The 56,650-nt window shown below is 70.8% G+C and carries 52 protein-coding genes, 1 tRNA gene and 1 pseudogene (1 of these 54 cut by a window edge); 29 read left to right on the top strand and 25 right to left on the bottom strand.

Features of this window, described 5'->3' with window-relative positions:
• The 3 genes from iolD to AB0I69_RS29125 all read left to right on the top strand — a co-directional run.
• Nucleotides 1-172, top strand: partial view of a 3D-(3,5/4)-trihydroxycyclohexane-1,2-dione acylhydrolase (decyclizing) gene (iolD, locus tag AB0I69_RS29135; RefSeq protein WP_363098682.1) — the final stretch only. 1,712 nt of this gene lie to the left of the window's left edge; the window shows 172 of its 1,884 coding nt (coding positions 1,713-1,884); its start codon lies beyond the left edge, outside the window; the stop codon is at nt 170-172.
• 14 nt (nt 173-186) lie between these two features.
• The gene (mmsA, locus tag AB0I69_RS29130; RefSeq protein ID WP_363098681.1) at nt 187-1,689 is read left to right on the top strand and encodes a CoA-acylating methylmalonate-semialdehyde dehydrogenase; all 1,503 of its coding nucleotides are present in this window, start codon (nt 187-189) and stop codon (nt 1,687-1,689) included.
• A gap of 198 nt (nt 1,690-1,887) precedes the next feature.
• Nucleotides 1,888-3,297 carry an APC family permease gene (locus AB0I69_RS29125; RefSeq protein WP_363098680.1) on the top strand — a complete coding sequence of 470 codons (1,410 nt, stop codon included), beginning with the start codon at nt 1,888-1,890 and terminating at the stop codon, nt 3,295-3,297.
• A gap of 48 nt (nt 3,298-3,345) precedes the next feature.
• On the opposite strand, the gene AB0I69_RS29120 is transcribed toward AB0I69_RS29125, so the two are convergent.
• The gene (locus AB0I69_RS29120) at nt 3,346-3,774 is read right to left on the bottom strand and encodes a GNAT family N-acetyltransferase (RefSeq protein ID WP_363098679.1); all 429 of its coding nucleotides are present in this window, start codon (nt 3,772-3,774) and stop codon (nt 3,346-3,348) included.
• Between the two features lie 115 nt (nt 3,775-3,889).
• Here AB0I69_RS29120 and AB0I69_RS29115 point away from each other — a divergent pair, with 115 nt between their 5' ends.
• From AB0I69_RS29115 to AB0I69_RS29100, 4 genes are all read left to right on the top strand, one after another.
• Nucleotides 3,890-6,670, top strand: a complete 2,781-nt coding sequence (locus tag AB0I69_RS29115) for a CocE/NonD family hydrolase (protein WP_363098678.1) — start codon at nt 3,890-3,892, stop codon at nt 6,668-6,670.
• Entirely contained in the window at nt 6,667-7,530 is an 864-nt protein-coding gene (locus tag AB0I69_RS29110; protein ID WP_363098677.1) for an ABC transporter permease, read from the top strand. Before AB0I69_RS29115 ends, AB0I69_RS29110 begins: the two co-directional genes overlap by 4 nt.
• 147 nt (nt 7,531-7,677) lie before the next feature.
• Nucleotides 7,678-9,267: a von Willebrand factor type A domain-containing protein gene (locus AB0I69_RS29105; RefSeq protein WP_363098676.1), complete on the top strand. Its 1,590-nt coding sequence runs from the start codon at nt 7,678-7,680 to the stop codon at nt 9,265-9,267.
• A gap of 85 nt (nt 9,268-9,352) precedes the next feature.
• A complete protein-coding gene (locus AB0I69_RS29100) occupies nt 9,353-11,290 on the top strand; it encodes an AMP-dependent synthetase/ligase (protein WP_363098675.1) in 1,938 nt (645 codons plus the stop codon).
• An 81-nt stretch (nt 11,291-11,371) separates the two neighbouring features.
• Here the strand turns inward: AB0I69_RS29100 and AB0I69_RS29095 are convergent, their stop codons facing one another.
• Together AB0I69_RS29095 and AB0I69_RS29090 are read right to left on the bottom strand one after the other, a co-directional pair.
• Nucleotides 11,372-11,782, bottom strand: coding sequence for a rodlin (locus AB0I69_RS29095; protein ID WP_363098674.1), 411 nt, complete (start codon nt 11,780-11,782; stop codon nt 11,372-11,374).
• Nucleotides 11,783-12,128: 346 nt separating this feature from the next.
• Complete coding sequence (locus AB0I69_RS29090) at nt 12,129-12,542, bottom strand: rodlin (RefSeq protein WP_019065694.1); 414 nt, start codon at nt 12,540-12,542, stop codon at nt 12,129-12,131.
• A gap of 191 nt (nt 12,543-12,733) precedes the next feature.
• On the opposite strand from AB0I69_RS29090, the gene AB0I69_RS29085 reads away from it, so the two are divergent.
• The 3 genes from AB0I69_RS29085 (at nt 12,734) to AB0I69_RS29075 (ending at nt 14,727) form a co-directional block, all read left to right on the top strand.
• On the top strand, nt 12,734-13,147 hold the full coding sequence (locus tag AB0I69_RS29085) for a rodlin (protein WP_363098673.1): 414 nt from the start codon (nt 12,734-12,736) through the stop codon (nt 13,145-13,147).
• Between the two features lie 324 nt (nt 13,148-13,471).
• Nucleotides 13,472-13,663, top strand: coding sequence for a chaplin (locus AB0I69_RS29080; protein WP_019065692.1), 192 nt, complete (start codon nt 13,472-13,474; stop codon nt 13,661-13,663).
• Between the two features lie 107 nt (nt 13,664-13,770).
• A complete protein-coding gene (locus AB0I69_RS29075; RefSeq protein WP_363098672.1) occupies nt 13,771-14,727 on the top strand; it encodes a chaplin family protein in 957 nt (318 codons plus the stop codon).
• Between the two features lie 53 nt (nt 14,728-14,780).
• On the opposite strand, the gene AB0I69_RS29070 is transcribed toward AB0I69_RS29075, so the two are convergent.
• Entirely contained in the window at nt 14,781-16,037 is a 1,257-nt protein-coding gene (locus AB0I69_RS29070; RefSeq protein ID WP_363098671.1) for an NAD(P)-binding domain-containing protein, read from the bottom strand.
• Entirely contained in the window at nt 16,037-17,344 is a 1,308-nt protein-coding gene (locus AB0I69_RS29065) for an ATP-grasp domain-containing protein (RefSeq protein WP_363098670.1), read from the bottom strand. Before AB0I69_RS29065 ends, AB0I69_RS29070 begins: the two co-directional genes overlap by 1 nt.
• Nucleotides 17,345-17,497: 153 nt before the next feature.
• Between AB0I69_RS29065 and AB0I69_RS29060 the strand changes: the two genes are divergently transcribed.
• The gene (locus AB0I69_RS29060) at nt 17,498-18,724 is read left to right on the top strand and encodes a glycosyl hydrolase (RefSeq protein ID WP_363098669.1); all 1,227 of its coding nucleotides are present in this window, start codon (nt 17,498-17,500) and stop codon (nt 18,722-18,724) included.
• A gap of 22 nt (nt 18,725-18,746) precedes the next feature.
• Here AB0I69_RS29060 and AB0I69_RS29055 read toward each other — a convergent pair whose 3' ends face one another.
• The 9 genes from AB0I69_RS29055 to AB0I69_RS29015 are packed head-to-tail and all read right to left on the bottom strand — an operon-like array spanning nt 18,747 to nt 29,359.
• A complete protein-coding gene (locus AB0I69_RS29055) occupies nt 18,747-19,850 on the bottom strand; it encodes a GNAT family N-acetyltransferase (RefSeq protein WP_363098668.1) in 1,104 nt (367 codons plus the stop codon).
• Nucleotides 19,847-20,479, bottom strand: a complete 633-nt coding sequence (locus AB0I69_RS29050; protein WP_363098667.1) for a lipopolysaccharide biosynthesis protein — start codon at nt 20,477-20,479, stop codon at nt 19,847-19,849. Before AB0I69_RS29050 ends, AB0I69_RS29055 begins: the two co-directional genes overlap by 4 nt.
• Nucleotides 20,476-21,630 (bottom strand): glycosyltransferase, encoded by a 1,155-nt coding sequence (locus tag AB0I69_RS29045; RefSeq protein ID WP_363098666.1) that lies wholly within the window; start codon nt 21,628-21,630, stop codon nt 20,476-20,478. Before AB0I69_RS29045 ends, AB0I69_RS29050 begins: the two co-directional genes overlap by 4 nt.
• Nucleotides 21,627-22,385, bottom strand: a complete 759-nt coding sequence (locus AB0I69_RS29040; protein WP_363098665.1) for a polysaccharide deacetylase family protein — start codon at nt 22,383-22,385, stop codon at nt 21,627-21,629. The genes AB0I69_RS29045 and AB0I69_RS29040 overlap by 4 nt, the downstream gene beginning before the upstream one ends.
• Nucleotides 22,369-24,270 (bottom strand): lipid II flippase MurJ, encoded by a 1,902-nt coding sequence (locus AB0I69_RS29035; protein ID WP_363098664.1) that lies wholly within the window; start codon nt 24,268-24,270, stop codon nt 22,369-22,371. The genes AB0I69_RS29040 and AB0I69_RS29035 overlap by 17 nt, the downstream gene beginning before the upstream one ends.
• Nucleotides 24,267-25,601 carry an O-antigen ligase family protein gene (locus tag AB0I69_RS29030; RefSeq protein WP_363098663.1) on the bottom strand — a complete coding sequence of 445 codons (1,335 nt, stop codon included), beginning with the start codon at nt 25,599-25,601 and terminating at the stop codon, nt 24,267-24,269. Before AB0I69_RS29030 ends, AB0I69_RS29035 begins: the two co-directional genes overlap by 4 nt.
• Before the next feature lie 3 nt (nt 25,602-25,604).
• Nucleotides 25,605-27,026, bottom strand: a complete 1,422-nt coding sequence (locus tag AB0I69_RS29025) for an exopolysaccharide biosynthesis polyprenyl glycosylphosphotransferase (RefSeq protein ID WP_363098662.1) — start codon at nt 27,024-27,026, stop codon at nt 25,605-25,607.
• Nucleotides 27,023-28,222, bottom strand: a complete 1,200-nt coding sequence (locus AB0I69_RS29020) for a glycosyltransferase (protein WP_363098661.1) — start codon at nt 28,220-28,222, stop codon at nt 27,023-27,025. Before AB0I69_RS29020 ends, AB0I69_RS29025 begins: the two co-directional genes overlap by 4 nt.
• Before the next feature lie 54 nt (nt 28,223-28,276).
• Nucleotides 28,277-29,359, bottom strand: a complete 1,083-nt coding sequence (locus AB0I69_RS29015) for a DUF3344 domain-containing protein (RefSeq protein WP_363098660.1) — start codon at nt 29,357-29,359, stop codon at nt 28,277-28,279.
• 254 nt (nt 29,360-29,613) lie between these two features.
• On the opposite strand from AB0I69_RS29015, the gene chpG reads away from it, so the two are divergent.
• The 7 genes from chpG (at nt 29,614) to AB0I69_RS28980 (ending at nt 34,257) form a co-directional block, all read left to right on the top strand.
• Nucleotides 29,614-29,853: a chaplin ChpG gene (chpG, locus tag AB0I69_RS29010; protein ID WP_019065678.1), complete on the top strand. Its 240-nt coding sequence runs from the start codon at nt 29,614-29,616 to the stop codon at nt 29,851-29,853.
• Between the two features lie 260 nt (nt 29,854-30,113).
• Nucleotides 30,114-30,824: a hypothetical protein gene (locus tag AB0I69_RS29005; protein WP_363098659.1), complete on the top strand. Its 711-nt coding sequence runs from the start codon at nt 30,114-30,116 to the stop codon at nt 30,822-30,824.
• A gap of 214 nt (nt 30,825-31,038) precedes the next feature.
• On the top strand, nt 31,039-31,329 hold the full coding sequence (locus tag AB0I69_RS29000; RefSeq protein ID WP_363098658.1) for a hypothetical protein: 291 nt from the start codon (nt 31,039-31,041) through the stop codon (nt 31,327-31,329).
• 127 nt (nt 31,330-31,456) lie between these two features.
• A complete protein-coding gene (locus AB0I69_RS28995) occupies nt 31,457-31,954 on the top strand; it encodes a DUF5949 family protein (protein ID WP_363098657.1) in 498 nt (165 codons plus the stop codon).
• A 164-nt stretch (nt 31,955-32,118) separates the two neighbouring features.
• Complete coding sequence (locus AB0I69_RS28990; protein ID WP_363098656.1) at nt 32,119-32,637, top strand: hypothetical protein; 519 nt, start codon at nt 32,119-32,121, stop codon at nt 32,635-32,637.
• A gap of 317 nt (nt 32,638-32,954) precedes the next feature.
• Nucleotides 32,955-33,407, top strand: coding sequence for a tyrosinase family oxidase copper chaperone (locus AB0I69_RS28985; RefSeq protein WP_363098655.1), 453 nt, complete (start codon nt 32,955-32,957; stop codon nt 33,405-33,407).
• Complete coding sequence (locus AB0I69_RS28980) at nt 33,391-34,257, top strand: tyrosinase family protein (protein WP_363098654.1); 867 nt, start codon at nt 33,391-33,393, stop codon at nt 34,255-34,257. The genes AB0I69_RS28985 and AB0I69_RS28980 overlap by 17 nt, the downstream gene beginning before the upstream one ends.
• An 88-nt stretch (nt 34,258-34,345) precedes the next feature.
• On the opposite strand, the gene AB0I69_RS28975 is transcribed toward AB0I69_RS28980, so the two are convergent.
• The gene (locus tag AB0I69_RS28975; RefSeq protein ID WP_363098653.1) at nt 34,346-34,645 is read right to left on the bottom strand and encodes a chaplin; all 300 of its coding nucleotides are present in this window, start codon (nt 34,643-34,645) and stop codon (nt 34,346-34,348) included.
• A gap of 197 nt (nt 34,646-34,842) precedes the next feature.
• Between AB0I69_RS28975 and AB0I69_RS28970 the strand changes: the two genes are divergently transcribed.
• A complete protein-coding gene (locus tag AB0I69_RS28970) occupies nt 34,843-35,388 on the top strand; it encodes a DUF2087 domain-containing protein (RefSeq protein WP_363098652.1) in 546 nt (181 codons plus the stop codon).
• A 10-nt stretch (nt 35,389-35,398) separates the two neighbouring features.
• Here the strand turns inward: AB0I69_RS28970 and AB0I69_RS28965 are convergent, their stop codons facing one another.
• The 5 genes from AB0I69_RS28965 to AB0I69_RS28945 form a co-directional block, all read right to left on the bottom strand.
• Nucleotides 35,399-36,358, bottom strand: a complete 960-nt coding sequence (locus AB0I69_RS28965) for a D-2-hydroxyacid dehydrogenase family protein (RefSeq protein WP_363098651.1) — start codon at nt 36,356-36,358, stop codon at nt 35,399-35,401.
• Nucleotides 36,359-36,416: 58 nt separating this feature from the next.
• Nucleotides 36,417-37,952, bottom strand: coding sequence for an APC family permease (locus tag AB0I69_RS28960; protein WP_363098650.1), 1,536 nt, complete (start codon nt 37,950-37,952; stop codon nt 36,417-36,419).
• A gap of 198 nt (nt 37,953-38,150) precedes the next feature.
• Nucleotides 38,151-38,960, bottom strand: a complete 810-nt coding sequence (locus AB0I69_RS28955) for an SAM-dependent methyltransferase (protein WP_363098649.1) — start codon at nt 38,958-38,960, stop codon at nt 38,151-38,153.
• Nucleotides 38,961-39,086: 126 nt separating this feature from the next.
• Entirely contained in the window at nt 39,087-40,610 is a 1,524-nt protein-coding gene (locus AB0I69_RS28950; RefSeq protein ID WP_363098648.1) for a pyridoxal-dependent decarboxylase, read from the bottom strand.
• Nucleotides 40,611-40,915: 305 nt separating this feature from the next.
• Nucleotides 40,916-41,581, bottom strand: coding sequence for a TetR/AcrR family transcriptional regulator (locus AB0I69_RS28945; protein ID WP_363098647.1), 666 nt, complete (start codon nt 41,579-41,581; stop codon nt 40,916-40,918).
• A gap of 108 nt (nt 41,582-41,689) precedes the next feature.
• Between AB0I69_RS28945 and AB0I69_RS28940 the strand changes: the two genes are divergently transcribed.
• Complete coding sequence (locus tag AB0I69_RS28940) at nt 41,690-43,117, top strand: MFS transporter (RefSeq protein WP_363098646.1); 1,428 nt, start codon at nt 41,690-41,692, stop codon at nt 43,115-43,117.
• A 330-nt stretch (nt 43,118-43,447) separates the two neighbouring features.
• Here AB0I69_RS28940 and AB0I69_RS28935 read toward each other — a convergent pair whose 3' ends face one another.
• From AB0I69_RS28935 to AB0I69_RS28920, 4 genes and pseudogenes are all read right to left on the bottom strand, one after another.
• Nucleotides 43,448-44,068: a DUF305 domain-containing protein gene (locus tag AB0I69_RS28935; RefSeq protein WP_363098645.1), complete on the bottom strand. Its 621-nt coding sequence runs from the start codon at nt 44,066-44,068 to the stop codon at nt 43,448-43,450.
• 85 nt (nt 44,069-44,153) lie between these two features.
• On the bottom strand, nt 44,154-44,573 hold the full coding sequence (locus AB0I69_RS28930; RefSeq protein ID WP_363098644.1) for a DUF6153 family protein: 420 nt from the start codon (nt 44,571-44,573) through the stop codon (nt 44,154-44,156).
• A 33-nt stretch (nt 44,574-44,606) separates the two neighbouring features.
• A pseudogene (locus tag AB0I69_RS28925) lies at nt 44,607-45,077 on the bottom strand (permease); the annotation flags it as partial.
• Between the two features lie 100 nt (nt 45,078-45,177).
• Nucleotides 45,178-45,250 (bottom strand) — tRNA-Arg (locus AB0I69_RS28920).
• 322 nt (nt 45,251-45,572) lie between these two features.
• On the opposite strand from AB0I69_RS28920, the gene AB0I69_RS28915 reads away from it, so the two are divergent.
• From AB0I69_RS28915 to AB0I69_RS28880, 8 genes are all read left to right on the top strand, one after another.
• The gene (locus AB0I69_RS28915) at nt 45,573-47,180 is read left to right on the top strand and encodes a dynamin family protein (protein WP_363098643.1); all 1,608 of its coding nucleotides are present in this window, start codon (nt 45,573-45,575) and stop codon (nt 47,178-47,180) included.
• A gap of 3 nt (nt 47,181-47,183) precedes the next feature.
• On the top strand, nt 47,184-49,193 hold the full coding sequence (locus tag AB0I69_RS28910; protein ID WP_363098642.1) for a YfjP family GTPase: 2,010 nt from the start codon (nt 47,184-47,186) through the stop codon (nt 49,191-49,193).
• 175 nt (nt 49,194-49,368) lie between these two features.
• The gene (locus tag AB0I69_RS28905) at nt 49,369-49,842 is read left to right on the top strand and encodes a single-stranded DNA-binding protein (protein ID WP_363098641.1); all 474 of its coding nucleotides are present in this window, start codon (nt 49,369-49,371) and stop codon (nt 49,840-49,842) included.
• Nucleotides 49,843-50,112: 270 nt separating this feature from the next.
• Nucleotides 50,113-51,537: a Cys-Gln thioester bond-forming surface protein gene (locus tag AB0I69_RS28900; protein ID WP_363098640.1), complete on the top strand. Its 1,425-nt coding sequence runs from the start codon at nt 50,113-50,115 to the stop codon at nt 51,535-51,537.
• A gap of 50 nt (nt 51,538-51,587) precedes the next feature.
• The gene (locus AB0I69_RS28895; protein WP_363098639.1) at nt 51,588-52,190 is read left to right on the top strand and encodes a hypothetical protein; all 603 of its coding nucleotides are present in this window, start codon (nt 51,588-51,590) and stop codon (nt 52,188-52,190) included.
• 116 nt (nt 52,191-52,306) lie between these two features.
• Nucleotides 52,307-53,971, top strand: coding sequence for an energy-dependent translational throttle protein EttA (gene ettA / locus AB0I69_RS28890; RefSeq protein ID WP_363098638.1), 1,665 nt, complete (start codon nt 52,307-52,309; stop codon nt 53,969-53,971).
• A 4-nt stretch (nt 53,972-53,975) separates the two neighbouring features.
• Nucleotides 53,976-54,389 carry a thioesterase family protein gene (locus AB0I69_RS28885; RefSeq protein ID WP_363098637.1) on the top strand — a complete coding sequence of 138 codons (414 nt, stop codon included), beginning with the start codon at nt 53,976-53,978 and terminating at the stop codon, nt 54,387-54,389.
• Entirely contained in the window at nt 54,386-55,054 is a 669-nt protein-coding gene (locus AB0I69_RS28880; protein ID WP_363098636.1) for a hypothetical protein, read from the top strand. Before AB0I69_RS28885 ends, AB0I69_RS28880 begins: the two co-directional genes overlap by 4 nt.
• A gap of 35 nt (nt 55,055-55,089) precedes the next feature.
• Here the strand turns inward: AB0I69_RS28880 and AB0I69_RS28875 are convergent, their stop codons facing one another.
• Nucleotides 55,090-55,494: a globin gene (locus AB0I69_RS28875; protein ID WP_363098635.1), complete on the bottom strand. Its 405-nt coding sequence runs from the start codon at nt 55,492-55,494 to the stop codon at nt 55,090-55,092.
• Between the two features lie 85 nt (nt 55,495-55,579).
• On the opposite strand from AB0I69_RS28875, the gene AB0I69_RS28870 reads away from it, so the two are divergent.
• Nucleotides 55,580-56,545 carry a methyltransferase domain-containing protein gene (locus AB0I69_RS28870; RefSeq protein ID WP_363098634.1) on the top strand — a complete coding sequence of 322 codons (966 nt, stop codon included), beginning with the start codon at nt 55,580-55,582 and terminating at the stop codon, nt 56,543-56,545.
• The last annotated feature ends 105 nt before the right edge of the window (nt 56,546-56,650 follow it).

Here is a 56,650-nt window from a genome sequence, read left to right as displayed (position 1 = left end):
CACTCCCACATGTGTCTACGTGGAGACCGAAACCGCAGACACAGTGTCGGGCGCGCCTCCCGCGCAGGCCTGGTGGGATGTACCTGTGGCCGCGACCGCGACCCGATCGTCCGCGGTCAAGGCACGTGAGCTGTACGAACGGCACGTCTCCACCCGACGCCGCCATCTGTGAAGGAGCATCTGGGCATGACGAAGATCGTCAACCACTGGATCGGCGGCAAGACCGTCGAAGGCGCGTCGGGCACGTACGGGCCGGTCACCGACCCGGCGACCGGCGCGGTCACCACCAAGGTCGCCTTCGCGACCGTCGACGAGGTCGACGCGGCCGTCGCCGCCGCCAAGGACGCGTACGCGACCTGGGGCACCTCGTCCCTCGCCAAGCGCACCACGATCCTCTTCAAGTTCCGCGCGCTGCTGGACGCCAACCGGGACGCCATCGCGGAGCTGATCACGGCCGAGCACGGCAAGGTGCACAGCGACGCGCTGGGCGAGGTCGCGCGCGGCCTGGAGATCGTCGACCTGGCGTGCGGGATCACCGTGCAGCTGAAGGGCGAGCTGTCCACCGAGGTCGCCTCGAAGGTGGACGTCGCGTCGATCCGCCAGCCGCTGGGCGTCGTCGCGGGCATCACGCCGTTCAACTTCCCGGCCATGGTGCCGATGTGGATGTTCCCGATCGCCATCGCGACCGGCAACACCTTCGTCCTCAAGCCGTCCGAGAAGGACCCGTCGGCATCGCTGAAGATCGCCGAACTGCTGGCGGAAGCGGGCCTGCCCGACGGCGTCTTCAACGTCGTACACGGTGACAAGGTGGCGGTCGACCGCCTCCTGGAGCACCCGGACGTCAAGGCGGTGTCGTTCGTCGGCTCGACGCCCATCGCCCGCTACATCCACACCACGGCCTCCGCGAACGGCAAGCGCGTCCAGGCCCTCGGCGGCGCCAAGAACCACATGCTGGTCCTGCCGGACGCCGACCTGGACGCGGCGGCGGATGCGGTCGTGTCCGCGGCCTACGGCTCCGCGGGCGAGCGCTGCATGGCGATCTCGGCGGTCGTCGCGGTCGGCGCGGTCGGCGACGAGCTGGTCGAGAAGATCCGCGAGCGCGCCGAGAAGATCAAGATCGGCCCCGGCAACGACCCGACCTCCGAGATGGGCCCGCTCATCACCAAGGTCCACCGCGACAAGGTGGCGTCCTACGTCACCGGCGCGGCGGCCGAGGGCGCGGAAGTCGTCCTGGACGGCAGCGGCTACACCGTCGAGGGCTTCGAGGACGGCCACTGGATCGGCATCTCGCTGCTCGACAAGGTGCCGACCACCGCGAAGGCGTACACGGACGAGATCTTCGGCCCGGTGCTGTGCGTCCTGCGCGTCGACACCTACGACGAGGGCGTCGCCCTCATCAACAGCTCGCCCTTCGGCAACGGCACCGCGATCTTCACCCGGGACGGCGGCGCGGCCCGCCGCTTCCAGCTGGAGATCGAGGCCGGCATGGTCGGCGTGAACGTCCCGATCCCGGTCCCCGTCGGCTACCACTCCTTCGGCGGCTGGAAGGACTCCCTCTTCGGGGACCACCACATCTACGGCAACGACGGCACGCACTTCTACACCCGCGGCAAGGTCGTCACCACCCGCTGGCCCGACCCGGCCGACGGCCCCACGGGCGTCGACCTCGGGTTCCCGCGCAACCACTGAGAATCGCCGAATGGGGCCGTCCGTATCGCGGACGGCCCCATTTTTTCGGCTACGACGGCTGCGGTTCCCGTTGCGGTCACAGGCGGGACCGACACTGCCTCCGGGCGCCGAATACGGCACTATGACCGGACTGGATCAACGGATTCCGTAGGTGAACACCCATTGACGTGATGGTTTCCGTCAATGTTCCATCAGCGCGTGACCGACACCCTCCCCACTGCCGAGGCCGCCGTTTCCGAGGCGACGTCGGACAGCCCCCAGAGTCCGCAACAGCTGAAGCGCTCCATCGGCATCGTCGGCGGCACGCTCCTCACACTCTCCTGCGTGACACCGGCCTCCACGCTCTTCGTGGTCGTCCCCGACCTGTTCGGCACGCTCGGCACCGCGACCGCCCTCACGATCGCGATCGGCTCGGTCCTCTGCATCGCCGTGGCGTTCTGCTACTCGGAGCTGGGCACCCTCATCCCCAGCGCGGGCGGCGAGTACGCGATGGTGTCGACGCTGGCGGGCCGCCTGGCAGGCTGGCTGGTCTTCGTCCTCTCCCTCCTGGTCGTGATGATCGTCCCGCCGGTGATAGCGATGGGCACGGCGGACTACTTGACCCCGATAGTCCACCTGAACCCGTCGATGACCGGCGCCGGCGTGATGCTCCTGGCCACGCTGGCAGGCCTGTTGGACCTGCGCGCCAACGCCTGGATCACCGGCATCTTCCTGGTCCTGGAGGTCATAGCGGCAGGAGTCGTAGCCCTGCTCGGCTTCACGCACAGCCAACGAGGCTTGGGCAGCCTGACGTCGATGCAGGTCGCCGGGACGGGCGGCCACACGGACACGGTGACGGCGATGCTGGTGGTCTCGGGCCTGGCGATCGCCCTCTTCGTCACGCAGGGCTTCTCGACGGCGGTCTACCTCTCCGAGGAGTTGGAGAACCCGCGCCGAAACGTAGCCCGCACGGTCCTCGCCACCCTCGCGATCTCCACGGTGATCATCCTGGTCCCGGTGGTCGCGATCACCATGGGCGCGTCGAACCTCTCGGAACTGACGGGCGGCGACATCAGCAGCATGGTCACCGCCTGGTCCAACTCCGCGGTCGGCACCTTCGTCAGCCTCTGCGTGGCCCTCGCGATCATCAACGCGGGCATCGTCATGGTCATCCAGAACTCCCGAGTCCTCTTCGCCTCGGCCCGGGACAAAGCGTGGCCCCACCCGGTCAACACGCTCTTCTCCAAACTCGGCCGCTTCGGCTCCCCTTGGGTGGCCACCCTCGCCGTAGGCATCCCCGGCGCGATCCTCTGCTTCGTCAACCTCGACACGTTGTACGGCGTGACAGGCGTCTCGGTGACCGCCATGTACCTCCTGGTCGCGGTCGCCGCCCTGCTCTCCCGCCGCGGATCACACAGGCACACGCACGCGTGGCGCATGCCGCTGTGGCCCGCGATGCCGATCCTGTTGATCGCGGTCCTGGCCTACATCCTGACCCAGCAGGAGACGAGCTATCTCCTGTGGACGGGCGGGATCGTCGCCGTGGCCACCCTCTACTGGGCGTTCTACCTGCGCCCGCGCCGCGAGACCCGCTGGCTGGTGTCGATCCCGGAGGACCAGCAGGCGTAGGCGACTTCACCCACGGCTCTCACAAGCTGCCTTCACCCATCGACTTCACTACGTGAAGTCCCACGTCACCACCGTGCACGACCCGTCGTCCTTGCCACCCGCGCTGCGGTAGGTGGCGAGGGCGACGTCGTTGCCGGTGTCGATGAGCACCCACATCCCGTAGCAGCCCCGCTCCCGTGCGAGCACGTCGAGCCGTCGCACCAGCGCCCGCCCGATTCCCCTGCGCCGATACGGCTCCGCGACCGCGAGTTCGTACAGGAGCATCTCGATGCCCTTGTCGGGGTGGATGGTCTCGACGCCGCTGACGAAGCCGACCACCGACTCCCCGTCGTACGCGAGGAAGAGATGGTGTCCGTCGGCGGTCAGGAAACGCTCGGCCCACTGGGCGCGGACGGGACCGTCGAAGAGGTGCTCGGCCGCGGTGACTTCGGCGACGGTGGTCGCACGGCGGATCGCGAGGCTGTCGATGCTGGCCATGGGACTTCGTACCACGGACGCGGTATGCGGGAAGGAGCCCGTACTCCCCGGGGAGGGGCGGAGGTTCGACCCGGGGGCTGCCTCGGTTGTCAGTCGCGGGCCGTACCGTTGAGGCATGGATCTTCGACTGCCCGCCCTGCGAGGGCTGCGGCGGCCCCGGCGCCTGCTGGCCGCCGGGGCCGCCGTGGTCGTGCTCGCGGGTGCCGGTACCTGGACGGCGGTTGCCTCCGACGACCCGCCTCCGGTGCACCGCTCCGACCGCGTCATGGCCGTGGACGGTGTGCGCCTCGACACCTCGTACTTCACGTCCGGTGCCACCGGACGCCGCCCCGCCGTCCTCCTGGCCCACGGCTTCGGCGGCAGCAAGGACGACGTACGAAAAGAAGCCCAGGACCTGGCCCGGGACGGCTACGCGGTGCTGACCTGGTCGGCCCGCGGCTTCGGCAGGTCGACCGGCAAGATCGGCCTCAACGACCCGTCCGGCGAGGTCAAGGACGTAGCGAAACTGATCGACTGGCTGGCGAAGCAGCCGGACGTCCAGCTCGACAAACCCGGCGACCCGCGCGTGGGCGTGGCGGGCGGTTCCTATGGCGGAGCGATCTCCCTCCTGGCCGCCGGATACGACGACCGGGTGGACGCCATCGCCCCGTCGATCACGTACTGGAACCTCGCGGACGCGCTGTTCCCGAACGGCGTCTTCAAGAAGCTCTGGGCGGGCATCTTCATCAACTCCGGTGGCGGCTGCGCCAAGTTCGAGCCCGCCCTGTGCGAGATGTACGACCGGGTCGCCGAGTCCGGCAAGCCGGACGCCCAGGCCCGCGCGCTCCTCGAAGCCCGTTCACCATCCGCCGTCGCCACGCACATCAACGTGCCGACACTCCTCCTCCAGGGCCAGACCGACTCCCTCTTCCCGCTCGGCCAGGCCGACGCGGCGGCGAAGGCGATCCGCGCGAACGGCGCCCCGGTCGACGTCGACTGGATCGCGGGCGGCCACGACGGCGGCGACATGGAGACGAGCCGCGTCCAGGCACGCGTGACCTCCTGGTTCGACCGGTACCTGAAGGACGACAAGAACACCGACACGGGCCCCGCCTTCCGAGTCACCCGCACCGGAGGCGTCGACTCCACGGACGGCGCCGCCCTCCTGCGCGGCGCGAGCGGCAGCGCCTACCCGGGCCTGGAGAGCGACCCGCGCGCGATTGCCCTGACCGGCCGCCGCGAGCAGTCCTTCACCAACCCGGCCGGCGCCAGCCCACCCGCCATCTCGGCCCTCCCCGGCCTCGGCAGCACCGGCGGCCTCTCCCAGTTGTCCTCCCTGGGCATCGGAGTGTCCCTCGACTTCCCCGGCCAGTACGCCGCGTTCGACTCGGCCCCCGTCACCAAGAGCCTCCGCATCACCGGATCGCCCACGGTCACCGTCCACGTCAAGTCGACCAGCGACGACGCCGTCCTCTTCGGCAAGGTGTACGACGTCGGCCCGGGCGGCGCCCAACAGGTGCTCCCCTCCCAGCTGGTGACCCCCCTCAGGGTCGAGGGCACCAAGGCCGGCAAGGACGTCACGATCACCCTCCCGGCCATCGACTACGACGTCCAGAGCGGCCACCACCTCCGCCTGGTCCTCGCCTCGACGGACCTCGGCTACGCCTCTCCGGCGGCCCCGGCGACGTACACCGTCTCCCTGAAGAGCGACCTCAAGGTACCGACGGCCCCCGGCGTCGCCACCGCTGCGGCGACGCTCCCGTCCTGGGTCTGGTGGCTCCCGCTCGCGGGCGCGGCCGTCGCACTGGCCCTGCTCCTGACCGGACGCAGGCGTACGGCGTCGACACCCCCGGACCCCCAGCTGGCCGAAGTCCCGCTCCAGATCACCGACTTGAGCAAGCGGTACGCGAAGTCGGCGGACCGGTACGCGGTACGGGACCTGTCCTTCCGCGTGGAGAAGGGCCAGGTGCTCGGCCTGCTGGGTCCGAACGGCGCGGGCAAGACGACCACCCTGCGCATGCTGATGGGCCTGATCAAACCGGACGCCGGTGAGATCAGGGTCTTCGGGCACGCGATCCGCCCGGGCGCGCCCGTCCTGTCCAGGGTCGGCGCCTTCGTCGAGGGCGCGGGCTTCCTCCCGCACCTCTCCGGCCGCGAGAACCTGGAGCTGTACTGGCAGGCGACCGGACGGCCCCCGGAGGACGCCTACTTGGCGGAGGCCCTGGAGATCGCGGGCCTCGGCGACGCGCTCGCCCGCGCGGTCCGCACCTACTCCCAGGGCATGCGCCAGCGTCTCGCCATCGCCCAGGCCATGCTGGGCCTCCCCGACCTCCTCATCCTCGACGAACCGACCAACGGCCTCGACCCGCCCCAGATCCGCGAGATGCGCGAGGTGATGATCCGGTACGCGGAGGCCGGCCGCACGGTCATCGTCTCCAGCCACCTCCTCGCGGAGGTCGAGCAGTCCTGCACCCACCTCGTGGTGATGGACCGCGGCCGACTCGTCCAGGCGGGCCCGGTCGCCGAGATCGTCGGCTCCGGAGACACCCTCCTCGTCGGCCTGGCCGCCGAAATCCCCGACCCGCTGGTGGAGAAGATCGCGGCCCTTCCGGACGTGGACTCGGTCGCCCGGGCGGAGGGCGGCCTGCTGCTGCGGCTGGCACCGGGTGATGAACTGGTGTCCGCCAACTCCCCGGTGAACGGGGCGAGTACGGCTGCCGCAGTCACACAGGGCGGTCAAGCCACACCGGGTGATGCCGTCGCCGAGGGCACGGCGTCCCCGCCTCCCGCCCGAGGCTCGGGCACCGCGGCCCGACTCCTCGTGGAACTCGTACGACTCGAAGTCCCCGTCTCCTCGGTCGGCCCCCACCGCCGGCTCGAAGACGCCTTCCTCACCCTGATCGGAGGTTCCGCATGAGCACGCTCGCCGAGCCCGTCGAGGTGGCCTCCGGCTACCGGGCCGGCCGCACCCTGCCCCTGAGGGTAGAGCTGGTCCGGCAGTTGAAGCGGCGCCGCACACTGATCATGGGCGGCATCCTCGCCGCGCTGCCCTTCGTCCTGGTGGCCGCCTTCGCGATCGGCGGCACCCCGGGCGAGCGTAACTCGCAGGTGACGCTGATGGACACGGCCACCTCGTCCGGCGCCAACTTCGCCGCGGTGAACCTGTTCGTGTCGGCGGGCTTCCTGCTGGTCGTCCCGGTCGCCCTGTTCTGCGGGGACACGGTCGCCTCGGAGGCCAGCTGGTCGTCCCTGCGCTATCTGCTGGCGGCACCCGTGCCGAGGGCCCGCCTCCTCTGGTCCAAGCTGGTCGTCGGCCTGAGCCTCAGCCTCGCCGCGATGGTCCTGCTCCCGCTCGTCGCGCTGGCCGTCGGCACCGCCGCGTACGGCTGGGGCGCGCTGGAGCTGCCCACCGGCGGCGCGATCGGCGCGGGCACGGCCGCCCAACGCCTGCTCGTGGTGGTGGCGTACATCTTCGTGTCCCAACTGGTCACCGCAGGGCTCGCGTTCTGGCTCTCGACGAAGACCGACGCGCCCCTGGGCGCGGTCGGCGGCGCGGTCGGCCTGACGATCGTCGGCAACGTCCTGGACGCCGTCACGGCCCTCGGCCACTGGCGTGACTTCCTGCCCGCGCACTGGCAGTTCGCCTGGGCGGACGCCGTACAGCCCCATCCGGAGTGGTCCGGCATGATCCAGGGCACGGCGGTCTCCGTTACGTACGCCATCGTGCTGTTCGCCCTGGCCTTCCGGGGTTTCGCCCGCAAGGACATCGTCTCGTAGGTCAACGGAGCATCACCCACCGGTCACGACGAGCCATGATCGCGACCCCTTCGAGACTCTTCCGCAACTCCCCGTAACGCACATTCCCGCCCCCTCCGCCGTCACAGTCGCAGAAGCCGACGTCAACGGACCGAGGGGGCATGGGAGATGAAGACCCACCAGACCCACCAGACCCACCAGACCCACCGAACACGACCGAGGCGGGAGTCCGGACGCCACCGCACCCGGCGACTGCGCGCCACCCTGCTCGCCCTCACCGCGGCGGGCGGCCTGCTGCTCACCGGCTGCAGCGAGGGCGAGGGCAGCCACTCCAACACCGCGAACGGGGCCGACCACACCGGCTTCCCGGCCCCGGCCGTCACCTCCGGCGGAGAACAGACCGGCCAACAGGACGGCGAGAAGACGGACAGCTCCGCCGACGAGATCGCCCCGTCCCCCGACTACCTCTCCACCTTCGCCCTCGACGTCGACACCGCCTCCTACGGCTACGCCCGCCGCGTCCTCGCCGACGGCCAACTGCCCGACCCGTCGACGATCCGCCCCGAGGAGTTCGTCAACAGCTTCCAACAGGACTACGACCGCCCCGACGGCAACGGCTTCACGGTCACCGTCGACGGCGCCCGCACCGACAAGTCCAACTGGTCCCTCGTCCGCGTCGGCCTCGCCACCCGCACCGCCGACTCCACCGACGAACGCCCGCCCGCCGCCCTCACGTTCGTCATCGACGTCTCCGGCTCGATGGCCGAGACGGGCCGCCTTGACCTTGCCAAGAAGTCCCTCGACGAGATGACGGACCGGCTGCGCGACGACGACTCGGTCGCACTGGTCACCTTCAGCGACGAGGCCGAGACCGTGCTCCCGATGACCCGCCTCGACGGCCACCGCGGCCAAGTCCACGACGCCATCGACGAGTTGGAGACCCAGTCCTCGACCAACCTCGGAGCGGGCGTCGAGACCGGCTACGCCACCGCCGCCGAGGGCCTCCGCAAGAGCGCCACCAACCGCGTCGTCCTCATCTCCGACGGCCTCGCCAACACCGGTGACACCAAAGCCGACTCGATCCTCGAACGCATCGCGAACGAACGCCGCGACCACGGCATCACCCTCTTCGGCGTCGGCGTCGGCAGCGACTACGGCGACGCCCTGATGGAGAAACTCGCCGACAAGGGCGACGGCCACACCGCGTACGTCTCGAACGACGCCGACGCCCGCAAGGTCTTCGTCGACCAACTCCCGCAGAACATCGACCTCACGGCCCGCGACGCCAAGGCCCAGGTCGCCTTCGACCCCCAGACGGTCGCCCAGTTCCGCCTCATCGGCTACGAGGACCGCAAGGTCGCCGACGACGACTTCCGCAACGACAACGTCGACGGCGGCGAGATCGGCCCCGGCCACACCGTGACCGCCCTCTACGCCGTCCGCACCAGGCCCGGCGCCGACGGCCACCTCGCCACGGCGAGCGTCCGCTGGCTCGACCCGAACACCCGCGCCCCGCACGAGGAATCGGGCCAACTGGAGACCGACGCCCTGCACGACTCCCTCGGTAGCGCCCCCACCCGCTTCCAAGTCACCGCCGTGGCCGCCTACTTCGCCGACACCCTCCGCGCCGGCGAGCTGCCGGGCAACCCCGGACTCGACGAACTCGGCGACCGCGCCCACGCGTTGGCGAAGAAGACGGAGGACAAGGACGTACGACAACTCGCCGAGGCGATCGACGAGGCGAACCGGCTGAAGTGAACCGGAAGGAAATCGACCGGCCCCATTGACCATCTGTTACGCGCGAGTAAGTTAGCCCCCCAGTCACCGTCGACCGGGAGCCGTCATGGGCGTACGCAAGGACTTGAAGCGGGCGCGGCAGCGCACCGACCTGGCGGCCCGCTCCCGGGTCCAACTCACCAGGGACGAGCGAGGTGTCGTACGAGAGGCGAGCACGCTGCCGCTCGCCCCGCGCCCGACGACCGGCAGCACCGCCGACCTCCCGTTCACCAACGCGGCGGAGGCCTCCGACACCGTGGTCCTCCGCCGCGAGCGGAACGGCACCTGGCACCCCGTGACCGCAGCCGCCCTCGCCGACGAAGTCACCGCCACCGCAAAGGGGTTGACGGCCGCGGGCCTCGAACCGGGCGGCCGGGTGGCCGTGATGTCCCGCACCCGCTACGAGTGGACGGTCCTCGACTTCGCGATCTGGGCGGCCGGCGGCCAGACCGTACCGATCTACGCCACCTCTTCGGCGGACCAAGTGGAGTGGATCGTAAGGGACTCGGGCGCCCGCTTCGTCATCACGGAGACCGCCGAGAACACCGCCACGGTCACCACGGGCACGGCCCGCCACCCTCAACCCCCACGCATCTGGCAGCTGGACGCGGAAGCAATGACCGAACTCGCGGACCTTGGCCGGGAGTTGCCCGACGAGGAGATCACCAAGCGCCGCGCCTCCCTCACCCCCGACACGATCGCGACGATCTGCTACACCTCCGGCACCACCGGACGCCCCAAGGGCTGCGTGCTCACCCACGCCAACCTGCACGCCGAGGCCGCCAACATGGTCGAGCTGCTCCACCCCCTCTTCACGGAGGTCACGGGCCAGGTCGCCTCGACGCTCCTCTTCCTCCCGCTCGCGCACATCATGGGCCGCACCCTGCAGATCGCCTGCCTGATGGCCCGCATCGAGATCGGCCACTGCCCGAGCATCAAGCCCGACGAACTCCGCCCGGCGCTACGGGAGTTCGGGCCCACCTTCCTGGTCGGCGTCCCGTACCTCTTCGAGAAGATCCACGACGCCGGCCGCGCCACCGCCGAGAAGATGGGCCGCGCCGCCTCCTTCGACCGCGCCGACCGCATCGCGGTCCGCTTCGGCGAGGCGTACCTGAACAGGTTCCTCGGCACCGGCAAGGGCCCCGGCCCCGCCCTCTACGCCGCGTGGGCCCTCTACGACCTGCTGGTGTACCGCCGTATCCGCAAGGAACTCGGCGGTCGCCTGCGGTACGCGATCAGCGGCGGCTCCCCGCTCGACCGCGACCTCAACCTCTTCTTCTCCGCGGCCGGAATCATCATCTACGAGGGCTACGGCCTCACCGAGACGACAGCCGCCGCCACCGTCGTCCCACCGCTGAGGCCCCGCCCCGGCACGGTCGGCCTCCCGGTACCCGGCACCACGATCCGCATCGCCGACGACGGTGAGGTGCTCATCAAGGGCGGGGTGGTCTTCGGCGCGTACTGGAACAACCCGGCGGCCACCGACGCCGTACTGCAGGACGAGTGGTTCGCGACCGGCGACCTGGGCGCGCTCGACGAGGACGGCTATCTCACCATCACCGGCCGCAAGAAGGACATCCTCGTCACCAACGGCGGCAAGAACGTCTCCCCGGCCGTCCTGGAGGACCGCCTGCGCAGCCGCGCCCCGATCGGCCAGTGCCTGGTCGTCGGCGACAACCGCCCCTTCGTCGCCGCCCTGATCACCCTCGACCCGGAGGCCGTCGCCCACTGGCTGGCGGTCCGCAAGCTCCCCGCCGACACCCCGCTCGCCGACCTCGTACGCGACCCACGCATGCGCGCAGACGTCCAGAAGGCCGTCGACCACGCCAACGAGGCCGTCTCCCGCGCCGAGTCGATCCGCGCCTTCGCCCTGGTCGAGGGCGAGTTCACCGAGGACAACGGCCTGCTCACCCCGTCCCTGAAGCTCAAACGGCACGTGGTGACCGCGGCCTACGCGGACGACATCGAGGCGCTCTACAAGAGGCCGAAGCCGCAGCAGTCGTAGCAGGAGAACCGGCTCTACGACACGCAAGAGCGGGCCGCCGAAGTGCTCGGCGGCCCGCTTCCGTGGTGCGTGGTGCTGAGGTCAGCTGCCCACGGCGCCGTTGCCCGACAGGACCGGGATGTTGTCCAGGATGTGCGACAGGGGCTCGTCGCCCTTCGCCTGGGTGGAGTTCTCGGTGCACTGCTGGTTCTGCGGGGCCGACAGGATCGGCACGTCCTGCAGGACGGTGACCGGCACGAGGCCGACGATCGAGGCGGCGTTCACCTTGGCGGGCAGGCCGACACAGGGCTTGTTCAGGGTGCCCTGGACGAGGGAGAGCTGGGGGCTCATGTCGCCCTTGGTCTCCTGGTTGCCGTACTTCTGCTCGGCGCCGTTGCCCTGGGTGGTGGTGACGCCGTCGTCGTTGCCGATGGCCATCGCCGGGGTGGCGACAGCGCCGGTGGCACCGGCGAGGGAGGCGGCAACAGCCGCGGTCGCCCACAGCTTCTTCATGTTCAAACCCTTTCGGAGGACGGACTCCCGTTGCGGAGCCGCGCGATGATCAACTGAGTGATGGCTGGTTTGGTTGCGGCCTTTGCCCCATATGGAGCAATAAGTCGGCTCGCTCGCGAGCGAGCTTCCCCAGGAGGGGACGCGGTGGGTGGTCGTGAGCTCCGTGGACGACACCCATGAAACTCCGGAAGTCGACCGGCAGAAGACCGTCGATGCCGGCGCGCGGCACAGGCATAAGCGCGGCTGGGAATCCCGCGGCAGGATATTCAATTCCTTCTTCGTCACGCGGAGAAGGTAAGCCAACGGGCCGCCGAGAATTCGGCGGCCCGCTGTGCGCGTCCGCGAATCAGCTGCCCGCGGAGCCGTTGCCCGACAGGACCGGGATGTTGTCCAGGATGTGCGACAGGGGCTCGTCGCCCTTCGCCTGGGTGGAGTTCTCGGTGCACTGCTGGTTCTGCGGCGCGGAGAGGATCGGCACGTCCTGCGCGACGGTGACCGGCACGACGCCGACCAGCGAGGCCAGGTTCGCCTTGGCGGGCAGGCCGATGCAGGGCTTGTTCAGCGAACCCTGGATGAGCGCCATCTGCGGGCTCATGTTGCCGTACGTGGCCTGGTTGCCGTAGACCTGCTCGGCGCCGTTGCCGTTCGTCGTGGTGACGCCGTTGTCGTTACCGATCGCCATCGCCGGGGCGGCGACGGCAGCCGAGGCTCCGACGACGGAAGCGGCGACAGCCGCAGCAGCCATAACCTTCTTGATCACTTGCGTGGTCCCTTCTGGAGTAACCCCGTCCACCGGAGCGACCTGAACAACTGGCGCCGGGCCGCATGGTTGCTCCGATTCACTCCAATGGCCCAGATGAATCCAACCGGGTGAAGCCTCGCAACCAATCCGGCCGACCTCTGTTGATGGGGGAGCAGGAATTGTGTCTCTGCCAGGAAAGGACCGCAGAAATGCTCAAGAAGGCAATGGCTGCGACGGCTGTCGCGGCTTCCGTCGTCGGCGTCTCGGCGACGGCCGCCCCGCAGGCGCTGGCCATCGGCAACGACAACGGCGTCACCAGCGTTGACGGGAACGGTGCCCAGCAGATCTACGGCAACGCCAAGACCGCCGGCGACATGAGCCCCCAGCTCGGGCTCGCCCAGGGCGACCTGAACAAGCTCTGTGTCGGTCTGCCGGTCAAGGCGAACCTCGCCTCGATCGTCGGCGTCGTGCCGGTCACCGTCCTCCAGGACGTGCCGATCCTCTCGGCCCCGCAGAACCAGCAGTGCACCGAGAACTCCACCCAGGCCAAGGGTGACGAGCCGCTGTCGCACATCGCGGACAACATCCCGGTGCTGTCGGGCAACGGCGCCATCGGCAGCTGACCGTACGACCCCCAGTGGCCCGGGCGGCTCGCCGGAATTTTCCGTGCGGGTCGCCCGGACTGCTTCCAAAAGCTGTCTCCCCTTGAAGAGAAGCGTTTCTTCGTCGGTACGGCCATCGCGTCAATTCGGTGCGGACGATCGAGTGAATTGTCAGATGTCGCGCGTTCCTCAGTTTCTTCCGGTGTCTATCCCTCGTTTTACATCCTGCAGGTCATGGTGCGAGCCGCCCAAGCTGTGCTCGCTCGGTTTCGACCGTCATAGGGCATGACCGCAGAGAAGGGAACGTTCATGAAGAAGAGCGCTGCTGTTGTCGCTGGTGCGATCATGGCCCTCGGTATGGCCGCCCCGGCCTTCGCCGACGCCGGTGCCGAGGGCGCCGCCATCGGTTCGCCGGGTGTCCTCTCGGGCAACGTGGTCCAGGTTCCGGTGCACATCCCCGTCAACGTGTGCGGCAACTCGATCGACGTGATCGGCCTGCTGAACCCGGCGTTCGGCAACACCTGCGTCAACGACTGACGACGTAACGCACCAGCCGTTCCGGCTGTGTCACGGCCGGCCTTGGACACTTTTCTGTTCCAAGGCCGGCTTTTTTTCCCACTTCTTCAAGCAGGAAGACAACGAGATTGCGACAGACCCTGGGTAAGGGAATGGTCGCGGCGGCCGCCGCGACAAGCATTCTGTCCCTGTGTGGCAGCCCCGCCATGGCCGACGCGTACACCGGCGGCACTGCCAAGGATTCGCCGGGCGTCCTGTCCGGCAACAGCCTCGAAGTCCCGATCGACGCACCGGTCAACGCCTGTGGCGACTCCGTCGACGGGGTGGCCGGGTTCAACCCGACGTTCGGCAACTCCTGTGCCGGCGGCACGGAATCGCACCGGCACAGCGAGCACACCGAGCGCCACCGCTGGACCGAGCCGTCGTACGGCGACTCCGACGACGACTCGGGCTACGGCTCCGGGGACGATTCGGGGTACGGCTACGTCGAGCACTCCGGCTATGGGTCCGGGGACCACTCGGGCTACGGCTCCGGCGATCACTCGGGTTACGGCTCCGGTGACCACTCGGGCTATGGCTCCGGTGACTCGGGCCACGGCAAACCGGACTGCGAGGAGACGCCGCCGCCTCCGCACGGTGGGGACCACACCCCGCCTCCCACGGGCGGCGACCACACTCCGCCGCCGCCCACGGGTGGAGACCACACGCCTCCGCCTCCCACAGGTGGGGAGCACACGCCCCCTCCGCCCACGGGTGGGGACCACACCCCGCCTCCGACCGGTGGGAACCACACTCCGCCGCCGCCCACCGGTGGAGACCACACACCCCCGCCGCCCACTGGCGGGAACCACACCCCTCCGCCCACGGGTGGGGACCACACCCCGCCGCCCACCGGCGGGAACCACACCCCACCTCCCACGGGCGGCGACCACACGCCTCCGCCCGGTGGTGGGAGCCACACCCCGCCGCCCGTCCTGGCGCACACCGGCAGTGAGGCCATGTTGGCCACTTCGGCCGTCAGCGCCGCGTTGATCGCGGGCGGCACGATCCTCTACCGACGAGGCCGAGCCGCGGCCCGTAGGTGATGCACACGGGGTGCCGGACGTCACCGCCCGGCACACCCGCATCACCCGCGCTGTCAGCGTCGTACGAAATCCAGTGCACCCCGTCGCCCCGGCGCCGGGATCATGCCGCCGCGTGGCTCCGAGTGCAGCCGGCGTCGGACTCCCCGCACCAGTGCGCCCGCCGTGTACGTGGCGCCGTGCACGAAGCGCATCGCCGGGCCGAAGCCCGAGGCCGTCACCAGGCCCGCCATGAAGAGGCCGGGGTGCGAGGACTCGAAGTCGCGGCCGACCTCCGGGGAACCGTCGCCCACCGTGGCCAGGGACCCCCTCAACTCACTTGAGAGCAGCCCGAGTCGGGCGGTCGTCGCCTTGAACCCCGTTGCCGCGATGACGTGTTCGGTGTCCAGGGTCCGCGTCCCGCCCGCCCGGCTCACCGTCTCCAGGCGTACCCCGCCCGGCACCACGTCGGCCGCCGCGACCTCGTGGCCGAGCAGCACCTCGACCGTCGGTTCGACCCGGTCCCGTACCCACCAGGCGCCCGCCGGGCCGAGGGCCGTGGTCGCGATCCTGGCCCGGGTCGACTCCGGGAGGCGGTGGAAGAGGCCGGGGCGCTCGGAGTAGAACCAGTTGCGCCAGCCGGGGCCCAGGCCGCTGTGCGGGGAGCGGGCCTCCCGCCACCACGGGCGTTCCCACGCCGGCGGTACGTCGTTCCAGTGCAGCTCGTCGGCGCGTGCCAACACCCGTACCCGCGTGCCCTGTTCGGCGAGCAGCGCCGCGGTCTCCAGTGCCGCCTGGCCGCCGCCGATCACCGTGACGTCCTTGCCGCGGAAGTCGTCCAGCGCGCTGTGGTGGCTGCTGTGCGAGACGAGCGACCGGCCCAACCCCCGTAGCGCGGACGGGATTTCGACGAACGGCATGACGCCGATCGCGAGGGCGACGGTGCGGGCATGCAGCACCGTGCCGTCGTCGGTCACCGCCTCGAAGCCGCCAGGCACCGGTGCGATCCGCTCCACCGTCCGTTCGTCCACCTCGGGCACGGCGTTGCGCGCGAACCACAGGCCGTACTCGGCGAACATCTCGACGGGGATCGGCTCCCCGTGCCGGGCCTCCACGCCCTGGCCCGCGCAGTACACGTCGAGCGGCCAACGTCCTTCAGGGTCCGACAAGTTGGAGGCCCACGGCTCCGACTTGAGGAACATGCCCCGGGGCATGTGGTCGCGCCAGGACGCCATCGGTCGGCCGAAGACGCGCAGGTTCAGCCCGGCGGACGCGGCGTGGGACGCGATGGACAGGCCGTACGGGCCCGCGCCCACCACCAGCAGGTCGTACATCAGCAGCTGCTCGCTTTCTCGTCATCGGTCAACTCGGTCAACTTGGTCAACTCGGCTGGTTCGGCAGGTCCGTTGGGGAGACTCTCGCCCGCCTGCCGGACCACCCGCGCCTCCGTCGTACGCACCGGGGCCGTGCTGCCCAGCCGCTCCCGCACCTTGCGCAGCACATGCCCGCACCACAGCCCCCACATCGCCCGGCCCGGCGCCCGGTCGTCCGGCGCGTACCAGGCCAGCTCGCGTCCGGCCGGCGCCGGTCGCAGCGCACTGAGCGGCGCGTAGTTCTCCACCACGAACGAACGGCCCGGCCGCGGCGCCCCGTCCGGCAGCGGACGGTGGGTCAGATCCAGGTGCAGGGCGCGTACGACGTCCAGGCCCGCGCTGTCGGCGAACAGCCGGAACTGGGCGCCGGGCCGCGGGTTGAAGTCGAGGAGGTGGTAGCGGCCGGTCGAGCCGCAGCGGCGGAAGTCCAGGTCGAAGATGCCGCGGTAGCCGAGTTCGGTGGTGAGGCGCTCGGCCAGCTCCTGCACCTGCGCGTTGGGCGTCCAACGGCCCACCGCCGTCAGGCCCGCGCCGCGCGGCCAGGCGCGCTGCTTGCGGCCGGGGCCACCGCCGCGTACGGCTCCGGAGCGGTCGACGTAGCCGTGGAAGAACCAGTCGCGGTCGTGCCCCGACGGCAGGAACGCCTGCAACAGCAGCCGGCTGCCCGCCTCCTCGGCGCGCAGATACAGCTCGCGCGCCTCCTGCGCGCTGTGCACCACCACCGTGCTGCGCAGTCCGGTCCCGGCCGGCACCAGCCACGGCCGGCTCCACTTCGCGACCACCGGCAGCCCCAGTTGCCAGGCGGCACTGGCCGCCTGCGCCGGGCTCTCCGGGACCAGGGTCACCGGATGCGGGATGTCCGCGCTCGCGCACACGGCGGCCAGTTCCGCCTTGTCGGCGACCCGTTCGGGCAGCGCGCCGGGCTGCTGCGGCAGCAGATAGGAGGGCGCGAGTTCGTCCCGCAGCCGGCCGACCGCGACGGCGCTCGCGTCGTCCATCGGGATCAGTACGGCGGGACGCGCGATCCGCGCGGCCACCCGGCGCAGCGTGACGGCGATCTCGGCGGGAGTCGCGCCGGGTGGCGGCGGGGGATGCATCTGGCAGACAAAACGGGAGCTGCGCACGGGACTTCCGGCGGAATCGGCGACCACATGCACCTCCACCCCCGCCCGGCCGAGCGAACGCACGGCCCCCAGCGTTCCGTGGTGAAAGGGATTCCGGTCGACCCGCAACAGAACTGCGGGGACACGGACATCGAGCAGCGACACGGACTGTTTCCTTCGGTTCGATTCACCCGTGCGGGCGATAGGGGAACTCGGAAGCCGTAACGGCGGTGGCGTAATTCATATTCATATGACTGAGTGTCAGTAGAAGGAAAAGCAAAGTCGGAACGGAGTACGACAGTGGAGAGAGGAGCAGGCATGGCCCCACAGCAGCGACGGTCCCGGACCGCCCGGCTGGCCTTCATCGCGGCTACGGTCGCCGCGTCGGCGGCTTTCGCGTCGGGTCCCGGGTTCGCGGCGGGAACGGAGGTGGCGCGCGCCACCGATCCACCTGCTCCCGTGACCACCACACCCACGACTCCGGCCTTCGGTGCCTTCCTCGACTCCGGTGCCAGTGGTGTGGCCCGGATGGCGGCGCTGAGCAGCTGGCTGGGCGGCGCCGAACTGCGCGTCGGCCACACCTACCTGCCCGGCAACAACTGGAGCGACATCGAGGGCGCCCCCGGTCTCCTCGACGTATGGGCGGACTGGCGCACCGAGAAGTCCGACCGGATGCTCGTCCTCAACGTGCCGATGCAGGAGCACAACGAGGACGGGGTGTCCGACTGGCAGGTGCGGCGGCTGCTCCAGCAGGGCGCGGCCGGTCAGTTCGATCAGCACTTCAAGGCCCTCGCGCAGCGGCTGGTCGACCTGAAGGTGCCGGACACGGTGATCGTGCTCGGCTGGGAGATGAACGGCACCACGTACACCTCTCGTTGCGGGCCGGACCCGGAGGCCTGGAAGAAGTACTGGAACAGGATCGTCACCACGATGCGCTCGGTGCCGGGCCAGAAATTCCGGTTCGACTTCGACCCGAGCCGCGGCCGGGACGCCGTTCCCTGGACGCAGTGCTATCCGGGGGACGACACGGTCGACATCGTCGGAATGGATTCGTACGACCAGCCGTCCGGGCTGACGTTCGACGAGCAGGTGAAAGAGCCCTACGGACTTCAGGCACATGTGGACTTCGCCAAATCCCACGGCAAGCCCATTTCCTATCCTGAATGGGGACTCTTCCGAAACGGGGACAACGCGGAGTACATGAAGCGCATGCTCGCCTGGATGGACGAGCACAAGCCGCTGTACAACACGGTCACCGACTACTGCCCGCACGGTGTGTGGCAGTGCTCGCAGAACCCCAAGTCGTCCCAGGTCTACCGGTCGGTCCTGTTCGGCCGCACCGAGGACCCGACCCCGCAGCCGACCACACCCACGACACCCGTGACACCCACGACCCCGGTCACCCCGGAGCCGACCACGCCCACCACACCGCCCACCCCGACGCACCCGGCCAACTGCTCGCCGGTCGAGCTGGGCGACTGGGTGGAGTACTGGCTCGGCGGGAAGCTGTGTGTGAAGTTCGACTGGTGGCAGCGCGACCGCTGAAGCAGAGGTGGCGGCGGGCCGCTCACGGTCCGTCGCCACCGCGTTCCTTCCACTTCCGCACGATCGCCTTGCCCCGCCGGCGCGCGGCGACATCGCAGACGACCGCCGTCATCAGCGGCGCCGTGCGCCGCCGGGCCAGCAACAGCCTCTGGTTGACGACCGGTTCGGGCCGCCAGTGGTGCTTGTACGGCTCGTCGCCGCGCAGCAGGCTCAGCGTGCGGGGCTCGCCCGCGCCGGTGTGCTCGGCGCACGCGTCGAGCAGCATCACCGCCACGTCCGCCTTCCGCTCCCGCAACTGCGGATGCGCGCCGTAGAGATAGCCGCCCGCGAGCCGCCGCGACAACAGCGTCAGGTCTACGGCGACCACGTCCTCGTCGAGCCGGAACTCGGTGACGACGGCGTCGCCGGAGCGCACCATCGGCCCGACCGAGCGCACCAGGTGCTCGCAGAACCGGGTCTGGAGATGCTCGGACGTCACCTTCCGTCCCTGCCACTGGAGTTGGTGCAGCTCCAGCAGCCGCCGTAGCGCCGAGTCCACCCCGTCCGGATGTACGACGTGACGCTCGACGCCGAGTGCGGTCAGCTTGCGGAGTTTGGCGCGGACGCGTTGGGCCTTGGAGGAGGGGAGACGGGCGACCAGGTCGGCCATCGGTACGGCGGGCAGTTCCAGGCACAGCGAGTCGTGGACGCGGCGGCGGGGGCCGCGCCAGCGGTCGTAGACGCGCTCGACCGCGCCGCCGGGGCGTACCTCGCGGAAGTCGATCAGCGCGGTGCGGGCGGCGGACGCGAGGCCCTCCGTCAGGGCGGCGACGGCCGGGTCGCCGTGGTCGTCGTCCAGCAGGACGTCCCCGTAGTCGGAGATCGCGCCGCCGAGCGGGACCAGTGAGGGAACCGGACTCCGTACGAGCATCAGGGGTGCGGCGGCGACGAGTTCGCGGCCGTCGCGGACAACGAGCAGGCGCAGGCGGCCCGTTCGGCCGTACGACAGCCACCAGGAGTGCAGCCAGGCGTGGGACTGGAACGGGGTCGCCGCGCCGCACTTCTGGTACAGCCGGCCCCACGCCGGGGCGAGTTCGGCGAACTCCTGGGCGTCGGTGACGAGTTCGGTCGAGTACACCGGTGTCACAGGACGTCGGCCGCGGTGGCCGGGCTGGGCACGGAGGCCGGGCGGCCGGTCTCCTCGGGGGTCCGGCGCGGTCGTACGAGCAGCAGCAGGCCGCCGAGGAGACCGCCCGCGCTCGCGCCGACCAGGCCGGTCACCGCGGCCGAGGCCGAGGAGGGCCCGGCCGGCTTGATGGCGCGGGCGAAGCTCTGGAGCTCGACGTGGGTGGAGTCCTTGGAGTCGTTCGCGTGCACGGTCAGCGAGCGGGACACGGCGTTGGCCATGTCGGCGGCGAGGTCGGCGCGCGAGGAGGTGGCCGTGACGGCGACCATCGGCGCGTCCGGCGAGGTCGCCGTCTGCACGCTCGACTGGAGCGTCTTCACCGGCACGCCCGCCCACACCTGCGCGTCCCCGAGCACCGCGAGCTGCGTGGCGACCCGGCCGTAGGCCTGCGCGAAGCCGAGCGCGGTCGACGAGTCGGCCTTGTCGGTCGGTACGGCGATGACGTAGCTGGTGGCCGTGTACGTCGGCGGCTTGGCGATGCCGTACACACCGCCGAGCAGTCCGCCGGTCACGGCGCCGGCCGCGAGGAGGGACCAGGCCGGGAGGGCTTTCGCGCGGCTGAGGGGGAGGTGCTGTCGGATCTCGGTCATGAGGAACTGGCTCCCTGGGGTGCGGGGGACGGCGACGAGGTGGAGACCGCGGCCGCGTACACGTCCATGAGTTGGGCGGCGCTGCGGGTGATGCAGTAGTGGTGGGCGGCGTCCGGGGCGGTGCGCGGACGCGGGCCCTGCGCGCGGGCCGCCGCCAGCGCGCGGGCGAAGACGTCGGGGCCACCCTGGACCTGCCGGGCGGCGGACGCGGCCTGCGGGGGGAGGTCCTCGATGGCGGGGCAGGACGCGTAGAGCACGGGCAGCCCGGACGCCAGTCCCTCTACGACCGCCAGGCCGAAGGCCTCCTCGGGGGACGGCGAGGCGAGCAGGTCCATGGCGGCGGTGAGGGAGGGCAGGTCGGGGCCCGGTGAGCCGTCGGGTGTGTAGGGGCGTTCGCCGGTGAACAGGACCCGGTCGGCGACTCCGTAGTCGTGGGCCGTACGACGCAGGAGGTTCTCCTCGGTGCCGCCGCCGACCAGCAACAGCCAGTAGTCGTCCGGGAGTTGGGCCAGGGCGCGGATCAGGACGTCGAAGCGTTTGCCGGCGGCGAGGCGGCCGATGCCGCCGACGACGTACGCGCCCTCGGGCAGGCCGAGCCGTTGGCGGGTGCGCAGGCGCTGGACCGGGTCGAAGCGGAAGCGGGCCAAGTCGATGCCGTTGGGGACCACTTCGATGCGCGGGCCGGGCACACCCCACTGCTTCAGGCGTTCGGCGACCGTGGGGGAGACGGCGACCGTGGAGCGGCCCAGGCGCTCGCTGGCGAGGTACAGGGCGCGGACCCCGGTGCTGAGAGCGCGGCCCTCCATCTGTGAGTCGCCCAGGGAGTGTTCGGTGGCGACGACCGCCTTCACGCCCGCGATCCGGGCGGCGAGGCGGCCGTAGACGCAGGCGCGGTAGAGGTGGGTGTGGACGAGGTCGTAGCGGCCGGTGCGGATGATCCTGACCAGGCGGGGGAGGGCGGTCAGATCGCGGTTGCCGGTCATGCCGAGGTGGTGGACGCGTACCCCGTCGGCGGTCAGGCCGTCGGCGACCGCGCCCGGGTTGGTGAGCGTCACGACGTCGCAGTCGACCGGCAAGTGCCGGATGAGCAGCCGCAGTTGCTGCTCGGCACCGCCGACGCCGAGCCCGGTGATGATGTGCAGGGCCTTCATGCGAGCCCCTCCACCGGGCGGCGGCGCAGGCGGTGCAGCCGGTACTTGAGGAAGAGGCGTACGGCGGTGTCGTTCTGGCCGATGTGGACGCGGGGGAGGGCGTGGAGGCCGTTGAGGTCGCCGGGGTCGATGGCGCAGGCGTAGGTGTAACCGGCCTCGCGTACGGCGTCCATGGCGCGGGCGTCGATCGTGCCGTAGGGGTAACAGAAGCCACTGACCGGGGAGTTGAGCAACTCCTGTAGCCGGGAACGGCTTTCGGTGACCTCGGCCCTCAGCGTGGCGTCGTCCGCCTTCGTGAGGTCGACGTGGGTCAGGCCGTGCGAGCCGATCTCCACGCCCTCGGCGGCGGCTCGGCGGATGCCGTCCGCGGTGAGGAGGGGTTTGCGCGGGCCCAGTGGGTCCCAGGCGTTGTCGCCGCCGAGCCTGCCGGGGAGGACGAAGAGGGTGGCGCCGCAGTCCCAACGGGTCAGTACGGGAAGGGCGTTGGTGACGAAATCGGCGTAGCCGTCGTCGAAGGTGAGGCCGACCAGGCCCTGCCCCTTGCCCCGGGCGCGGGCGGCGAGCAGGTCGGCCATGGACACGCCTCGCAGACCACGCCCGCGCAGCCAACTCAGCTGCTGTTCAAGGCGGTCGGGGGTGACCGTGATGCGATAGGGATCGTCGGAGCAGTCGCCTACGGAGTGGTACATCGCCACCCACGGGACCGGGCCCGTGACGCGTCTGCCGGTGGTCGGGGAATCAACGGGAGCGGCCATGGATGAGCCTTCGTGTGACGGAGCGTACGGTTTCCAGTGCGGGTGCGAAGCCCTGGGCGCCCAGGGCCCAGCCGAGCAGGACGAAGACGACGGTGACGGTCGTGCAGCCGACGGCGAGACCGAGCAGCGGTGAGGGCAGCGCGCGGGCGGCGAACGCCCCCGCGATCGTCGCGACCACGGCCGCGCGCACCGGCCGGCTCAGCTCGATCAGGACCTGCCGGGTGCGGATCGGGACACTGCGGGGGCCCGAACCGCACAGCAGGAGTACGGCGGTGAAGGTGATGCCGGTGGCGTTGGCGACGGCGATGCCGAGGACGCCCCAGGGGCCGACCGCGCAGGCGCCGATCCAGGAGGTCACGACGATGCCGGCGGCCATCGCGCCGACCGGATACCAGGTGGGGCGGCCCGCCGAGAAGTAGGAGCGGACCAGGACGCCGACCAGGGTCTGGCCGAGCAGTCCCAGGGCGTACACCCGCATGACGTCGGCGGTCGCCGCGGTGTCATGGGCGGTGAACGCGCCCCGCTGGAAGAGGAGTTGGATGATCTGCGGGGCGCACGCGATCACCGTGGCGGCGCCGAGCAGTACGAGGCAGGCGGCGAGCGCGAGGTCCCGCTCCACCCGGTTGCGGGCCTTCTCCGTGTCACCCTCGGCGAGCGCCCGCGCGACCACCGGGAAGGTGACCGTGCACAGCATCAGCGAGAGCACCATCGGCATCTGGGCGACCTTCTGCGCGTAGTTCAGATGCGAGATGGCGCCGGCCGGGAGGTGGGAGGCGAGGAAGCGTTCGATGAGGACCTGGGACTGGCGGCAGAGTGCGAAGAGCAGCACGGTGGCCATCAGGGCGACGTTCATCGGGCGGGCCTCGGCGGGGCCGGTGTCCGCGTCCGGGGTGGTGGGCTTGGGCTTGTGGCTCGTCAACTGCCGCCACAGTGCCGGGACTTGGGTCAGCACCATCAGGAAGCCGCCGGCTGCCACACCGAGGGCCGCCGAGCGTACGCCCCAGTGGGCGCCGAAGGCGTACATCCCCGCGATGATGCCGATGTTGTACGCCACGTAGATCGCCGCCGGGGCCACGAAGCGGCGGTGGGCGCGGAGGGCTGCGCTGCAGTAGCCGGCCAGGCCGAAGCTCAGGACGCAGGTCGCGGTGATGCGGGTGCAGCTGATGGCGAGGGCGGGGTTGGGCAGGCCGGGGGCGAGGGCCTCGACCAGGTAGGGGGCTGCTGCGATGAACAGCGCCGATACCGCGATGAACGCCAGCGTGAGGCGGGGGAGGGTGGCTTTTACCAGGGCGCGGACCGGGTCGCCGGGGGCGCCTTGCGCTCTGCGGGCCAAGGCCATGCTGAATGCCGGGATCAGGGCGAAGGCGAGGCCGTCCTCGATCAGGAGGGTGGCGGCGAATTCGGGGATGGTCCAGGCGACGAGGAAGGCGTCTGTTTCGCTGCCGGCGCCGAAGAGGCGGGCGAGGGACTGGTCTCTGGCGAGGCCTAGGAGAGAGCCGGTGATCGAGAGGACGGCGGTGATCAGGGCGGCTTTGGCGAGGAAGCGGCGAGATTCTGGGGCGGGGGCGTCTTCGGAGGTGCGGGCCGGTGGCAGTAGGGGGGTGGTGTCGGTGGTTGTTTGGGTGCTGCGCCGTGGGGGCTGGTCGCGCAGTTCCCCGCGCCCCTTTAGGGGGTTGGTGTTGGCCTGTGTCGGGGGTGTCTCGTGGGTGTCGTGCCCCGCGGCGGAGCCGCTGATTGATACAGTCCCGCGCCCCTTTAGGGGGTTGGTGTTGGCCTGTGTCGGGGGTGTCTCGTGAGTGTCGCGCCCCGCGGCGGAGCCGGTGATCGATACAGCCCCGCGCCCCTTTGGGGGGTTGTCCTGCTCTGCGTTGCCCGTCACCGTCATCGGGCCAGAACCCCTTCGGCGCTCGCCCGCGCCGGAGTCGTCGCCGCTGGCTGCTCCTCCGTGCTCGCGCCCACCAAGGACCACCACGCCGCCAACCCGAAGACCACTGCGGTCAGGACCGTCGACGGGCCGCCGATGTCGGCGTACATGAAGTCGATCAACTGCCAGGCCAGGAGGCCGGTGGAGACCAACGCGCAGTCCAGGCCGGGGAGTTCGGCGCGGTGGACTCGGAACAGGCCCCGCAACGCGCACACCAGCAGGGCCAGCCAGCTGCCTGCGAGGGTGAGGAGGCCGAGCAGGCCCTGTTCGCTGAGGACCAGGAGGTACATGTTGTGGGGGGAGAGCAGGGGTTGTTTCAGGAAGGCCGCGCCGGCGCCCTCCGTGTCGCTGCCCGAGGACAACGCCAACGAGGCGTTGCCGTCTCGGTGTTCGGGGAAGCCCTTCAAGCCGACGCCGGTCAGCGGGTGTTCGCGCCACATGGCCGTCGCCGCCGCCCACATCGTGTAGCGGTCGATCACCGACTGGTCGGGGGCGTCGGTGACTTGGGTGATGCTGCTGATCCGCTCCTGGAGCATCGCCGTACCGACGCCGAAGCCGCCTACCAGGACCACGCCCGCCGCCGTCACCGCCGCGGCCACCTTCAGCGCGCGGCGCAGTCCGGCCAGGGCCAGCTGGATCGCGCAGGTCGCCGCCGTCGCGATCCACGCGCCTCGGCTGAAGGAGAGGGCGAGAGGCAGCAGCAGGGCGAACACGCAACTTGCCGCAACTGCCCGTTGCCGTGCGTCATTTCGGCCCAGGGCCAGGGCCAGCGCGCAGATCAGGCCGAACGACACGACCGTCGCCATGCCCATCACGTCGGTCGGTCCGAAGGTGCCCACGGCGCGGATGTCCTCGCCCTGGTACGAGGCGCCGGTCGCGGTGACGTACTGCTTGACGCCGATCGCGCCCTGCCAGACCGCGAGTGCGACGAACGACCAGGCCAGGACGCGGAAGTCGCGGCGGTCGCGGATCAGCAGCACGACCGCCGCCGGGACGAGTACGAAGATCTGTAGGTAGCGGCCCAGGCCGCTGAGTCCGGCGCCCGGTGAGGACGCTCCCATCGCGGCGATCGACAGGCCCAGGACCGGAAGTCCCAAGACCGCTACGGCAGTTGGGGTCAGGGGGCGGCGGCGGTCGCGCAGCAGCCGGATACCGCAGTACAGCACCACCAGCCCGGAGACCGCGTCGGCCGGACCCGCGCCGCCCGCGCCCGGGGCGAGCGGCAGGCCGAGCAGGGCGATCACGGCGATGACCGGCAGGACCGGGGCGTACGTGCGCAGGCGGTGGTTCACGGCTCAGCTCCCCGTCGGACGTACGAGCGCGGTCGCGGTGCGGGCGAGGATGCAGATGTCCTGCCACAGCGACCAGTTGTCGATGTACGCGTTGTCGAACCGGCAGCGGTCCTCGATCGAGGTGTCGCCACGCAGCCCGTGGATCTGGGCGAGGCCGGTGATGCCGGTCTGCATCCGGTGGCGGGCCGCGTAGCCGGGGTAGGTCTGGCTGAACTGTGCGACGAAGTACGGGCGTTCGGGCCGCGGGCCGACCAGGCTCATATCGCCCCGGAACACGTTCCAGAGCTGGAGCAGTTCGTCCAGCGAGGTCTGGCGCAGGAAGCGGCAGAAGCGGCTCATCTGCGGCTCGCGCGCGACGCTCCAGCGGGTCGCCGCCTCGTGCTCGTCGACCGGGCGGTGCGTGCGGAACTTCAGCAGGGTGAAGGGGCGGCCGTCCTTGCCGATGCGCTCCTGGTGGAAGACGACGCCGGGTCCGTCGGTGAGGCGCAGTACCGCCGCGCACACCAGCAGCAAGGGGCTGACCAGGAGGAGCAGCGTCCCGGACACCAGCACGTCCAGCGCCCGCTTGCCGAGACTGCCCGATCGCCGCGAGCCCAACTCCAGCCGCCTGCAGGCGAATCCGGCTAGCTGGTCGCGCATCTCGTACGAGGGCGAGTCGGCGTCGACCTCCCAGACCACGCAGCCCGACTCCGCCAACGCCCGCAGCAGCGGCCCGCGTTCGGACCGTACGGAGGGATGCACGGTGAGGACGGCCCGGACGCCGTTCTGGATGAGGGCGCGCTCGACCTCCTCGCCGGTGGTCAGTACGGGCAACCCCTCGGTGCCGTCCGGGTGTTCGGCGACGATGCCGACCGGCTCGATCCCGCACTTCGGGTGCCGTAGCACCGCTGCCGCCACGCGTTGCGCGGTCGCCGCCGGGCCGATCACGAGGGCGGTGCGAGGGCGGTTGAGGAGTGCCTTGCGGCGGCGCCGGTGCACCGCGCCGCGGGTCGCGCAACTGGCCGCCGTCTGGAGGGCGAAGCCCAGGAGCAGGGTGCGCGGGGAGAGGGCGCGGTCGGGGGCGTACGCCGCGGTGAGGGCGCCGAGGGCGAGCCAGGCGACGGCGATCCGGCCGCAGACGGCGGGCAGTTCGTCCAGGACGCGCGGTACGGCCCGGGGAAGGTGCGGGCGCAGCAGCATCGACCCGGCGATCAGCAGGGCCACCAGGAGCGGCCGGCGCCGGCTGCCGGTGAGTGCGAGGGCGCCCACCAGGGCGGCGGCGAGGTCCGCGCCGAGCAGCGGCAGTGGTGAGGTCGGCCGCGCGGGCGGTCTGCGGACCGGGAACCGGAAACCGCCGCCGGTGCTGCGGGGGATGACCGAGACGTTCGAGAATCCGTGGTCCCGTGGCTGTCCGCCGGGGGAGGGGACGGTGCTTTCCGCAGTCACGAGTGGATGGACTCCCTGCACTCGGTGGGCACGACGGACGTGTCCTTTTCTTTCGCCTCCGGGGCGCCGCCGAGCAGATCGCGATAGACCCCCGCGACCGCTTCGGCGGTGTGCCGCACGTCGTGCGTGGACAGGACGTACCGGTGCCCCTGGTGGCCGAGGGACTCGCGCAGCAGTGGGTCGAGGAGCAGCTCGGCGACGGCCCCCGACAGCACCGCCGGATTCTCGGCGGGGACCAGACAGCGGGGGGCGAGACCGGCCGGCAGACTCTCGCGGGCGCCGGCCACGTCCGTGACGACGACGGGCCGCCCGCAGGCCATCGCCTCCAGCGGGGCCAGCGCCATGCCCTCCCAGCGCGAGGGCAGGACCACCAGATCGGCGGCCTGGTACCAGGGCACGGGATCGGCGACGGCCCCCGCGAACAGCACGGAATCCGGGGCGAGTTCGCGCAGTGCGGCACGGTCGGGCCCATCGCCCACGAGCACCAGCCGCGCCGCCGGCACCCTCCGGACCACCTCGTCCCACGCCGCCAGCAGGACGTCCTGGCCCTTCTGCCGGCACAGCCGCCCGAGGCACACCACCAGCGGCGCCGCCGGATCGACCCCGGCGAGCTGCTCGATCCCGGCCCGTACGGTGTCCACGGCGGCCGGGTGGAAGCGCTCGGTGTCGATCCCGTTGGGGATCACGCTCCAGCGGCCCCGGACACCGGCCCGCAGCCCGGTCGTACGCTCCGCCTCGCTCACGCACACCATCCGGGTGGCCCACCGCGCACCCCAGCGCTCCCAGCCGACGGCGAGCGTGGCGGTGACCCCGCCGACCGCCTCGAACGACCAGGCGTGCGGCTGGAACACGGTCGGGATCCGCCCCCGCACGGCGAGCCGCCCGGCCAGACCGGCCTTAGCGCTGTGCGCGTGCACCAGATCGGGCCGCACCTCTTCGACCACTTGGGCCAGCCGCCGTACCTCGGAGACGAGTGCCGGACCCGGCGACCGGGTCGCCTCCCACAGCCGTACGTCCGCGCCGAGCGCCCGGACCCCGTCCGCGAGGCTGCCGCCGTCGGGGCAGGCGACCGTGACGTCCAGGCCGGACGCGAGTTGAGCCCGCGTCAGATCCGTGACGACACGGGCGACCCCGCCGTCCACGGGCTGGGCGAGGTGCAGGACCCGTGGTCGAAGGTCGGTTGCTGGCTGGTGCATTGCGCGGTTTCCTCGCTCACGGGTGGCGCTCGGGACTGCGGGCGGGAACGCGCCTCACTGCTGGGCGTCGACGGCGACGAAGAGCGCCCCGAACCACGCCGCGTCCCGCTGGGAAACGAGCCGGAAGGCCAGCTGGTCACCGCCGGGCCGCAGCGCCTTACCGAGATCGAACACATCGGAGTCGTAGCCGAGCGTGTTCGCATACGCGGGCGCACGCTCCGCAGGCGCCGCCCCCGGGTCGCTGATCGTGGAATTCAGTACGTCGTCACGGGGATTGGCACCGTCACCGAGCGCGGTGGCGTTCGTACGACCGGTCGAGAGAGTGAGCGAATCTCCGGTACGGCCGCGATCTCCGTCGTACGCCACCACGCCCGCGCGTCCCCCGGCGTGCGCGGGCACACGCACCCCGCGCATGCGGATCTCCGCGCCGGTCCGGGAGCCCACCGTGTCGAAGCCGTCCCACAACGCCAGCCGGCGCAGCGGCTCCTGCGGCTTCTCGTACGCCACGACGAGCGTCCAGCCGCCCCAGGCACCTGCCGCCGACTTCCCCATCGCCACATTGACCTGGGCCACGGTGTAGAGGCCCGAACCACTCTCCCGGACCAGCTCGGTGACATCGGCCGAGGCCTGGAACGCGTCCGCGCCGCCCGCCACCCGGTGCCCTACGACCGTGTCAGCGAGCACCGCCTTGTAGTCGCCGCCGGGCTCCGCGATCAGCACCCGCCCGTTGTCCTTGGGCGGCTTCTGCTCACCCACGCGGAGGTTGCCGCCCCAGTACAGCCGCGCGTACGTGGCCCGGGCACCCTCGGGCAACCGGACCTCCGCGCGGGAGGAGTTGTACGTGTTGGGGTCGCGGTCGACGTCGACGTAGAACATGTCGAAGTCGCCGTTGACGGCGGCCTGTCCCTCTCTTACGGCAGGGCAGGCGGCCGAGTCCTGGCGGCAGCTGATGGAGGTGTTGGCCGCGCGGACGATGCCGCCGTGCTGGAGCGCGTGATAGCGCTGGGCGAAGGGGACGCGCTGCGCCTCGGGGGTGGGTGCGGCGGACGCTCCGGAGGCGGCCGGGGCCCAGATCGTGGCGAGGGCGAGGATGCCCACCGACGCCCGGCGCAGCAGCGGGCCCAGGGAATTGCGCATGACCGGTGGTGCCCTTTCGGGAAGTACGGCCCCTATATGCGATTTGCTGGCTATAGGGGTACTTCGGGAGGTGCGCAACTCTAGTGGCTATCCGTATTAATCCGGCGAAACGTGACAAGTGTGTCGGAATGGTGAAGTTCGGCCCTGTGGGACATCACCCCATTGGCGGCACAACCCCGGTGGGCGCCGCGCGTTGACACAGCGCCGGGCATCCCCGCCCGGGTGTTTGTTTCAACCCCAAGGAGCACCTCTCCATGTCGCGTATCGCGAAGGGCCTGGTCCTGACCTCCGTTGCCGCCGCCGCCATGGCGGGCACCGCCGGCATCGCCGCCGCCGACAGCGACGCGCACGGCGCTGCCGCCCACTCCCCGGGCGTGCTGTCGGGCAACGTCGTCCAGGTTCCGGTTCACATCCCGGTCAACGTCTGCGGCAACACCGTCAACGTCATCGGCCTGCTGAACCCCGCCTTCGGCAACACCTGCGTCAACGACTGACGTCCGCGCGCATCACTTCGGCCGGCCGTTCTCCCGTGGTGTCTCCACGGGGGGACGGCCGGTCGGCGTTCGGCGGTGTTGCCCCGAATGGGCGGTAGCGGTTCCGGTCCGGCGCTTCGGTCTTGACATGGCCCTCACCAGGCACGACGTCGACCGTACGGCTGACGGGCGGTCACCCGGTGCGTCCGACCGGTTGCAGATGGTGGTGAGCGCTTTCACGGTGGGCTCAAGATCCGAAGCACCACCGAAAGGAATCACCCATGCGTGGTCTGCCCGCACGGCGCGTCGCGTCCTCCGTGCTCTGTGCCACTGTCCTGATCGGAATCGCCGGCCCCGCGGCCGTCGCGGCCGACAACGACTCGGCGCGGAAGCACGTCCACGCCGCGTCGAGCGCGCCGGTCCCCAACGCTGACGCACTGCTCGCCCCGGTCAAGAGCCTCGGCGACCTCGGCAGCGTGCTCACCCCCGTCACCGACCTGTTGACCCAGGCGCTCAAGGCCGACAACGGCCAGCTCTCCGCCGACCAGGCGAAGACGCTGGGCGACGCGGTCACCGCGGCCGTCGCCAAGATCACCGCGGCGGCGCCGGCCGCTCCGGCTGTTCCGGCGGCCCCGGCTGTTCCGGCGACGCCTGCGTTGCCTGCGACTCCCGCTCTGCCCGCGACTCCCGCCCTGCCCTCGCTCAAGAGCGGCGACGACTCCAAGGCCAAGGCGGCGCCCGCCGACCTCGCCGGTGACGCCCTCGCCTCCCTGCAGAAGGCGGTCGCCACCCTGCTCGCCGCCGTCACCTCCGGCAATGTCAGTGCCGTCGTCCCGGCGGTCACCGGCGTGGTGACGGGCCTTGTCAACGTGGTCGCGGCCACGCTGCTGGGCGGCGGGCTGCCCGCGCCGAGCCTGCCCGGTCTGCCCGCGCTGCCGTCGCTGCCGTCGACGTCCGCGCTTCCGGCGGTTCCGGCAGTGCCGGCCGTGTGACGCGAGCATCGTAGAAAGGCCGTTGGGCCGATCCTTTCCGGGACCGGCCCAACGGCCTTTTCATATGAGGATGAGAAACGCCGATGAGACACCCGCTGCATTCGGGTGGGCAGCAGAAACTTTCTGCTCACGGGGTTTCCGCCCCGGCCGGAACTCGTTACACACGGCGACAGAATTCCCTCTGGTGACATGAGTTGCCGAAGAAAGGAACACGATGAAGTCCCTGAAGGCTGCCGCTGTCGTTGCCGGGTCCCTCGCCATCGCCGGTGCCGCCGCGCCCGCGTTCGCCTACGGCCCCGCCGACGTGACGCCCACCAGCCTCACCGGCGCCGTCAACACCCTCACCAGTGGTCAGCTCCAGCCCGCCGACGTGATGCCGCTGCAGCACCAGTCGGACGCGCTCGACACCGAGAACAAGGGCTCCGCGCTCAACACCGTCAAGGGTGCGACCGCCGCGCTGAACCAGCACAACCCGCTGCTCGGCGGTCTGCCGCTGCAGAGCTGAGTTTCTCCGGTGGTGTTCGAGGGGCGTCGCGAGGCGTCCCTCGTTCGTGTGGCGGGGCGCCCGCACCATCGGCCGGACGGGTGAGAACGCGGCCGGCGGCCTCGCGGCCCGTCGATAAGGTCGCGCGGTGACCTCAACCTCAAGCGAACCGCGCCCCTTCCGCGTCGCCGACCTCGGCACCCTCGTCGTCCTGGCCTGGAGCGGCGAGGCCCCCGACGGGGACATGCCCTACCTCCTCGCCTACACCCTGGGGGACGCCGCGGACGGCCCCGAGGCCGCCAGTGCCGCCGTGGAACGGCTGCTGACCGACAACGGCCTCCCGGTCGGCGGCAACATCGTCGACGGCGCCACCAAGCCCAGCCTGCCGATCACCATGCTCGTCGAGTCCGGGCAGGCCGTCCTCAACATGCCGCAGCTCAACGCCCAGTGCGTGCCTCCGCCGGAGTGGCTCGCGGCGGTCGGCGAACGCGGCTTCGCCTACCTCGTGTTCACCACCCGCCCGTGGCCCGACGCCGAGCCCGGCAAGCCCGTCACCCCCGAGGCGCTGGCCGAGTTCGCCGGCTCCGAGGACACCCTGAACGCCGCCGCGCACGTCATCCTGCCCGCCCGCAGCCTGCGCGGCTGACGAGCCGGACAGCGGGCCCGGAACAATGATTCCGGCCCGCTGATGGGAATTCTGGAAAAGCTGACTACTGCGGCACTCGGGGGAATCTTGAACTGTTGTCCTTCCCAAGGTCGTTACCCGGTCAGCACACAGAGCTCCGAATTCCGAAAGGGACCGTACTCACGATGAAGTCGACCACCCGAGGAACCATCGCCGCCGTCATCACGGCCGTGGCGGCCGCGACCGGCGCCGCCGTCGCGACCCCCGCCGCCGCGATCGGCACGGTCCCCGTGCCCGTGCCGCTGGAGGGTGCGGAGAGCGCCCTCGGCATGGAACTCCCCAAGCTGGGCGGGGAGGTGCCGGTGCCCATGCCGGGCTCGCCCGAGGGCCCGCGGTACGTCGAGGGCCGGCTCATCCCGGAGCGGGTGCTGCCCCAACTCCCGGTGCACGGTGGGCTGCCCGGTGCGAACCTGCGCGCACCGCTGCCGCACGTCCTCGGTGACGGCTTCGACCACCTCGGTGTCAGCACCCCCGCCTCCGACCTGCGCACGATGGCCCCGGGCCTGGCGCTGGACGTGCCGCTGACCCCGCCCAACCCCGACAACTTCGGCCTCCCGGACCTGAAGGCGCCCCAACTGGGCGTCCTGGCCCCGGTGCTGCAGACCGTGCCGGGCGCGGACCTGGTCACGGGGGCCGGTCTTTAGGCCGTAGCGCCGGAATGGACTAGGCCCTGTCGTCACATTCCCGTCGTCGCCCGGAGGGCGGCCGCGCGGCGTCAGGTGCGTGCTCTCGGTGTGCCGGGCGTAGACCCTCGTACTGGACGTACTTGGGTCTGCGCCCGGTGCGGCGAGAGTGCGTGCATGGCGTCGCGAGGCAGGCGGGAATTTGACGACAGGGCCTAGGGCCCGGGTGGCGCGACCCGGGCCCTTCCGTTCACCCCGGAGCACTACGAACGGTGACCGTACGGGGTGCCGGACGGTTAGCCCCTCGGACGATGCGTACCGGACGAGGGAGTTGGGCCATGAGCGTGAGCGTCGGTGGAGTGCCGGTGGGCGGGGAGGCGTTGAGCCCGGTGAGACCGGGGCCGGTGCGCAGGACGCGGCGGGAAGCGCTGCGCGGGGTGTTCGGTGCCGCGGTCGCCGTGGCGCTCGTGCCCGTCGTCGCCGCCTCCCGGCCCACGCGCTCCGGTGCGGACCCCAAGGACACGGCCTTCGACGAGACGTACCGGGGCCGCCGTATCCACGGCGTGCTGAAGGACGGCTGGCAGGTGACCGTGGACGGTCGGCCGCTGCATCTGATGCGCCGTGCCGACGGCACCTGGCTGAGCATGGTCGACCACTACCGCTCGTATCCCACGGCGCTGGAGGCGACCCGCGCGGCCGTCGACGAGCTGGCCCCCGGCCGGGAGCTGCGCGAGGCGGACGGGCCGATGCGGCAGATGCACATGGGGGGAGACCATGGCGTACACGCGTAAGGACGTCAGCACGCTCACCGCCGCCGAGAGGCGACGGTTCGTGGCGGCGCTCCTGGAGATCAAACGGCGGGGCGAGTACGACGAGTTCGTGCGCACGCACATCGAGTACTTCGTGCCCGACGGGGAGTACGGACTGCGCTCGGCGCACATGGCGCCCTCCTTCCTGCCCTGGCACCGGCAGTTCCTGCTGGACCTGGAGCGGGCCCTGCGCCGGGTCGACTCCTCGGTGACGGTGCCCTATTGGGACTGGACGCGGGACCGCTCAGCGACCGCCCTGCCCTGGACCAAGGACCTGCTCGGCGGCACCGGGCGGCGCTCCGACCACCAGGTGACGACCGGGCCGTTCGCCTACGCGGCGGGCAACTGGAAGATCACGGAGAACATCACCGACGAGCCGTACCTCACAAGGGACTTGGGCCGGGCCGGCGCCCCGATCGTGCTGCCGACGAAGCGCGATCTGGACGGGGCGCTCGCCGACCCGGTCTACGACACGTCGCCCTGGGACTCGACCTCCCGCACGGGGTTCCGCAACCGGCTCGAAGGGTGGGGCACCGGGTCGGGCAGCGCGTCCTGGCGCAACCACAACCGGGTCCACAAGTGGGTCGGGGGCGTGATGCTCGGCGGCGCGTCCGTCAACGACCCGGTGTTCTGGCTGCACCACGCCTTCATCGACCTGCAGTGGTCGCGCTGGCAGAACAAGCACCGCGGCGCCCGCTATCTGCCGGCGAAGCCGCCGGGGCCGGGTGACGACCAGGAGGGGCGGGTCGTGGCACGGCAGGAGCGGATGCCGCCGTGGGACGTGACGCCGGAGCAGCTGGAGGACGTCGGCGCGATCTACCGGTACGCCTGACCGGCCGTGGACATGTGGATACGGGGAGAGCCCCGGCGCCTGAGGTGCCGGGGCTCTTCGCGTACGTCCGTCCGCGCGTGCGGTCGAATCAGTGGCCGTAGCCGTTGCCGCCGTAGCCCGGGCCGGGGTGGCCGGGGTGCTCGTGGCCGCTCACGTTGGCGCAGGTGTTGCCGAAGGCCGGGTTCAGCAGGCCGATCACGCTGACGGTGTTGCCGCAGACGTTGACCGGGATGTGGACCGGGACCTGCACGACGTTGCCCGACAGGACGCCGGGCGAACCGACGGCCGCACCCTGCGCGCCCGCGTCCGCCATGGCCAGACCGGCACCGCCGAGCGCCACGGCACCCGTGCCGAGCGCGACGACGGCTGCCTTCGCGATGCGAGACATCACGTTCTCCTTTGGTTCGGTGAGTGCGACGGCACGACTCGCCACCGCACTTCGGGTTCAACGCGGCGGCGCATGGCTGGTAACGGCGACAGCGCGGGGATCACCCTTTGTGAACACGACTTCGAGCGCCGGGAGTGGATGTTCGACGGCCGGAAATTCGGTGCCCTCGGAGGGTGGGCGTCGATTAGCCTCCGGACATGGCAACCGACCAACTGCTCCGTCTGTTCGCCGAGCAGAACCGAGTGCGCGCCTTTGCGGCGGTGGCCCTGGGCGCGGAGACCATCGAGCAGGTCGCCGAGGTGGCGGGCCTGACCCCGAAGGGCACGGCCGTCGCCCTGCTCAAGCTGCGCGAACAGGGCGTGGTGAAGACCATGGACGACGGCGAGCTGCGCGTCGACTACGACCTTTTCAAGAAGCTCGCCCGACAGGGCGGCGAGCCCGTCGAGGACGGCCCGGTCACCGGCGACGAACACACCGACATGATCCTGCGGACCTTCGTCCGGGGCGGCCGGCTGATCCGCCTCCCCGCCCAGTGGACCCGCAAGCAGGTCGTGCTCCAGCACATCGCCGAGCAGACCTTCGCGCCCGGCGTCGAGTACCCCGAGCGCACCGTCAACGAGAAGCTGCGCGCCTGGTGCGACGAGGGCGAGGTCGACCATGTGACGCTCCGCCGCTACCTGGTGGATCTGCACCACCTGCGCCGGAGCGAGGGCGTCTACCGGCTGTCGACGACAGCGGCGTGACGGGCGCGCTCTACGGCAGCTGCCGTACGGGCGAACCCGCCAGGTAGGCCCGGATGTTCTCGACGGCCTGGCCGTAGTACGTCGTGTAGTTGGCGTGCGACACATAGCCGAGGTGGGGTGTCGCGAGCAGCCGTGGTGCCGTGCGCATCGGGTGGTCGGCGGGGAGGGGCTCGCTGTCGAAGACGTCGAGGCCGGCTCCCGCGATGCGGCCCTCGTGCAGTGCGGCGAGCAGGGCGTCCTGGTCGACGATCGCCGCGCGCGAGGTGTTGATCAGGTACGCGGTCGGTTTGAGGAGGGCGAGTTCGGCGGGGCCGAGGAGACCGCGGGTGCGGTCGCCGAGCGCCAGGTGGACCGAGACGAAGTCGCTGTCCGCGAGCAACTGCTCCTTGGATTGGGCGAGTTGTGCGCCGACTTCGTCCGCGCGTTCCTTCGTGAGGTTCTCGCTCCACGCCGTGACGCGCATGCCGAAGGCCAGGCCCACCTGTGCGACGCGGCTGCCGATCTTGCCGAGGCCCAGCAGTCCGAGGGTGCGGCCGTGCAGGTCGGCGCCGACCGTCTGCTGCCAAGGGCCGCCGTTGCGAAGGGAGTTGCTCTCCTCGACGATCCCGCGGGCCAGGCCAAGCAGCAGTGCCCAGGTCAGTTCGACGGGCGGGGTCGAGGAGCTGGCCGTACCGCACACGGTGACGCCCTGCGCCTCGGCGGCGGCGTAGTCGATGACCGTGTTGCGCATGCCGGAGGCGACGAGCAGCTTCAGGCGGGGGAGGCGGGCGAGGAGCGAGGCGGGGAAGGGGACGCGTTCGCGCAGGGTGACGACGATGTCGGCGGTGGCGAGGGCGGCGGCCAACTCGCCCTCGCCGTCGAGGTGTTCACGCAGGCTCACGACCTCCACGGTGTCCTCGACCGGCGACCAGTCGGCCAGTTCGGTCGCCACGTTCTGATAGTCGTCGAGGACAACACAGTGCAGGGGCACGGTGGTTCGGTTCCTTCTGTCGAGTACCGGGTCCGGCTCCCGGTGATCGACCGGAACGCTACTCCTTTGCGAGCGAGAGCGAGTTGGCCGTGCGGGTCGGCTTCCCCAGGGCCCAGAAGAGGACGCCGAGGAGGACGAAGACGGCGAGCGGTACGGCCTCGGTGAGGAGGTACTTCCAGCGCTCGTCGTAACTCCAGCCGTCCGGCAGGTAGTTGGCGCCGAACCAGTGGTCGCCGGCCCCGGGGGCGATCAGCTGCACGCTGGCGAACAGGATCAGCACGGTGAGGACCACGCTGATCGTGCGGGGGAAGGGCGCCTTGTAGGGGCGGGGGACGTCCGGGGCCTTGCGGCGGAGCACCGCGAGGGCCGGGAAGATGCCCAGGTAGCTGATGAGCGTGGTGGAGATGGCCAGGCCGAGGACCGCGCCGAAGAGCTTGGCCGCGCTGCCGTTGGTGAGCTGGTGGGCCAGGACCAGGACGAGGGTGGAGACCAGCCCGCTGAGGATGTTGACCCGTACCGGTGTGCCGAACCGGCTGGAGATGACGCCGAGGAAGCGGGGCGCGGCGCCGTCGTAGCCGGAGACGGCGAGGGCGCGGTCGGAGCCCATGACCCAGGTGACGCCGGAGGACAGGACCGTGAGGATGAACAGGACCGCGGCGATGTCCCCGAGCACCGTGCCGGCGCCGCTGCTGGTGACGGTGCCGTCGGCGGCCACGTCACCGCCGTAGACGGTGAAGACCTGGCGGATCGCGTCGAGGAAGCCGCCGAGGCCGGTGATGGCCTTGACCGGGAGGACCAGCAGGATGCCGAGGATGGGGAGGGCGTAGAGGAGTACGGCGAGGGCGGCGCTGCGGAAGATCGCGAACGGGACGTCCTTCTGGGCGTCGGTCATCTCGTCGCCCGCGGTGTTGGGCAGCTCGAAGCCGACGTAGTTGAACATCAGGACGGGCACGAGGCCGACGAAGCCCGCGTACGTCGGGGAGAAGTCGCCGGGGCCGAAGCCGTGCAGGCCGTGCTTGATGCCGTAGATGACGACCGTGAGCGTGAAGAAGCCGAGGAGGGCGAAGCGGCTCCAGGCGCCGATGGTGGGGATCCACTTGCCGACGTCGAAGGAGAGGATCGCGGCGAGGACGCCCACCCAGATGAAGACCAGGGCGAAGACGTAGAAGGCCGGGGTGCTCAGGTCCTTGCCGTCGTTGAAGAAGGTCGTGAAGGCGGTGACGGCGGCGACGGCGAGGGTGCCGCCGAGCCAGACCGGGTTGGTGATCCAGTACAGGAAGTTGTTGACGGCGCCCGCGAGGCGGCCGAAGGCCCGGCTGGTCCAGATGTAGGGGCCGCCCTCCTCCGGGAACGCGGCGCCGAGCTCGGCGGTCAGCAGCGCGGAGGGGATGAAGAACACCGCGGCCAGCACGATGAGCCAGGTGAACGCCTCGGCGCCCTCCTTGGAAATGGTGCCGATCGTGTCGACGCCGACGATCGTGCAGAGGAGGAAGAAGAGGATGTCGAAACGGCCGAAGTGCTTGCGCAGCTTCTGCCGCTCCGCCTGTGCTGCGGCCGGCGCGGCCGGCTCGGGGGCGATCTGACCAGCGGCCACCGGGGCTCCTGCGGGTTCGGGGAGGGGGCGGGGAAGGGGGACGGGGATGGGGAGGGGCGGGTTTCGGCCAATGATCCGTCGCCCTTGTGAAATCCCACAAGCATTCGGGGGCCAGTCGTGACCATTACGTATCCATCGGGGCGTAACGGAAACCGGGGTGAAACACGGAGGCCGATTTGATTCCCTGGGTGGCGGGGCTCACGGCTTGCGTGCCATACCGCCCCATATCAACGGTTCGGGGCGAGCGGACGGTGGGACGGGGGCGTCGGGACGCCAGTCGTCCAGGGGGACGAGGCCCGGCCGTTGAAGGGTGAAGTCGGCGAAGAACTGCCGGAGTTGATCGGCCGTGCGGAGCTGGCCGCGCCCTGTTTCGCCCTGGTAGAGGCGGAACAGTGTGGTGGCGCCGGTGGGATCGCCGTCGGACACCAGGGAGTTGAGGGCGAGTGCGCTGCCCGGGGCCAGACGTTCACGGAGGGCGGCGAACTGGGCCGCGGTGGCCGGCGTCTCGGGCAGGAAGTGGACGACGCCGGAGACGATGACGCCCAGCGGAGCGGTGAGGTCGATCAGGGTGTGCAGGTCGGGGTGGTCGAGGACGGATGCCATGTCCTGTACGTCGCCCAGGAGCAGGACGGATCGTCCGGGTTCCAGCAGGGGCCTGCCCTCGGCGAGGACGACGGGGTCGTTGTCGACGTAGACGACCTTGGTGTCGGGGTGGTGGCGGGCGGCGACCTCGTGCACGTTGTCCTGGGTGGGCAGGCCGGCCCCCAGGTCGAGGAACTGGGTGATGCCCTCGGCGGTCATGGCGGCCACGACTCGCACCAGCCAGCGGCGCATGGCGCGGGCCAGCAGGGGTGCTTGGGGGCTGGCGGCGGTGATGCGTCGGGCGGCTGCGCGGTCGGCGGGGTGGTGCGTGTGGCCGCCGAGGAAGTAGTCGTAGATCCGGGCGACGTTCGGCACGTTGGGCACGTTGGGCTCGATACCGGGTGAAGCGTCCGGCTCGTCGGCCATGAGTGATCACCTTTCGCTCAACGGGCTTCCAACGAGCTCCGCCACGCGGGGAGTTCGAGGGGCACGACTTGGCAGGACGCCATCTTCTGCCCAACCGTCCGGGGTGGGGAAGACGGCGGCCGGTGGTCAGCGATGCCGGGGTGACTGATCGGTCCCTGGGGCGGAGTGCTCGGCGTCGGCGGCGTGGAGGACCTCGCGGATCAGCAGGTCGAGGTCGGCTGTGGTGGTGCGGTAGTTGCACAGGGCGGCGCGTAGGACGGTGCGGCCGTGGACGGCGACGGTGGCGAGGTAGGCGCGTCCGTTGTCCTGGACGCGGCGGGCGACGCGGGTGTGGAGGGCATCCGGGTCGCCCCCGTAGGGGTCGGTGATCCGGAAGCAGGCGACCGGCCACGGGCCGCCGGCCAGCAGGTGGAGCCGGGGTTCGGCGGTGATCCGTTCGCGCAGCTCGTCGGCGAGGGCCAGGTAGTGCTCGATCAGGCCGGTGACGCCGTCGCGGCCCAGGTGGTGCAGGGTGGCCCAGAGGGCGAGGGCTCGGGTGCCGGGGCGGGTCAGCTCGATCGTCGCGTGGGACAGCCAGGGCAGGGCGTCCGGTTCGCCGGCGGTGAGGTAGGAGGCCTGGTGGGCGAAGGCCGTGTGCAGGTGCTCGGGGTCCGGGACCAGCAGCGCCCCGCACCCCACCGGCACGCTCAGGGTTTTGTGCGGGTCCACGGTCAGGGAGTCGATGCCGCCGACGCCCGCGTAGTGGGGTGCCAGGGCCGGCACGGCGGCGCCGAGTCCGCCCCAGGCCCCGTCCGCGTGGTGCCACATCCCGGCGCTCCGGCACAGGTCCGTGACCGGTTCGAGCGGGTCCACGGCGCCGGTGGCGGTGGTGCCGAGTGTGGTGACGGTGCAGAAGGGCAGCAGGCCCGCGTCCAGGTCGGCGGTGACCGCGGCGCGCAGGGCGGCGGGGTCCAGCCGGTCGTGCGGGTCGGCGGTGATGGGGCGCAGCCGATGGGCGGGCAGGCCGATGCAGGCGGCTGCCTTGGCGACGGACATGTGTGCCTGGGCGCTGTAGTACAGGGTGAGACGGGCGTGGTCGCGGTCGAAGGCGGGGCCGTCGGCGGAGCCGCGCCGGGTGAGGAACCAGGTGCGGGCGGTGGCCAGGGCGAGCAGGTTGGCCATGGAGCCGCCGCTGGTCAGTACCCCGCCCGCGCTGTCGGGCAGGCCCGCGAGGTCGGCGAGCATGCGTACGGTGCCGCGTTCCAGGTCCATCAGGGCGTTCTCGCCCATGCCGCAGGTCGCGTTGACGGCGCAGGCCAGCAGGTCGGCGACGATCCCGGCGGGCGCGGGCGGCGAGTTGACCCAGGCGAAGAACGCGGGGTGCCCGTTTCCGGTCGGGTACGGGGCGATCTCGTCGCGTACGAAGTCCAACACTCCGCCCAACTCCCCGCCCCGCTCCCGGAGTTGTCCCGCACGCAGCCGGGACCGCAGCTGGGCGGGCAACGGACGGGCGACCGGGCCGTGCGGCAGTTCGCTCAGGTACCGGGCGGCCCACTCGGCCGCCGCCACGAGTTCGTCCCACAGTACCTTCGCGTGGACCGCGGGCGCCTCCGGGGACGGACCGGACTCGCGGAACCGAGACGGGTCTTGGTCGTGCAAACGCTGAGCCATGGCGGGGTGTGGGGCCTCTCGTCGTCACAAGACCCCCTGGTCAGCGAAGTGAGGGCCATGATCGTAACGAGCGGCTGCATCGGCCGACACGTGTACCGGCGTAACTCGGCGAGGCCTCCCGGCGGACGAACTCGCAACGTGTGACGATGCCGAAGTTTGATCACGGAAATAGGGTGAACAGTCGCCCTGTGGCGGGGGCGTGATGGTGGTGTTCACCGCCGATGCCCAGGCGGGCCGGGGCAGTCGGGCTGTCCTGCGCCGCCGGGTGCGACCGCGCCGACGCTGCCGCCGTATGCGCGAGACGACTACGGCTTGGCCAAGCGTGCCGTGTAGTGGCCGAGGAACATGTCGACGCCGCCGGCGATCAGACGGTCGGTGAGGTCGTCGTCGATGGTCGTCCCGTAGGTGCTGAACACCAGGTGGGGGAAGGGCAGGAGCGAGTACAGCTGGAGGATGGCCACCTCGATGTCGGGGATGTCGAGCCTGCCCCGGTCCACCAGGCGGCGCAGGGCGTCGGCCACGGCGGGGTGGTGGCGCTCGGGTCCCGCCTGCTGCCAGGCGGCGCCGAGTTCGGGGAAGCGGTGCAGTTCGCGGCTGACGATGGTGCGCAGGGCGAGGACGTCGGGGTTGGCGCGGGTGGCGTGGACCCAGTCGCGGGCCGTGGCGGTGAGTGCCTCGCGCAGGTCCTCGGCCTCGGCCAGGCGGTCCAGTGAGGTGACGAGCGTGCCGGAGATCGGGGCGTCCAGCGAGTCCTTGACGACCTCGATGAACAGCGTCTCCTTGCTGGCGAAGTGGTTGTAGACGGTCGCCTTGGAGACGCCGGCAGCGGCGGCGATCGCATCCATGTTCACGTCGAACCCCTCGCGCAGGAACAGCTCGCGGGCCGCGGTGACGATGGCCCGCCGCTTGGCCTCGGCGCGCGGCCCGGAGGGGGGCTGCTTGAGGGCGGACGCGGCGTTCGCTGAGGTCATGTCCTCAGTTTACCGGGCAACTGAACTGAACGGTTGAGTTCAATTAAACTGAACCGTATAGTTCAGTTGAACCCTGCAGGGAGCCACCCGTCGTACCGAGGAGCCCCCATGAGCCATGTCCACCCCGCCCTTCATACGGACCACCCGCACACCCCGCCTCCTCCCCACCGCCGGCTTCTGCTGGCGCTGCTCTGCGTGGCGCAGTTCATGCTGATCCTGGACGTCACGGTTGTGAACGTCGCCCTGCCCGACATGGCCGCCGATCTCCACCTCGGCCGCGAGGCCCTCACCTGGGTCGTCACCTCGTACACCCTGTGTTTCGGCGGGCTGATGCTGCTCGGCGGCCGGCTGGCCGATGTGCTGGGCGCCCACCGCACCGTGCTCGCCGGGCTGGCGCTGTTCACGGCCGCGTCGCTCGTCACCGGCCTCGCCACGGGCGCGCCCATGCTGATGAGCGGACGCGTCCTGCAGGGCGTCGGCGCCGCGCTGCTGTCACCGGCGGCTCTGTCGATCGTCACCACCAGCTTCCACGGCGCGGAGCGGAACAAGGCGCTCGGTGTGTGGGCGGCACTCGGCGGCACCGGATCGGCAGCCGGTGTCCTGCTCGGCGGCGCCCTGACCGGCGGACCCGGCTGGCAGTGGGTGTTCTTCGTCAACGTCCCCGTCGGCGTCGCCGCCCTGGCCGCACTCCCCGCCGTGCTGCCGCGCCGCACGCCCCAGCCCTCCCGGCTCGACATACCCGGCGCCGTACTGGTCACCGCGGGCACCGCCGCACTCATCTACGGACTGGTGCGGGCGGGGGACGCGGGCTGGTCCGACATGACGGCCGTACTGCCGCTGCTCGGCGCCCTGGTCCTGTACGCGGGGTTCGCCGCCGCCGAGCGCGCGAGCCGGGTCCCGCTGATGGACCTGCGGATGTTCACCCGGCGCCCGGTGCTGGCCGGCGCGTTCCTGATGCTCGTGGCCACCGCGCTGCTCATCGGGTTCTTCTTCCTCGGCTCCGTCTACCTCCAACAGCTGCGCGGCTACGGCCCGTTCGCGACCGGTCTGCTCTTCCTGCCGGTTGCCGTGGCCACGGGCGTCGGGGCCCATCTGGGATCGCAGCTGGTCGGCCGGATCGGCAGCCTTACGACCGCGGTGGCCGGCCTGGTGCTCACGGCGGCCGGAACGGTGCCGCTGGCCTGGCTCCCGGCGGACGGCAGCGTGTACGCGAGGCTCCTGCCAGGCCTGGTCGTCGCCACGTTCGGCATCGGCCTCGTCTTCGTCACCGCCATCACCACCGCACTCGCCCTGGTCGCCCCGGAGGAGGCGGGACTTGCCTCCGGGGTCGTCAACACCTTCCACGAAATGGGTGGTTCGATCGGCGTCGCCGTACTGTCCACCGTCGCCGCCTCCGGCATCGAACACGGAGCGGTCGCGGGATTCACCCGCGCCTTCACCCTCAGCGCGATCACCGCCGCGACGAGCGCCCTGATCGCCCTCGTCCTCGTACCGCACAGCAAGCCGCAGACGACCGGCGGTCCGCACGCGCACTGACGTGCCCGCCCGGGCGCGGCCAATGCCTCGCCTGGGTGATCCGCCATGGTCGACGCGGCAGTTCCCCCTCCTCGAAGGCGTGGACCTCGTGCATGTGCCGGCCTCGGAGGAAGCCGCCCGGACGCAGGACCCGGGCGATTTCATCCATGATCGACCTGATCTCTGCCGTGGACAGGGCCAGTGGGTAGGGCGTCCCGGCCGCGCGGAGGACATCGGCGGCTGGGGGGGCTTCGGACGGCTCGTTGCCGTACATCTGCCGGGTGCAGGTCGCCTGCCTGTGCGGTGGTGGAGGGGCCGGTGCGGACACCGGCCCCTCCACCGACGAGAGTGTCAGTTCTTGCCGAGAAGCTTGTTCATCTCGGTGATCTCACCGGTCTGCGCGGTGATGATGTCGTCGGCCATGGCCGTTGCGGAGCCGTATTTGCCCTTGTTCTTCTCCGTCGTAGCCATGTTCACGGCGCCCTTGTGGTGTTCGATCATCATGGTCAGGAACATGGTGTCGAAGTCCGTGCCGGACGCCTTCTTCAGCATGTCCATGTGCGTGCTGTCCATCATTCCGGGCATGTCGGAGTGTGCTGAGTCGTCCATCCCGGACATCGACGAGGACATGTCCACACCCCAGGACTTGAGCCAGCCGTTCATGGTCTGGATCTCAGGGTCCTGAGCCTTCTCGATGCGTGCGGCGAGGTCTTTGACTTCGGCGGACGAGGCCCGGTCGGTGGCGAGTTTCGCCATCTCCAGGGCCTGCTGGTGGTGGGGGATCATGCCTTGGGCGAAGGAGACGTCCTGGGCGTTGTGTGCTCCGGCGGTGGCGTCGGCGCTCGCGGACGAGGAACCGTCGCCGCTGCTCGCGCTGTCACTGCCGTTGCCGCAGGCGGTGAGTATGAGGGCGGCGGTCAGAGCCGTAGCTGTGAGGGTGGCGCGGCGGGTCAGGGTACGGGTGTTGCGCATGCTGGAACTCCTGTTGTGCGAAAGGGATCTGGACGTGCTGACGCGCACCGCGTCGCCGTTCTGTGGACGCGGTGCGGGGTGGCGTCTAAATCCGCAGGAGTTGGAGTTCCGCCAGGGAGGGTGGTGCGCGTGCGCCGTCGGGGGCCGCAGCGGTGTACGAGCGCATGGCGTCGGCGCGTACGGGTTCGGCCACCGGGTCGGGAACGAGCGCGGGCATTGCCGGCGTGCCGTTCACCGCACCTGACACGCACTTCGAGTCGGCGTGCTGGAGATGGCCTCCGCCGCAGTCGCCGTCTCCGGGACAGGCACCGCCTTCGGGGCAGTCGTAAGGGGTGGTGACCGCTACTGCCGCCACATACCGCGTCCCGGCGCGTTCGTGCGCGTGCAGACCGCCGGTGGGAGCCAGACCATGCATGCCCAGCAGCCCGACCAGCACTCCGAGCACGAGCAGCGCCTGCCGTCGCCGCATGAGCGGTCGCGTGGGGCGCTGCTGCGGGCCGGTCATCGGATTCGTCCTCGGCGGGTGTGAGACGTCGGTTCAGTAATGGTGTCCGTTGTGCATACGGGAGTCGTGGTCTTCGTGTTCAGCGGGATCCGGTGAGCCGCCCATCAGTCGGAGCATGGCCGGGCCGCCGCTGCGCAGGAACCGTACGACCAGACTCGCGGCCAGCAGCAGGAAGGCGATGTTGAGCCAGGTCGTGTAGTTCCAGGTGATCCCGTCGTCGGGGATCTTGGCGTCGGCCTGGTCGGGGATCAGGCCCAGGCCGCCGAACGCGAACTCGACGATGTACCCGGCGACGGCCATCGCGGTGAAGAAGGTGACCAGCAGGAAGCCGGCCGTCCGGGCGCCGTAGTACTTCCGGTAGATGTTCAGGATCGGCAGGATCAGCAGGTCGGCGTAGATGAAGGCGATCACCCCGCCGAAACTGATGCCGCCCTTCCACAGCACCACCGCGAGGCGCATGTTGCCGATGGAGCAGACGAAGGTCGCGATGGCCACCAGGGGGCCGGTTCGGCCTTGCGCCACCGCGACGCCCTGCCCGTTAGCATGCCCCTGACCAGCAAAAACGCCCTCCCGGAGGGAGGGCGGATATGGGACGTACGCAGAGCGCCCCCGGCAGGACTCGAACCTGCGGCCAAGCGCTTAGAAGGCGCCTGCTCTATCCACTGAGCTACGGGGGCCGGGTGTGTGGCCTCGGTCGTGGTGTGCCCGGGTGTGGGCCGGTCCGTGACGTTGCCGGGGACAAGGATAGGGCTCCCGGGTCCTTGTCCCTGTTGCTTCCCCTCCGTGGCTCGATGTGGAGGTTCGGTGAAGCGGTCCTGATAATCGCAGGCAGGTACGAATCGTGCATCGCTTTTGGTGCCCCGCGCCACGGGTGTTGTGCACTCGTTATGCCTGGACTGTGCCCATGCCCCAGTCATCCCTTCCGTCCGTTGTGTTCTGTCGGCGCGCAGGCATGCTCATATGCTTCAGAATTCCCCCAAAATTGGGCATTCTTCACATGTGGTGACCTTGGACGTACGGCCTCAGCTGCTCGACGCACTCTCCGCCCTGCGCGACCGTGTCGCCGCCGCACGCTTCCCGCTGCCCCTTGCGGGGGCTCCACGCGCGCGTGCCAACCGCGACGAACTGCTCGCCCAGCTCGACGACTATCTGGTGCCCCGCCTCAAAGAACCCGAAGCGCCCCTGCTGGCCGTCGTCGGCGGCTCCACCGGCGCGGGCAAGTCGACGCTCGTCAACTCCCTTGTCGGGCGCCGGGTCAGCGAGGCCGGCGTGCTGCGGCCGACGACCCGCACACCGGTGCTGGTCTGCCATCCGGAGGACCATCACTGGTTCAGCGGGATGCGGGTACTGCCCGACCTCACGCGCGTGTGGGTGCCCGATCAGGACCCGGGGGACGAACTGCTCCTCCCCGGTGAGGACGGCATGCGTGTGCTGCGGATCGAGACCGCCGACACCCTCCCGCGCGGAATCGCCCTCCTGGACGCGCCCGACATCGACTCCCTGGTCGCCGACAACCGGGTGCTGGCCGCCGAACTGATCTGCGCGGCCGACATCTGGGTCATGGTCACCACGGCCGCCCGCTACGCCGACGCCGTGCCCTGGCACCTGCTGCGCACGGCCAAGGAGCACAACGCGACCCTGGTGACCGTCCTCGACCGGGTGCCCCACCAGGTGGTGTCCGAGGTGTCGCGACAGTACGGCGCCCTGCTCGCCAAGGCCGGCCTCGGCGACGTGCCCCGCTTCACGGTGCCCGAACTGCCCGAATCCGCCTGGGGTGGGGGACTACTTCCGGCCAGTGCCGTGGCGACACTGCGGAGTTGGCTCGTGCAGCAGGCCCAGGACCCGGGGGCCCGGCATCAGGCGATGGCGCGTACGGCCTACGGCGTCCTCGACTCGCTCAAGTCGCGGATGCCCGAACTGGCCGGCGCCGCCGCCGCCCAGTACGCGGCGGCACTGCGGCTCACGGCCGCCGTCGACGTGGCGTACGACAGCGAGCACGCGCGTGTGCGGGGGCGGTTGCAGGCCGGGGCGGTGCTCGCCGGGGACGCGTTGAAGCGCTGGCGCGCCTTCCCGCTCGACTGCTCCGCCGGTGAACTGCTCGACGCCCTCGCGGAGAGCCTCGCCGCCCTCCTGCTGTGCGCGGTCACGGCCGCCGACGAGCGCGTCGACGACGCCTGGCGGCGCGAACCGGCCGCCGGTGCCCCCGAACTCACCGCCCGCGATCCCTCGCTGGAGAGCGCCGAACACCGGATCGGGATGGCCGTACGGCGGTGGCGGCGCGAGCTGGAGGAGTACGCCGAGGAAGAGGTGAGCGACCTCGACCGGAGCATCGCGCCCGCTCCCGAGGTCGTCGCCGCTCTGGTCGCCACCGCGCTGCTGGGCGGTCGCCGGGCCCGGTCCGCGGGTGAGGGGCTCGCCGAGCGGATCGGAGCCCACGGCGCGCTGCGGCTGCGCGACCGCGCCGGGCGGCTCCTCAACGACCACCTGGACCGCGTCATGCACACCGAGCGCGAACGACGGCTCGCCCCGCTCGACGCCCTCGACGTGCACCCCGAACCCCAGTCCGAACTCATCGCCGCGCTGTCCGTACTGCAGAAGGAGAGGTGACCGGTGACTGCCGTCACTGACCAGGACCACACGGACGAACACACGGACGAGACGGATCACGCCGATCCCTCCCCTGTGGAGGGCGGTTCAGAGGGACTCTCCGGAAACCGCTCTCCCGTGGACGACACGGAGGAAGCGGAGGAAGTGGGTGACCTGGAGGGCACCGACGACCACGCGCGCGTGCCGACCGACGCCGGCACCTCCAGTCCCACGGACACCTCCGGTCGTACGGAATCCAAGGCGTCCGCAGACCTCACGGACCCCACGGACCCCGAGGAATCGGCCGGCTCCTGGGACGACGGGCTGATCGCGCGGCGGGTCAACGAGACCACCGCGGCGCAGCAGGCCGCCGCCATGGAGATCAGGGCCTCCCGTGCACAGGCCGCGCACACCTCCCATGTCGCGCACGCCCCGGCCCCGTTGGCGTACGACGGGCCGCTACGGTCCCGTCTCGACGCGCTGCGGGAACTGGTCGGTCTCTCCCGGACCCGGCTCGACAGCGGGACCCTCGCCGAGGCGGGGCGGGTGCTCGACGAGGCGGCGGCGCGGCGCAGGCTCTCCGGGCAGCACACCGTCGTCGCCATCGCGGGCGCCACCGGCAGCGGCAAGTCGCAGCTCTTCAACGCGCTCGCCGGAGTGGCCATTTCGGAGACGGGCGTACGACGGCCCACCACCGCCGCGCCCATCGCGTGCAGTTGGAGTGATGGCGCGGCCACTCTCATCGACCGGCTCGGCATCCCGGGACGGCTGCGCCGGCGCCCCCTGCAGAGCGCCGAGATGGAGGCCCAGTTGCGCGGGCTCGTCCTGATCGACCTGCCCGACCACGACTCGGCGGCCGTGGCGCACCGCGAGCAGGTGGACCGGGTGCTGGCGCTGGTGGATGCGGTGATCTGGGTCGTGGACCCGGAGAAGTACGCCGACGCGATCCTTCATGAGCGTTATCTGCGGCCGATGGCGGGCCACGCGGAGGTCATGTTCGTCGTCCTCAACCAGATCGACCGGCTCCCCGGGGAGGCCGCCGACCAGGTCCTCGACGATCTGCGGCGGCTGCTCGACGAGGACGGGATCGCCCTGGGGGAGTACGGCGAACCCGGCGCGACCGTGCTCTCCCTGTCCGCGCTCACCGGGGACGGCATCCCGGAACTGCGGGAGGTTCTGGGCCAGTTCGTGGCGGATCGTGGAGCCGCGGCACGGCGAATTTCGGCCGATGTCGACGCGGCGGCCTGGCGGCTGCGGCCCGTCTACGCCACGGGGCGGCGCACCGGGCTCAGCGAGGAGGCACGGGACGAGTTCGCTGCGCGGCTCGCGGACTCGGTGGGTGCCACCGCGGCGGGCGAGGCGGCCGAACGCGCCTGGCTGCGCAACGCCAACCGCGCCTGCGGCACGCCCTGGCTGCGGCTGTGGCGCTGGTACAACGACCGGCGCGAGCCTGCCACCGGCCGACTGCTGCTCCGTGCGCAGGCGGACGAGGAGGCCACGGCACGCCAGCGCGTCGAACAGGCGGTCCGTACGGTCGCCGACCGGGCCTCTGGCGGGCTGCCGGCGCCGTGGGCGCAGGCGGTGCGGGAGGCGGCCGTACGCGGGTCGCAGGGGCTGCCCGAGGCACTGGACGAGCTGGCGGCGCGGGCCGGGCTGCCCGTGGGGCGGCCACCGCGGCCGGGCTGGTGGCCGGCGGCCGTACTGGCGCAGGCGTCGATGACGATCCTCCAAGTCGTGGGCGGGCTGTGGCTGTTGGGCCAGATCATCGGGTTCATGGCACCGAATCTCGGGGTGCCGGTGCTGCTGATGGTGGCGGGCATCATCGGCGGCCCGCTCGTCGAGTGGAGCTGCCGGATGGCGGCCCGCGGCCCCGCCCGGCGCTACGGCCTCGACGCCGAGCGGCGACTGCGGGAGGCGGCGGCGGGGTGCGGTCGGGCGCGGGTGCTCGATCCGCTGGCCGCCGAGTTGCTGCGGTACCGGGAGGTGCGGGAGCAGTACGGGCGGGTCACGGGGGCGGGCGTCGGGACCGGGTGAACTGCGGTCCGAACGTCGTTCCCTCGTCCGGGTGATGAGGTTTTCCACAGGTGGGCGGTGGTCCACAGCGCTCAGCGGGCTCGGCTCGGCGGAGGCAGTCTGACTGCAGCCGTACGGGACGGGCCCGTACGCGTTTCCGCCCGGCCTGCGCGGCCGGGTCAGGGAGGGATGCGCGATGAACGAGACCATGGTCTGCGCGGTCGGCAACGTGGCGACACAGCCGGTGTACCGGGATCTGGCGGCGGGGCCGTCGGCGCGGTTCCGGCTGGCGGTGACCGCGCGTTACTGGGACCGCGAGAAGAACACGTGGACGGACGGACACACCAACTTCTTCACGGTGTGGGCCAACCGGCAGCTGGCCACGAACGTGTCGGCGTCGCTGACGGTCGGTGACCCCGTCGTCGTCCAGGGCCGGTTGAAAGTGCGGACGGAAGTGCGTGAGGGACAGCCGAACTGGTCCTCGGCGGACATCGACGCCGTGGCGATCGGCCACGACCTGGCGCGCGGCACCTCGGCCTTCCGACGGGCCAACAAGCCGGACACGGCGGCCTCTCCGCCCCGGCCCGAGCCCAACTGGGAGACACCTGCCGACGATTCCGCAGGCGCCTCGTCCACCGAACAGCGGCCGGAGCCCGTCGCGGTGACGTGATGTCAGTGAATGCCCCGAGCTGATCGAACTACGGCTTATCGATGAATGCGTTCCGAATGGCTCGGTGGATTTGTCGATAGGCCCTGCTCGCAAGCGATCTTGGGGATAACGATTCCGAGTCGGATCGGTTATCCGATGACCCGACTGGAGAACGGGGTGCGACGGCGTCCTTAGGATGCCGGGCATAGCTCGGGCACAGTTCCCGGCGCTTTGATTCTGCTGGTGGGACCGCACCCCCACGTCGACGGGTCCTGCTCGAAGGGGAATTCCGTGTCATCTGCGTTGTCTGTGTTCTCCGCGCTGTCCTTGCGCGGCCGGGGCGCCGTGCGCCTCGTCGCCGCGACCTGGGCGTGCGGACTCGTCGCCGCCGGAGTGCTGGCCGGCGCCGGCCCGGCCGTCGCCGACGAGACACCGCAGACCCAGGGCGGGGCGACGGCCACGATAGGCGGGCTCAAGACGTACGGCGAGGCCGTGATCCACGCGGACGCGGCGGACGGCGGCGACCAGCAGGTCTCCGCGGGCCTGTTCGAGATGTCCGTGGACGGCGGCGGCACCCTGCAGACGTACTGCGTCGATCTCCGCAACCCGACCCAGCGCGACGCCAAGTACCACGAGACCGCGTGGAGCGGCACCTCGCTGGGCGCCAACAAGAGCGCGGGCAGGATCCGTTGGATCCTGCAGCACTCCTACCCGCAGGTGAACGACCTCGCGGCGCTCTCCGCGAAGGCCGGCACCAAGGGCCTGACCGAGAGTGACGCGGCGGCCGGTACCCAGGTGGCCATCTGGCGCTACTCGGACGGGGCCGACGTCGACGCGGTCGACCCGCAGGCCGAGAAGCTCGCGGACTACCTGGAGAAGAGCGCGCGTGACGTGGCGGAGCCGCAGGCCTCGCTGACCCTCGACCCGCCCGCGGTCTCCGGGCACCCCGGCGAGCGGCTCGGCCCGGTGACGGTGCACACCAACGCGAGCGGGGTGACGGTGACGCCGCCCGCGGACGCCGCCACGACCGGGGTGCGGATCGTCGACAAGGACGGCAAGGTCGTCACGTCCGCGACGGACGGCAGCCAGGTGTTCTTCGACGTGCCCGAGGACGCGGCGGCCGGGTCGGCGGAGCTGACCGTGCAGGCCTCCACCACCGTGCCCGTAGGCCGGGCCTTCACCTCCGAGAGCCGGAGCCAGACCCAGATCCTCGCCGGTTCCAGCGAGTCGACGGTCTCCGCCGCCGCGAGCGCGGACTGGGCGGCGACCGGCGCCATACCGGCACTGTCGGCCCAGAAGAACTGTGCCAAGAGCGGCGTGGACATCACGGCGGCCAACCAGGGCGACGAGACGTTCACCTTCGAGCTGATGGGGGTCGAGCACGCCGTCGACGCAGGGAAGGCCGCGACGGTGACGATCCCGCTCCAGGAGGACCAAGCGTACGACTTCACGATCACGGCGCCGAACGGCTACGAGAAGCGGTTCGCCGGAGTCCTCGACTGCCGGACGCAGAGCGACGCGGGCGGCGCCGTGACACAGACGCTCAGCGAACCGAGCCCCGCGACGGTGGGCGGCACCACCGTCGACACGAACCTCGCCGAGACGGGCGGCTCCGCGATCACCCCGATGATCACGGTCGTGGCCCTCGGCCTGGTCGGCATCGGCGCCACGGCCCTGGTCCTGCTGCGGGACCGGAAGCCCGGGCAGCAGGACTGAGCGGTAGCGGTACGGAACACCATCGACACCGGATGTGGGGGGAACCACTGATGAAGACCACCGTTCGCCGTGGAGCGGTCGTGCTGGCCGCGACCGGTCTGCTCGGCGCCGTGCCCGGGACCGTCGCGGCCGAAGCCGCCCAGCCGCGGGCCGCGACGACCGCGGCCTACGCGTGCAGAGACGGAGCGGTCTCGGTCTCCGACGCCGCCGGGTCGGTGACGCCCACGGCACACAGTGCCGGCGTGACGCTGCACGCCCGCCTCCGGGTGCACAACACCGAGGCCGTGACCCTGCCCAAGGCCACCTACGTTTTCGCCCTGGGCAACTTCATGAAGAACCGTGGGCCGGCCCCCCTCGTGCAGTGGCGCGTGGGCAGCGGGCACTGGCACAAAATGAGCCTGCACTGGAACAAGAAGACCAACGGCTCACTGGCACTGTGGAACTCCACGACCCTGTCGCTGGGCACGATTCCCGCGCGGGGCACCGTCAGCACCGAGATATCGGTGACCTTCCCCAAGAAGTCGATCAAGGCCGTCGACTACGACTTCCTCGATGTCCGCAGTGGCGTCTGCGGCGGCACCAGGCTGGACTGGTACGTCGGCAACGGTTTCGAGTACTGGCCGTGGCACGGGACCCCGGGCAAGCCGGCGTAGCCGCTGACCCCCAGCTCACAGCCCCACGCCCATACGCGTTTCCCCCGAGGGGCAGGGGTCAGGCAAGATGGACTACATCTGCCCACTCCAGATTTCAAGCTGCCGGACGGTTTCTCTTGGCTGAGTACATCTACACCATGCGCAAGACGCGCAAGGCGCACGGCGACAAGGTCATCCTTGACGACGTGACGCTGAGCTTCCTGCCCGGCGCGAAGATCGGTGTGGTCGGGCCGAACGGTGCCGGTAAGTCCACCGTTCTCAAGATCATGGCGGGCCTTGAGCAGCCCTCGAACGGCGACGCGTTCCTGTCGCCGGGTTACAGCGTCGGGATGCTGCTCCAGGAGCCCCCGCTCGACGAGTCGAAGACGGTCCTGGAGAACGTGCAGGACGGCGCCGCCGAGATCATGGGCAAGCTCAAGCGCTTCAACGAGGTCGCCGAGCTGATGGCGACCGACTACTCGGACGCCCTGCTCGACGAGATGGGCAAGCTCCAGGAGGACCTGGACCACGCCAACGCGTGGGACCTGGACACCCAGCTGGAGCAGGCCATGGACGCCCTGGGCTGCCCGCCCGGCGACTGGCCCGTCACCAACCTCTCCGGTGGTGAGCGCCGCCGCGTCGCGCTCTGCAAGCTGCTCCTCGAAGCGCCCGACCTGCTGCTGCTCGACGAGCCCACCAACCACCTGGACGCCGAGTCCGTCCAGTGGCTGGAGCAGCACCTCGCGAAGTACCCCGGCACCGTCGTCGCCGTCACCCACGACCGGTACTTCCTCGACAACGTCGCCGAGTGGATCCTCGAACTCGACCGCGGTCGCGCCCACCCCTACGAGGGCAACTACTCCACCTACCTCGAAAAGAAGGCGTCCCGCCTCAAGGTCGAGGGCCAGAAGGACGCCAAGCGTGCGAAGCGTCTGAAGGAGGAGCTGGACTGGGTGCGGTCCAACGCCAAGGGGCGTCAGGCCAAGTCCAAGGCGCGTCTGTCGCGCTACGAGGAGATGGCCGCCGAGGCGGACAAGATGCGGAAGCTGGACTTCGAGGAGATCCAGATCCCGCCGGGCCCGCGCCTGGGCTCCATCGTCGTCGAGGTCAGCAACCTCTCCAAGGCGTTCGGCGACAAGGTCCTCATCGACGACCTCTCCTTCACGCTGCCGCGCAACGGCATCGTCGGCGTCATCGGCCCGAACGGCGCCGGCAAGACCACCCTCTTCAAGATGATCCAGGGTCTTGAGGAGCCGGACTCCGGTTCGATCAAGGTCGGCGAGACCGTCAAGATCTCCTACGTCGACCAGAGCCGCGAGAACATCGACCCCAAGAAGTCGCTGTGGGCCGTCGTCTCGGACGAGCTGGACTACATCAACGTCGGCCAGGTCGAGATGCCGTCCCGCGCCTACGTCTCCGCGTTCGGCTTCAAGGGCCCCGACCAGCAGAAGCCGGCCGGCGTCCTCTCCGGCGGTGAGCGCAACCGCCTGAACCTCGCGCTCACCCTCAAGCAGGGCGGCAACCTGCTCCTCCTCGACGAGCCGACGAACGACCTCGACGTCGAGACCCTGGGTTCGCTGGAGAACGCTCTGCTTGAGTTCCCGGGTGCGGCCGTGGTCGTCTCCCACGACCGGTGGTTCCTGGACCGGGTCGCCACGCACATCCTCGCCTACGAGGGCGAGTCCAAGTGGTTCTGGTTCGAGGGCAACTTCGAGTCGTACGAGAAGAACAAGGTCGAGCGGCTCGGCCCGGACGCCGCGCGTCCGCACCGCGCCACCTACAAGAAGCTGACCCGGGGCTGATCTCTTGCGCCACATCTACCGCTGCCCGCTGCGCTGGGCGGACATGGACGCGTACGGCCACGTGAACAACGTGGTCTTCCTCCGCTACCTGGAGGAAGCCCGTATCGACTTCCTGTTCCGCCCGGACAAGGAGTTCAAGCAGGGCTCGGTGGTGGCGCGCCACGAGATCGACTACAAACGCCAGCTCGTCCACCGGCACGCGCCTGTGGACATCGAGCTGTGGGTCACGGAGATCAGGGCGGCGTCCTTCACCATCACCTACGAGGTGAAGGACGGCGACCAGCTCTATGTACGGGCCTCCACGGTGATCGTCCCGTTCGACTTCGAGACGCAGCGACCGCGCCGGATCACCGCCGAGGAACGGGAGTTCCTGGAGGAATACCGGGACGACACCGAGGAGGAGGCCGTCGCCGCATGACGGTCCTCCACCTCGCCGACGAAGGGGAGGCGGCGGATCTCGCGGCCTTCCTCTCCCGGCTGCTCCACTACGACCGCGGTGCCGCGGTCCGTCTGCAGGCCGTCGGCACGGCACTCGCCGTGTTCGGCCGGCCGCCGTCCTTCGAGGTGCTCGCCATCCGCGCGGTGCGCCTCGCCAAGCCGTACGAGAACGGCCTCGATGTCACGCTCGACGTGACCGTCTCCGCCGGTGAACTCCTGGAGCTGCTCGACGAGTCGGCGGCCACGGCCGGGGTACCGGCCGCGGTGACCGGCCCGCCGTGGGCCGGGGTGCTGCCGCCGCGCGGCGGCTGGCGTCCGGAGTCCGGGCTGCCGGGGCCACAGGCACTGCGCGGCATGATCGCGGCCGGGGTCGCCGAATTCCGGTCCCGTACGCAGGAGTTGGCGCCCGAGGGCCGTACGCGCACCGAACTCGACCGCATAGGGCGGGAGATCTGGTCCCGGACGGTCGGGGACACCCCGCTGCCGGTCCGCGCCGTGCACGCGGCACAGTCGCTCGGATTCCTGCGCCCCGGCGAGGAACCCGGCCTCTTCTCGTCGGGCGCGTGGCTGCGGCTGCGGACGCCGTACGGCTCGATCGCCGTCCGCAGGGCGGGACTTGGCGCACTCGGCGTCAGCGTGCGCTGAGCGCGCCGTCCATCTCCCCACGCGGCAAAGGGTGTTCAGCCCGCCGTGTTCACCATCGAAGCGGCGGCGTACGTCAGGTAGTTCCACAGCGTGTGCTCGTGCTCCTCGGACAGGCCGAGTTCGTCGACGGCGACCCGCATGTGCTTCAACCAGGCGTCGTGCGCGGCCTGGTCGACCTGGAAAGGCGCGTGGCGCATCCGCAGCCGCGGGTGGCCGCGGTTGTCGCTGTACGTCGTGGGGCCGCCCCAGTACTGGATCAGGAAGAGGGTGAAACGCTCCTCGGCCGGGCCCAGGTCCTCCTCCGGGTACATGGGCCTCAGCAGGGGGTCCTCGGCCACACCCTCGTAGAAACGGTGGACGAGCCGGCGGAAGGTCTCCTCCCCGCCGACCTGCTCGTAGAAGGTCTGCTCCTGAAGCGTGCCGCGCCGAATCTCTTTCACGCTCCCATGGTCTCAGACGGGGTGGCGGAGGACTCAGGACTTAGGACCGCTCGCCTCCCGGCCGCTGCCGCAGGACAGTGGACGTATGGGCGCGCACGCTCTCGACAAGGATCTGGACGCCGTCGCCGGCTCCGCGCGGGCGGAGCTGGTGCGGGAGATCGGGCTGAGCGGGGCCTGGGACGCGGACCCGGGGTGGCGGGCGGCGTTCGAGGCGGTGCCGCGGCATCTGTTCGTGCCGTACTACTACGTCGGCGTCCAGGACGGACACGAGCGGCTGTGGGGCGGGAGCCCCGACCCGCACACCAGGGAGCGCTGGCTGCGCGGGGCGTACGCCGACGTGCCGCTGGCCACGCGGCTGCGGGACGGCGAGCTGGTGTCGTCCAGCAGCCAGCCCTCGCTGATGGCGCGGATGCTGGCCGAGCTGCGGGTGGCGGAGGGCAGCCGGGTCCTGGAGATCGGCGCGGGGACGGGCTACAACGCGGCGCTGCTCGCCCACCGGCTCGGCGACGACCTGGTCACCACCGTCGACCTGGAACCGGAGATCACCGAGTCCGCGCGCAGCCATCTCGCCGAGGCCGGGTACCGCCCGACCGTCGTCACCGGCGACGGCGCCCGCGGAGTGCCCGAGCACGCCCCCTACGACCGGATCATCGCGACCTGCGCGCTGCCGTCGATCCCGCCCGGCTGGCTCGCGCAGTGCAGCCCCGGCGCCCGCATCCTGGCACCGCTGGCCACCGGCCTGATCGTGCTCACCGTGCGGGACGCGGAGCACGCCGAGGGCAGCTTCCTGCACACGGCCGCGTACTTCGTGCCGCTACGCGGCGCCGAGCCCCCCTCGTCGGGCGAGATCCCGCACCGGGCCGGCGAGCACGAACTGTTCCGCTTCCTGCTGACCCTCACCCACGGCACCCTCGAACCGCAGGACGCCCACAACCTCTGGGAGCGCGCACTACGGCCCGGGCGGGAGCGCTACGGCGTCACGGTCTCCGGTGGGCGGGTACGGGCGTGGCTGGACGATCCGGAGGGGCCGTACACCTGGCCCCTCCCGTGATCCCTTCCAGCTAGTGCTGTGACCGTGTTGGTTCGCCGGGTTGGTCAGGCTGCGGTGGTGAGGGGGCGTCCGCCCCAGCGGATGCCTTTCTCGCTGCGGATGCGG

It is taken from the genome of Streptomyces sp. NPDC050508 (assembly GCF_040655155.1).
Taxonomy (GTDB): Bacteria; Actinomycetota; Actinomycetes; order Streptomycetales; family Streptomycetaceae; genus Streptomyces.
Note: the sequence above shows the minus strand (reverse complement) of the source record. Positions and strands in the feature narration are given on the sequence as shown.

What these genes read in the sequence shown, in the direction of transcription:
- mmsA (WP_363098681.1), top strand. Translation starts at nt 187, where the DNA reads ATGACGAAGATCGTCAACCACTGGATCGGCGGCAAGACCGTCGAAGGC.
- AB0I69_RS29120 (WP_363098679.1), bottom strand. Translation starts at nt 3,774, where the DNA reads ATGGCCAGCATCGACAGCCTCGCGATCCGCCGTGCGACCACCGTCGCC.
- AB0I69_RS29115 (WP_363098678.1), top strand. Translation starts at nt 3,890, where the DNA reads ATGGATCTTCGACTGCCCGCCCTGCGAGGGCTGCGGCGGCCCCGGCGC.
- AB0I69_RS29110 (WP_363098677.1), top strand. Translation starts at nt 6,667, where the DNA reads ATGAGCACGCTCGCCGAGCCCGTCGAGGTGGCCTCCGGCTACCGGGCC.
- AB0I69_RS29105 (WP_363098676.1), top strand. Translation starts at nt 7,678, where the DNA reads ATGAAGACCCACCAGACCCACCAGACCCACCAGACCCACCGAACACGA.
- AB0I69_RS29100 (WP_363098675.1), top strand. Translation starts at nt 9,353, where the DNA reads ATGGGCGTACGCAAGGACTTGAAGCGGGCGCGGCAGCGCACCGACCTG.
- AB0I69_RS29095 (WP_363098674.1), bottom strand. Translation starts at nt 11,782, where the DNA reads ATGAAGAAGCTGTGGGCGACCGCGGCTGTTGCCGCCTCCCTCGCCGGT.
- AB0I69_RS29085 (WP_363098673.1), top strand. Translation starts at nt 12,734, where the DNA reads ATGCTCAAGAAGGCAATGGCTGCGACGGCTGTCGCGGCTTCCGTCGTC.
- AB0I69_RS29080 (WP_019065692.1), top strand. Translation starts at nt 13,472, where the DNA reads ATGGCCCTCGGTATGGCCGCCCCGGCCTTCGCCGACGCCGGTGCCGAG.
- AB0I69_RS29070 (WP_363098671.1), bottom strand. Translation starts at nt 16,037, where the DNA reads ATGTACGACCTGCTGGTGGTGGGCGCGGGCCCGTACGGCCTGTCCATC.
- AB0I69_RS29060 (WP_363098669.1), top strand. Translation starts at nt 17,498, where the DNA reads ATGGCCCCACAGCAGCGACGGTCCCGGACCGCCCGGCTGGCCTTCATC.
- AB0I69_RS29050 (WP_363098667.1), bottom strand. Translation starts at nt 20,479, where the DNA reads ATGACCGAGATCCGACAGCACCTCCCCCTCAGCCGCGCGAAAGCCCTC.
- AB0I69_RS29045 (WP_363098666.1), bottom strand. Translation starts at nt 21,630, where the DNA reads ATGAAGGCCCTGCACATCATCACCGGGCTCGGCGTCGGCGGTGCCGAG.
- AB0I69_RS29040 (WP_363098665.1), bottom strand. Translation starts at nt 22,385, where the DNA reads ATGGCCGCTCCCGTTGATTCCCCGACCACCGGCAGACGCGTCACGGGC.
- AB0I69_RS29035 (WP_363098664.1), bottom strand. Translation starts at nt 24,270, where the DNA reads ATGACGGTGACGGGCAACGCAGAGCAGGACAACCCCCCAAAGGGGCGC.
- AB0I69_RS29020 (WP_363098661.1), bottom strand. Translation starts at nt 28,222, where the DNA reads ATGCACCAGCCAGCAACCGACCTTCGACCACGGGTCCTGCACCTCGCC.
- AB0I69_RS29015 (WP_363098660.1), bottom strand. Translation starts at nt 29,359, where the DNA reads ATGCGCAATTCCCTGGGCCCGCTGCTGCGCCGGGCGTCGGTGGGCATC.
- chpG (WP_019065678.1), top strand. Translation starts at nt 29,614, where the DNA reads ATGTCGCGTATCGCGAAGGGCCTGGTCCTGACCTCCGTTGCCGCCGCC.
- AB0I69_RS29005 (WP_363098659.1), top strand. Translation starts at nt 30,114, where the DNA reads ATGCGTGGTCTGCCCGCACGGCGCGTCGCGTCCTCCGTGCTCTGTGCC.
- AB0I69_RS29000 (WP_363098658.1), top strand. Translation starts at nt 31,039, where the DNA reads ATGAAGTCCCTGAAGGCTGCCGCTGTCGTTGCCGGGTCCCTCGCCATC.
- AB0I69_RS28990 (WP_363098656.1), top strand. Translation starts at nt 32,119, where the DNA reads ATGAAGTCGACCACCCGAGGAACCATCGCCGCCGTCATCACGGCCGTG.
- AB0I69_RS28985 (WP_363098655.1), top strand. Translation starts at nt 32,955, where the DNA reads ATGAGCGTGAGCGTCGGTGGAGTGCCGGTGGGCGGGGAGGCGTTGAGC.
- AB0I69_RS28980 (WP_363098654.1), top strand. Translation starts at nt 33,391, where the DNA reads ATGGCGTACACGCGTAAGGACGTCAGCACGCTCACCGCCGCCGAGAGG.
- AB0I69_RS28975 (WP_363098653.1), bottom strand. Translation starts at nt 34,645, where the DNA reads ATGTCTCGCATCGCGAAGGCAGCCGTCGTCGCGCTCGGCACGGGTGCC.
- AB0I69_RS28970 (WP_363098652.1), top strand. Translation starts at nt 34,843, where the DNA reads ATGGCAACCGACCAACTGCTCCGTCTGTTCGCCGAGCAGAACCGAGTG.
- AB0I69_RS28955 (WP_363098649.1), bottom strand. Translation starts at nt 38,960, where the DNA reads ATGGCCGACGAGCCGGACGCTTCACCCGGTATCGAGCCCAACGTGCCC.
- AB0I69_RS28950 (WP_363098648.1), bottom strand. Translation starts at nt 40,610, where the DNA reads ATGGCTCAGCGTTTGCACGACCAAGACCCGTCTCGGTTCCGCGAGTCC.
- AB0I69_RS28945 (WP_363098647.1), bottom strand. Translation starts at nt 41,581, where the DNA reads ATGACCTCAGCGAACGCCGCGTCCGCCCTCAAGCAGCCCCCCTCCGGG.
- AB0I69_RS28940 (WP_363098646.1), top strand. Translation starts at nt 41,690, where the DNA reads ATGAGCCATGTCCACCCCGCCCTTCATACGGACCACCCGCACACCCCG.
- AB0I69_RS28935 (WP_363098645.1), bottom strand. Translation starts at nt 44,068, where the DNA reads ATGCGCAACACCCGTACCCTGACCCGCCGCGCCACCCTCACAGCTACG.
- AB0I69_RS28930 (WP_363098644.1), bottom strand. Translation starts at nt 44,573, where the DNA reads ATGACCGGCCCGCAGCAGCGCCCCACGCGACCGCTCATGCGGCGACGG.
- AB0I69_RS28905 (WP_363098641.1), top strand. Translation starts at nt 49,369, where the DNA reads ATGAACGAGACCATGGTCTGCGCGGTCGGCAACGTGGCGACACAGCCG.
- AB0I69_RS28895 (WP_363098639.1), top strand. Translation starts at nt 51,588, where the DNA reads ATGAAGACCACCGTTCGCCGTGGAGCGGTCGTGCTGGCCGCGACCGGT.
- AB0I69_RS28880 (WP_363098636.1), top strand. Translation starts at nt 54,386, where the DNA reads ATGACGGTCCTCCACCTCGCCGACGAAGGGGAGGCGGCGGATCTCGCG.
- AB0I69_RS28870 (WP_363098634.1), top strand. Translation starts at nt 55,580, where the DNA reads ATGGGCGCGCACGCTCTCGACAAGGATCTGGACGCCGTCGCCGGCTCC.